This is a genomic window from Neomoorella sulfitireducens, assembly GCF_024733845.1.
Classification (GTDB): Bacteria; Bacillota; DSM-521; order Neomoorellales; family Neomoorellaceae; genus Neomoorella; species Neomoorella sulfitireducens.
Map to the genome: position 1 here is coordinate 1 of NZ_JANRHG010000009.1, position 57,671 is coordinate 57,671.

The 57,671-nt window shown below is 49.3% G+C and carries 57 protein-coding genes and 3 pseudogenes (1 of these 60 running past the window's edge); 10 read left to right on the forward strand and 50 right to left on the reverse strand.

Annotated features, from left to right (window positions below):
- Positions 1-308: 308 nt before the first annotated feature.
- Together mazF and NWF31_RS09890 are read right to left on the reverse strand one after the other, a co-directional pair.
- The gene (mazF, locus tag NWF31_RS09885) at positions 309-656 is read right to left on the reverse strand and encodes an endoribonuclease MazF (RefSeq protein WP_258360336.1); all 348 of its coding nucleotides are present in this window, start codon (positions 654-656) and stop codon (positions 309-311) included.
- Positions 650-883 (reverse strand): AbrB/MazE/SpoVT family DNA-binding domain-containing protein, encoded by a 234-nt coding sequence (locus tag NWF31_RS09890; protein WP_258360337.1) that lies wholly within the window; start codon positions 881-883, stop codon positions 650-652. Before NWF31_RS09890 ends, mazF begins: the two co-directional genes overlap by 7 nt.
- An 827-nt stretch (positions 884-1,710) precedes the next feature.
- Between NWF31_RS09890 and tnpA the strand changes: the two genes are divergently transcribed.
- Positions 1,711-2,037 (forward strand): IS66 family insertion sequence element accessory protein TnpA, encoded by a 327-nt coding sequence (gene tnpA, locus NWF31_RS09895; RefSeq protein ID WP_258360338.1) that lies wholly within the window; start codon positions 1,711-1,713, stop codon positions 2,035-2,037.
- Between the two features lie 19 nt (positions 2,038-2,056).
- Here tnpA and NWF31_RS14810 read toward each other — a convergent pair whose 3' ends face one another.
- The 6 genes and pseudogenes from NWF31_RS14810 to NWF31_RS09915 form a co-directional block, all read right to left on the reverse strand.
- Positions 2,057-3,709, reverse strand: a complete 1,653-nt coding sequence (locus NWF31_RS14810) for a nucleoside kinase (RefSeq protein WP_258360339.1) — start codon at positions 3,707-3,709, stop codon at positions 2,057-2,059.
- A gap of 53 nt (positions 3,710-3,762) precedes the next feature.
- Positions 3,763-4,110, reverse strand: coding sequence for an MFS transporter (locus NWF31_RS15005; protein WP_422880275.1), 348 nt, complete (start codon positions 4,108-4,110; stop codon positions 3,763-3,765).
- A 157-nt stretch (positions 4,111-4,267) separates the two neighbouring features.
- A pseudogene (locus tag NWF31_RS15010) lies at positions 4,268-4,396 on the reverse strand (TIGR01777 family oxidoreductase); the annotation flags it as partial.
- Between the two features lie 101 nt (positions 4,397-4,497).
- Positions 4,498-4,788 (reverse strand): carbon-nitrogen hydrolase family protein, encoded by a 291-nt coding sequence (locus NWF31_RS09905; protein WP_258360340.1) that lies wholly within the window; start codon positions 4,786-4,788, stop codon positions 4,498-4,500.
- Positions 4,769-5,158 (reverse strand): carbon-nitrogen hydrolase family protein, encoded by a 390-nt coding sequence (locus NWF31_RS09910; protein WP_258360433.1) that lies wholly within the window; start codon positions 5,156-5,158, stop codon positions 4,769-4,771. Before NWF31_RS09910 ends, NWF31_RS09905 begins: the two co-directional genes overlap by 20 nt.
- A gap of 111 nt (positions 5,159-5,269) precedes the next feature.
- Positions 5,270-5,965, reverse strand: coding sequence for a hypothetical protein (locus NWF31_RS09915; protein WP_258360341.1), 696 nt, complete (start codon positions 5,963-5,965; stop codon positions 5,270-5,272).
- 215 nt (positions 5,966-6,180) lie between these two features.
- On the opposite strand from NWF31_RS09915, the gene NWF31_RS09920 reads away from it, so the two are divergent.
- Positions 6,181-6,867, forward strand: coding sequence for a manganese catalase family protein (locus NWF31_RS09920; protein WP_258360342.1), 687 nt, complete (start codon positions 6,181-6,183; stop codon positions 6,865-6,867).
- Between the two features lie 113 nt (positions 6,868-6,980).
- Here NWF31_RS09920 and NWF31_RS09925 read toward each other — a convergent pair whose 3' ends face one another.
- On the reverse strand, positions 6,981-8,993 hold the full coding sequence (locus NWF31_RS09925; protein WP_258360343.1) for an oxidoreductase: 2,013 nt from the start codon (positions 8,991-8,993) through the stop codon (positions 6,981-6,983).
- Between the two features lie 430 nt (positions 8,994-9,423).
- Here NWF31_RS09925 and NWF31_RS09930 point away from each other — a divergent pair, with 430 nt between their 5' ends.
- Positions 9,424-10,590, forward strand: a complete 1,167-nt coding sequence (locus NWF31_RS09930; RefSeq protein WP_258360344.1) for a glycosyl hydrolase family 18 protein — start codon at positions 9,424-9,426, stop codon at positions 10,588-10,590.
- A 38-nt stretch (positions 10,591-10,628) separates the two neighbouring features.
- Here NWF31_RS09930 and NWF31_RS09935 read toward each other — a convergent pair whose 3' ends face one another.
- The 7 genes from NWF31_RS09935 to NWF31_RS09965 form a co-directional block, all read right to left on the reverse strand.
- Positions 10,629-11,657 (reverse strand): methyl-accepting chemotaxis protein, encoded by a 1,029-nt coding sequence (locus NWF31_RS09935; protein WP_258360345.1) that lies wholly within the window; start codon positions 11,655-11,657, stop codon positions 10,629-10,631.
- 39 nt (positions 11,658-11,696) lie between these two features.
- On the reverse strand, positions 11,697-12,320 hold the full coding sequence (locus tag NWF31_RS09940) for a cobalamin B12-binding domain-containing protein (protein WP_258360346.1): 624 nt from the start codon (positions 12,318-12,320) through the stop codon (positions 11,697-11,699).
- A 50-nt stretch (positions 12,321-12,370) separates the two neighbouring features.
- Positions 12,371-12,544: a hypothetical protein gene (locus NWF31_RS09945; RefSeq protein WP_258360347.1), complete on the reverse strand. Its 174-nt coding sequence runs from the start codon at positions 12,542-12,544 to the stop codon at positions 12,371-12,373.
- Positions 12,545-12,575: 31 nt separating this feature from the next.
- Positions 12,576-13,748, reverse strand: coding sequence for a uroporphyrinogen decarboxylase family protein (locus tag NWF31_RS09950; protein WP_258360348.1), 1,173 nt, complete (start codon positions 13,746-13,748; stop codon positions 12,576-12,578).
- A 127-nt stretch (positions 13,749-13,875) separates the two neighbouring features.
- Positions 13,876-14,676, reverse strand: coding sequence for a methyltetrahydrofolate cobalamin methyltransferase (locus NWF31_RS09955; RefSeq protein WP_258360349.1), 801 nt, complete (start codon positions 14,674-14,676; stop codon positions 13,876-13,878).
- A 221-nt stretch (positions 14,677-14,897) separates the two neighbouring features.
- Positions 14,898-15,161 (reverse strand): TIGR04076 family protein, encoded by a 264-nt coding sequence (locus NWF31_RS09960; RefSeq protein WP_258360350.1) that lies wholly within the window; start codon positions 15,159-15,161, stop codon positions 14,898-14,900.
- An 81-nt stretch (positions 15,162-15,242) separates the two neighbouring features.
- A complete protein-coding gene (locus NWF31_RS09965) occupies positions 15,243-16,682 on the reverse strand; it encodes a sigma-54 interaction domain-containing protein (RefSeq protein WP_258360351.1) in 1,440 nt (479 codons plus the stop codon).
- Between the two features lie 412 nt (positions 16,683-17,094).
- Between NWF31_RS09965 and NWF31_RS09970 the strand changes: the two genes are divergently transcribed.
- A complete protein-coding gene (locus tag NWF31_RS09970; RefSeq protein ID WP_258360352.1) occupies positions 17,095-18,213 on the forward strand; it encodes an NADH:flavin oxidoreductase in 1,119 nt (372 codons plus the stop codon).
- Between the two features lie 45 nt (positions 18,214-18,258).
- On the opposite strand, the gene NWF31_RS09975 is transcribed toward NWF31_RS09970, so the two are convergent.
- From NWF31_RS09975 to NWF31_RS10030, 12 genes are all read right to left on the reverse strand, one after another.
- Positions 18,259-19,038 (reverse strand): ABC transporter ATP-binding protein, encoded by a 780-nt coding sequence (locus tag NWF31_RS09975; protein WP_258360353.1) that lies wholly within the window; start codon positions 19,036-19,038, stop codon positions 18,259-18,261.
- Complete coding sequence (locus tag NWF31_RS09980; RefSeq protein ID WP_258360354.1) at positions 19,011-19,913, reverse strand: ABC transporter permease; 903 nt, start codon at positions 19,911-19,913, stop codon at positions 19,011-19,013. Before NWF31_RS09980 ends, NWF31_RS09975 begins: the two co-directional genes overlap by 28 nt.
- Before the next feature lie 8 nt (positions 19,914-19,921).
- The gene (locus NWF31_RS09985; RefSeq protein ID WP_258360355.1) at positions 19,922-20,899 is read right to left on the reverse strand and encodes an aliphatic sulfonate ABC transporter substrate-binding protein; all 978 of its coding nucleotides are present in this window, start codon (positions 20,897-20,899) and stop codon (positions 19,922-19,924) included.
- A 2-nt stretch (positions 20,900-20,901) separates the two neighbouring features.
- A complete protein-coding gene (locus tag NWF31_RS09990) occupies positions 20,902-21,975 on the reverse strand; it encodes a biotin synthase BioB (protein ID WP_258360356.1) in 1,074 nt (357 codons plus the stop codon).
- A gap of 120 nt (positions 21,976-22,095) precedes the next feature.
- A complete protein-coding gene (locus tag NWF31_RS09995) occupies positions 22,096-22,887 on the reverse strand; it encodes an MBL fold metallo-hydrolase (RefSeq protein ID WP_258360357.1) in 792 nt (263 codons plus the stop codon).
- 124 nt (positions 22,888-23,011) lie between these two features.
- On the reverse strand, positions 23,012-23,974 hold the full coding sequence (locus NWF31_RS10000) for a DUF169 domain-containing protein (protein WP_258360358.1): 963 nt from the start codon (positions 23,972-23,974) through the stop codon (positions 23,012-23,014).
- 26 nt (positions 23,975-24,000) lie between these two features.
- Positions 24,001-25,131, reverse strand: coding sequence for a (Fe-S)-binding protein (locus NWF31_RS10005; RefSeq protein WP_340674373.1), 1,131 nt, complete (start codon positions 25,129-25,131; stop codon positions 24,001-24,003).
- A 71-nt stretch (positions 25,132-25,202) separates the two neighbouring features.
- The gene (locus NWF31_RS10010) at positions 25,203-26,045 is read right to left on the reverse strand and encodes a TIGR04282 family arsenosugar biosynthesis glycosyltransferase (RefSeq protein ID WP_258360360.1); all 843 of its coding nucleotides are present in this window, start codon (positions 26,043-26,045) and stop codon (positions 25,203-25,205) included.
- Complete coding sequence (locus NWF31_RS10015) at positions 26,046-26,534, reverse strand: GNAT family N-acetyltransferase (protein WP_258360361.1); 489 nt, start codon at positions 26,532-26,534, stop codon at positions 26,046-26,048.
- Positions 26,524-27,483, reverse strand: a complete 960-nt coding sequence (gene nrfD / locus NWF31_RS10020; protein ID WP_258360362.1) for an NrfD/PsrC family molybdoenzyme membrane anchor subunit — start codon at positions 27,481-27,483, stop codon at positions 26,524-26,526. The genes NWF31_RS10015 and nrfD overlap by 11 nt, the downstream gene beginning before the upstream one ends.
- Before the next feature lie 12 nt (positions 27,484-27,495).
- Positions 27,496-28,038, reverse strand: coding sequence for a 4Fe-4S dicluster domain-containing protein (locus NWF31_RS10025; RefSeq protein ID WP_258360363.1), 543 nt, complete (start codon positions 28,036-28,038; stop codon positions 27,496-27,498).
- Positions 28,039-28,043: 5 nt separating this feature from the next.
- Positions 28,044-30,239 (reverse strand): molybdopterin-containing oxidoreductase family protein, encoded by a 2,196-nt coding sequence (locus tag NWF31_RS10030; RefSeq protein WP_258360364.1) that lies wholly within the window; start codon positions 30,237-30,239, stop codon positions 28,044-28,046.
- 525 nt (positions 30,240-30,764) lie between these two features.
- On the opposite strand from NWF31_RS10030, the gene NWF31_RS10035 reads away from it, so the two are divergent.
- Positions 30,765-32,843, forward strand: coding sequence for a sigma-54-dependent Fis family transcriptional regulator (locus NWF31_RS10035; protein ID WP_258360365.1), 2,079 nt, complete (start codon positions 30,765-30,767; stop codon positions 32,841-32,843).
- Positions 32,844-32,942: 99 nt separating this feature from the next.
- On the opposite strand, the gene NWF31_RS10040 is transcribed toward NWF31_RS10035, so the two are convergent.
- On the reverse strand, positions 32,943-33,362 hold the full coding sequence (locus NWF31_RS10040) for a DDE-type integrase/transposase/recombinase (protein ID WP_258360366.1): 420 nt from the start codon (positions 33,360-33,362) through the stop codon (positions 32,943-32,945).
- A gap of 99 nt (positions 33,363-33,461) precedes the next feature.
- On the opposite strand from NWF31_RS10040, the gene NWF31_RS10045 reads away from it, so the two are divergent.
- The 3 genes from NWF31_RS10045 to NWF31_RS10050 all read left to right on the forward strand — a co-directional run bounded on the left by NWF31_RS10045 (position 33,462) and on the right by NWF31_RS10050 (position 35,494).
- The gene (locus tag NWF31_RS10045) at positions 33,462-34,922 is read left to right on the forward strand and encodes a transposase (RefSeq protein ID WP_258360367.1); all 1,461 of its coding nucleotides are present in this window, start codon (positions 33,462-33,464) and stop codon (positions 34,920-34,922) included.
- A gap of 111 nt (positions 34,923-35,033) precedes the next feature.
- On the forward strand, positions 35,034-35,354 hold the full coding sequence (locus tag NWF31_RS15015; RefSeq protein WP_422880273.1) for a transposase: 321 nt from the start codon (positions 35,034-35,036) through the stop codon (positions 35,352-35,354).
- Positions 35,297-35,494, forward strand: a complete 198-nt coding sequence (locus tag NWF31_RS10050; protein ID WP_258360368.1) for a hypothetical protein — start codon at positions 35,297-35,299, stop codon at positions 35,492-35,494. The genes NWF31_RS15015 and NWF31_RS10050 overlap by 58 nt, the downstream gene beginning before the upstream one ends.
- Positions 35,495-35,743: 249 nt before the next feature.
- Here the strand turns inward: NWF31_RS10050 and tnpC are convergent.
- Positions 35,744-36,693 (reverse strand): annotated as a pseudogene (gene tnpC, locus NWF31_RS10055) (IS66 family transposase); the annotation flags it as partial.
- Between the two features lie 274 nt (positions 36,694-36,967).
- On the reverse strand, positions 36,968-37,723 hold the full coding sequence (locus tag NWF31_RS10060; protein WP_258360369.1) for a hypothetical protein: 756 nt from the start codon (positions 37,721-37,723) through the stop codon (positions 36,968-36,970).
- Between the two features lie 852 nt (positions 37,724-38,575).
- Between NWF31_RS10060 and NWF31_RS10065 the strand changes: the two genes are divergently transcribed.
- The gene (locus NWF31_RS10065) at positions 38,576-38,836 is read left to right on the forward strand and encodes a hypothetical protein (RefSeq protein WP_258360370.1); all 261 of its coding nucleotides are present in this window, start codon (positions 38,576-38,578) and stop codon (positions 38,834-38,836) included.
- Positions 38,837-39,208: 372 nt separating this feature from the next.
- Here the strand turns inward: NWF31_RS10065 and NWF31_RS10070 are convergent, their stop codons facing one another.
- From NWF31_RS10070 to NWF31_RS10095, 7 genes and pseudogenes are all read right to left on the reverse strand, one after another.
- Entirely contained in the window at positions 39,209-39,835 is a 627-nt protein-coding gene (locus NWF31_RS10070; RefSeq protein WP_258360371.1) for a nuclear transport factor 2 family protein, read from the reverse strand.
- Between the two features lie 55 nt (positions 39,836-39,890).
- On the reverse strand, positions 39,891-40,451 hold the full coding sequence (locus NWF31_RS10075; RefSeq protein WP_258360372.1) for a hypothetical protein: 561 nt from the start codon (positions 40,449-40,451) through the stop codon (positions 39,891-39,893).
- A 239-nt stretch (positions 40,452-40,690) separates the two neighbouring features.
- Positions 40,691-41,989 (reverse strand): MFS transporter, encoded by a 1,299-nt coding sequence (locus NWF31_RS10080; RefSeq protein ID WP_258360373.1) that lies wholly within the window; start codon positions 41,987-41,989, stop codon positions 40,691-40,693.
- A gap of 380 nt (positions 41,990-42,369) precedes the next feature.
- Positions 42,370-44,232 (reverse strand): CocE/NonD family hydrolase, encoded by a 1,863-nt coding sequence (locus NWF31_RS10085; protein ID WP_258360374.1) that lies wholly within the window; start codon positions 44,230-44,232, stop codon positions 42,370-42,372.
- A gap of 205 nt (positions 44,233-44,437) precedes the next feature.
- Positions 44,438-44,566, reverse strand: coding sequence for a hypothetical protein (locus NWF31_RS10090; protein ID WP_258360375.1), 129 nt, complete (start codon positions 44,564-44,566; stop codon positions 44,438-44,440).
- Complete coding sequence (locus NWF31_RS15020; protein ID WP_422880274.1) at positions 44,509-44,697, reverse strand: transposase; 189 nt, start codon at positions 44,695-44,697, stop codon at positions 44,509-44,511. The genes NWF31_RS10090 and NWF31_RS15020 overlap by 58 nt, the downstream gene beginning before the upstream one ends.
- A gap of 49 nt (positions 44,698-44,746) precedes the next feature.
- A pseudogene (locus NWF31_RS10095) lies at positions 44,747-44,938 on the reverse strand (DDE-type integrase/transposase/recombinase); the annotation flags it as partial.
- 292 nt (positions 44,939-45,230) lie between these two features.
- Between NWF31_RS10095 and NWF31_RS10100 the strand changes: the two are divergent.
- Positions 45,231-46,808, forward strand: coding sequence for a PucR family transcriptional regulator (locus NWF31_RS10100; RefSeq protein ID WP_258360376.1), 1,578 nt, complete (start codon positions 45,231-45,233; stop codon positions 46,806-46,808).
- Positions 46,809-47,520: 712 nt separating this feature from the next.
- Here the strand turns inward: NWF31_RS10100 and NWF31_RS10105 are convergent.
- The 12 genes from NWF31_RS10105 to NWF31_RS10160 form a co-directional block, all read right to left on the reverse strand.
- Positions 47,521-48,639, reverse strand: coding sequence for a sodium ion-translocating decarboxylase subunit beta (locus NWF31_RS10105; RefSeq protein WP_258360377.1), 1,119 nt, complete (start codon positions 48,637-48,639; stop codon positions 47,521-47,523).
- A gap of 25 nt (positions 48,640-48,664) precedes the next feature.
- The gene (locus NWF31_RS10110; RefSeq protein WP_258360378.1) at positions 48,665-49,063 is read right to left on the reverse strand and encodes a biotin/lipoyl-containing protein; all 399 of its coding nucleotides are present in this window, start codon (positions 49,061-49,063) and stop codon (positions 48,665-48,667) included.
- Positions 49,064-49,068: 5 nt separating this feature from the next.
- Entirely contained in the window at positions 49,069-49,455 is a 387-nt protein-coding gene (locus tag NWF31_RS10115; RefSeq protein WP_258360379.1) for an OadG family protein, read from the reverse strand.
- A 146-nt stretch (positions 49,456-49,601) separates the two neighbouring features.
- Positions 49,602-51,152, reverse strand: coding sequence for an acyl-CoA carboxylase subunit beta (locus tag NWF31_RS10120; protein ID WP_258360380.1), 1,551 nt, complete (start codon positions 51,150-51,152; stop codon positions 49,602-49,604).
- Positions 51,153-51,164: 12 nt separating this feature from the next.
- The gene (gene mce / locus NWF31_RS10125; RefSeq protein WP_258360381.1) at positions 51,165-51,575 is read right to left on the reverse strand and encodes a methylmalonyl-CoA epimerase; all 411 of its coding nucleotides are present in this window, start codon (positions 51,573-51,575) and stop codon (positions 51,165-51,167) included.
- Positions 51,576-51,699: 124 nt separating this feature from the next.
- Complete coding sequence (gene meaB, locus NWF31_RS10130; RefSeq protein ID WP_258360382.1) at positions 51,700-52,644, reverse strand: methylmalonyl Co-A mutase-associated GTPase MeaB; 945 nt, start codon at positions 52,642-52,644, stop codon at positions 51,700-51,702.
- Between the two features lie 81 nt (positions 52,645-52,725).
- Complete coding sequence (locus tag NWF31_RS10135; RefSeq protein WP_258360383.1) at positions 52,726-53,130, reverse strand: cobalamin B12-binding domain-containing protein; 405 nt, start codon at positions 53,128-53,130, stop codon at positions 52,726-52,728.
- A 31-nt stretch (positions 53,131-53,161) separates the two neighbouring features.
- Complete coding sequence (locus NWF31_RS10140; RefSeq protein ID WP_258360384.1) at positions 53,162-54,841, reverse strand: acyl-CoA mutase large subunit family protein; 1,680 nt, start codon at positions 54,839-54,841, stop codon at positions 53,162-53,164.
- 225 nt (positions 54,842-55,066) lie between these two features.
- Positions 55,067-55,420 carry a DUF3870 domain-containing protein gene (locus NWF31_RS10145; protein ID WP_258360385.1) on the reverse strand — a complete coding sequence of 118 codons (354 nt, stop codon included), beginning with the start codon at positions 55,418-55,420 and terminating at the stop codon, positions 55,067-55,069.
- A gap of 123 nt (positions 55,421-55,543) precedes the next feature.
- Complete coding sequence (locus NWF31_RS10150; protein ID WP_258360386.1) at positions 55,544-56,101, reverse strand: Fe-S-containing hydro-lyase; 558 nt, start codon at positions 56,099-56,101, stop codon at positions 55,544-55,546.
- A gap of 10 nt (positions 56,102-56,111) precedes the next feature.
- Positions 56,112-56,957, reverse strand: coding sequence for a fumarate hydratase (locus NWF31_RS10155; RefSeq protein ID WP_258360387.1), 846 nt, complete (start codon positions 56,955-56,957; stop codon positions 56,112-56,114).
- Between the two features lie 158 nt (positions 56,958-57,115).
- Positions 57,116-57,671: the 3' portion of a succinate dehydrogenase/fumarate reductase iron-sulfur subunit gene (locus NWF31_RS10160; RefSeq protein ID WP_258360388.1), read on the reverse strand. 236 nt of this gene lie beyond the right edge of the window; the window shows 556 of its 792 coding nt (coding positions 237-792); its start codon lies beyond the right edge, outside the window; it ends in the stop codon at positions 57,116-57,118.

Here is a 57,671-nt window from a genome sequence, read left to right on the forward strand (position 1 = left end):
CGGGCCGGAAGAGCCCCCCGCCATGTACATTTATACATGTACATGGCAAGTCTAGAGTATCTCCCCCCACCTTCAAAAAGGCTTCTCGGCAAAATAGCGCCTATGCCCGGATATCACCTTAAGGCGGGTATTTCCTAAGTCCTTCAATCGCTCCTGCCAGACGTTCCCTTGTATTGCGGTCCACTTTAGCCAGTGACTCTCAGGCCAGAGACGATAAAACAACTTCATTATCCGAGTTCGTTTTTAACCCGGCAAGTACTACCTCTTGCCTGTACCCCTCTAAATCGCTGCTCGCATTCTATTGTAACTCAGGAAAACAACACCTGAACTTTCGCCTGGACTTCTGCTACCACCCCTGCCGGGACCTTGCAGGCAAATTGCGCCTCCCTTGCCCGCCAGTCAAGGCTTTTGACCTGGTCTGCCAGGATCACTCCGGTAATCTTTAAACCAGCCGGTATCTCTACTTCAAAGGGATAACCCTTCGCCTTTGTAGTAATGGGGCAAAAAAGGGCCAGCCCCACTTTGCCGTTATAAAGTTGCGGTGAAATTACCAGCGCCGGCCGCCTGCCAGCTTGCTCATGTCCTGCCCGGGGATCAAACTGGAGCCAGACGATATCACCACGTTCGGGAATATAGGTTTCCAGCGTGTTTACCATATTTCCCGCCCAAACTGAGACCCGGTATCTATTTCACCATGAGTATTATCCGGTGTAACCTGGGCCAGCAATTGTTCCAGGCTATAATATTTACGGCGGATAATTATCGCGTCCTCATCTACCTGCATATCAACCGGTGTGCCTTCCGTAAGGCCGACTTTTTGGGCCAGCGACAAAGGGATGCGAATCCCCAAACTATTGCCCCACTTTTGCACACGAGGTTGCATAACGATTTTCACTCCTTCTGGGTTTATACATAGTATATACTTTTATTACCATGAATACAAGTAAAAAAGAGAGAGTAACGTAATGCATTAAAAGCTCATCCTGGCATTGAATCATCCGACCTCTACCCGTACGCTCTACCTCTCCAGGCCTACCAGGACGACGGAATTGACTATGGCCAGCATGCTGAACCCCCGATAGGATGGCAAATGTGCTGGTTATCTACCCGACATTTGCTATTCGCCTGGAGACACGGGAGTTCCTGCTAAGGTGGTGAAAAAAGAAGAGGCCCCGTTTGGGGTCTTTCGTTATCCCTTTTTCCGGCGCGGATTTTTTAACATTTCTAGCTAAGTTAGATTAACCCCTGTAAAGCCAGTCCTATAGATATTAATACCTGCTCTTGACAAATAACTTGAGTTGAGAGCCAAATTTCTCTCGCATTTCTTTGTTCATAGATAAGCGTCAAATACAACCCACATTGGCATCATACCCAGGTTTAGGGGATAATCCTTCTCAGAAAACTATACGCTGAGGAGGATTTTTTCTACCCGGAAAATAATTTCTCTCCAGGCTGGCATTGTTTTTGCTCGCTCCCTGGTCCTCGCGGATCAGCCTACGGCTCAACCTCGGGCTCGGGCGGGGTTACCGGCCTATTCGGCATCCTTGCCTTTAGAATCCGGCCGAAGGCCTCGCTGTCCTCGGCCCCGCCCTCGCTCCTCGGCTTCGCCAAGGCTGCTCAACCACTCGGACCAAGTCGCTCGCTCCAAACAAATGCCAGCCCGTTATTTTCATCCTTCTGATGGTGCCGCGTGAGCGGCATGGGTGTCTTATGACCAAAGCCGAACGGCAAGCACTATGGGAAACCCGGATAGCCGAATACAAGAAGAGCGGGCAAAGCGTCAGAGAATGGTGCGCTACCCATGAAGACGTTAACCCCAAACAATTATGGTACTGGCTGCGGAAGTATAAGAACCAGGATGTGGTTTCCCCGGGAAACTCAAACCGGTGGTTGCCGGTAAAAATAACCGAGCAGGTATCTATAGAACAGGGCCATGCTTTACTGGTCAATGTAGGACCGGTCAGCATCGAAGTAAAGCCCGGCTTTGATCCCGCCCTGCTTTCTCAGGTGGTTAAGGCGCTGGTGGCTTTATGCTAAACGAAATAGAAGAAATACGCTACTCAAAGCAGCTCCCACCGATAAACTCCCTTATAATAGAGTTTTTGGGAATCACGTTCTCATCGGCTTCCAGGAAATAGCTTAAAAATGTCAATAACCTTTTGGCCTCCGGATAGGCCGGGCTGCCGGGGTTTATCTCCTGCAAGAGGGGGACGGCATATTTTTTTAGGACACACATCTCGTATACAAGCTCGGAGTTGAACATGACGTCAGCTTCTTCCTGGAAGGGGAAGATATTTTTTTCTTCTCCTGCTCTAACCTGCGGCCAGGTGAGAATTGTAGTTTCTGCATCACGGCCCCGGTACAGGTAATCCCTTACAATCCTTCTTATCAACCTGCCGTCAGTGGTGGGTATTCTATTGTGGTTATCAATATTTAACTGGGTCAGGGCGCTGATATAGATTTTATATTTGTTTTCACGGGGCACGGAAGAAGTTAAAATTTCATTTAGCCCGTGTATGCCTTCAATCACAAGTACGGAATCCTTCTCCATTTTGTATTTCCTGCCATTCCATTCCCTCAATCCAGTGCAGAAATTAAACTGCGGCATTTCTACTTCTTCTCCATTTAAAAAGGACGTAAGGTGCCGGTTAAATAGCTCTAGGTCCAGTGCTCTTATGGACTCAAAATCGTAATTCCCGTTTTCGTCTCTTGGAGTACGTTCCCTGTCAACAAAATAATCATCCAGGGATAGCGGGTACGGTTTTAAACCCAGTACCCGTAGCTGGATGGACAGCCTTTTAGCGAAGGTCGTTTTGCCCGATGAGGAAGGGCCGGCTATAAGCACTATTTTTATTTTGTCTTTGCTTGCGTATATTTTATCAGCGATATTGGCAATCTTTTTTTCATGCAAGCCTTCATTTACCAGGATTATATCTTTTATTTCTCCCGACGCGACCTTATCATTTAGCCCGCCGACATCACCAACATCCAGTATGGCAGCCCATTCTTCAGCCTCTTTAAAAATCCTGGCGAGCTTGGGGAGATCATTAAAGGGGGGGATGTTAAAAGGGTCTCCAGCGTGGGGATACATCAATATAAAACCGGGGTCATAATAAAGCAGATCAAATACTTTTAAGTAACCCATGGACGGTACCATAGGCCCGTAAAAGTAATCGTATAAGTTGCCGCATCTATAGAGATTGATGCAGGGAAGCTTGATATGTTTCAATAACCTGAGCTTATCAGTCATGTCAAGCCCTGTAAATATCCTTATAGCCTCTTCCCTTTCTACCCTTATCCTTTCTATTTTTTCATCGGCCGCAACTATTTGCTGCATTCTCTCTTTAATCACGGCAATATCCCGGACATTTATATTTCTGGTGTAATGTATCTCCCCGTATATGCCCTTCCCTAAAGAATGCTCGATTGTAACTTTTGCCCCGGGAAAAATATCTCCTACGGCTTTAATCAATAAAAAACTAAGACCCCTGAGATAAGCGCTGGCGCCACGTGGCTCCTTCAAGGTTATGGGGGTCAGGTTTACATCATAGTGCAACGTTTTTGTTAGTTCTGCTTCCTCACCATCCACCAGTGCTATAAGGGGCTCGCCCGGTTCTTTACCCGAAGCCAGTACCTCTAATATTGTTGTTCCCTCATTACATTCTCTTTGTTCACCATTGGGAAGCCTGACCTTTATTTTTTTGGACACTTAGGTTTACTCCTCACCGTTTTAACTATATTATTATGATATTGATTTGACACTTAAGGGAATATCCCTTCTTGGTCGGAGTGTTGCGGTAATGTTACAACCGCACTTAACGCCATTGTGATTATCATTACTATCCCCGCAACGTGGAACCAAAGCGGAACACCGTAACGCTCGGCTACCGGTCCTGCGACCAATAGCCCGGCCGGCATGGTGATCGACATCAGGCTGCCCATGAACGAGAAGGCACGACCCTGTACCTCTCTGGGTATGTTTTCCTGCAAGTAAGCAACATAGGGAATATTATACAGGTTGACGCTTGCCCCCATTACCAGGCACAATGCCGCAAATATCCAGAAACCCGTCATGCCTGGCGGGAGTATTCCACAAAAAAACGATATCACACCTAATAAAATTAGCCCTATATGAACAACGCCAAGCTTGTCTTTGATGTTCCCGAGGCTGCTTATGGCAAGGGCCCCCCAAGCATCATGCCAATTGAGTACACAATCTCGATAAAACTGGCATGCCAGGCAGTGGCTTTGAAGTAATTGCCCGGTTGGCTTCTTGTTCCCAGGCCTGGCAGACTTCAGCCAAGAAGTCTTGCCCCGGCGGTGAGGCCTCGGTAAGTTCTTCGTCACCGCAGGGGCCGTAATAACCGACCGCCGACCCGCTTATGAATACGCCGGGAGCGTCCTAAAAGGCTCGTACCGCCGGTGATTAATATTTTCAAATCCGGCACAACCTTTCCTGTATATAGAATAGCAGGATGCGCTTTTCGCTTAAATAGTTCACTGAGCCCTGCGTGCGGTTATTAGATCCATTGCGAGGAAGCCCACTGCAGCCATGAGTGCCAGCCAGCCAATTGTATCGCCCAGGTATACGGCCACCGGGGGCTTCCCCTTGCTAAGCGGTATGTCAGCTATAAAAATGGCGCGTTTTAATTGGGAGGTTGTGGTAAGGGCCAGGATGCGACCGTAAGGATCAATAATAGCGGAATCAAAACCTATATCAGCCTTTATCGTTGCTACACGGTTCTCTACGGCCCTGAAGACAAGGTGACTATAGTGTTTTGCCGGCAATAGCCGGCCAGTCAAAAGAAGGAACGGCAATTAGTTGTGCCCCGTGACGGGCCACCTTTCGTGCCGTATCGGTAAAGTCCAGGTCATAGCAGATAATCATCCCCAGCCTGCCGACACTTGTATCGTACGCTGAACAGGGCCCGTGGGTTACGCTCGTCTCACCGGACCAGGAAACGGGGTGAACCTTGCCAAAAGGCCCCTGGAATTGCCCTTCCGGGGTAAGGATAATAGCCTCATTCCGGTAACCGTTTTCGGTTTCTACCGCGTAGCCAATAACTAAATGCGCTCCTGTTTCCGCGGCCAACGCCCGTAACCCGTCAGTATATTCCAGCCGGGGTTCAAAGGGGAGGGCACCTTCATTCCAGACGATGAGTTCGGCCCCCTAGCTGGCGGCCCGGCGTGCTGCTCATCTGAAAAGCCTCCTTCACGGCCGTTCATTCTGTTATCCGGACGCCCTGCCCCTCCCAGGCCAATGAGGTCGCTAATCCAGATAAAAGGAATGGATGAGCCTTATCATTTCCACCCTGTCATTGTCTTTAATTGGACCATTTACCAGACTGCCATCGCTTTTATTGAAATCGAAGATTAAATAAACCCCATCTTCAACTTCAAACCAGCCTTCCAGGGTACCTGAACCATGCCTGCTTTGCGGTTCTTTATATTTTGTCCGGTAAATTGCCAGAACATCTTTAGCGCTGTCTCCCACTTTTACCCCCAGGTCAGTTGCATAGGCAGGGCTGTAAGCCATTATGTCCAGGACTTCCAGGGAATCCCTGCCTATTAAAACTTCTATTCCCGCGTCGTACTTCATTATATACAGCTTTTCCCCGTAGTAGGCCATCTCGTCAATAAGGGTTTCCTGGTATTTATCCCCCAGGATCCTTTGCACGTCTTCCCGGGAATCACCTAAATGGATACCTGCTATACTGGCCCTGGTAGCGGGTTTGTCTTCCTGCCCTGGTGCCGGGCTTTGTACCGGGGTATCCGGACCCCCGGCCGCAACCTCACCCGGGGTGTCTCCTGGTAACTGGTCCTGGCTTGAAGAATCTACCTGCCCGGGCTTCGTGTCCGGCTGCAGCAGGTTGCCTGTACTTTCTCCTTTCCCCGCGCGACCGCAACCGATTAACATCAGGGATAATATGGCAACAAGCAATATTAACGGTATTTTTAATCGCACCGGTATCATCCTCCCTCGAAAATACTATTTTCATCCTTCGTTGGTACCGTCATTGGCAGCATGCAGGACTCCTTAAAAGTATTTGACGTTCCAGGCCATAAAAAAGTTCCCGTGTAATAAAAAGACGGGAAAGAAAGATTAAGCAGGTAATAAAGAGGTATGTCTACATATTTTCAAACCCGGCCAGGGATAATATAACAGGAAGGAGGAATAAGATGTTCAAACATGATAAGAAGCTGCTGGAAATAGTACGTGTGGAACGCCCGAACCCTAATTATGCTGCCCTCCTGCAGGAGCAAATCGGAGGCCCCCACGGCGAGCTGAAAGCAGGGCTGCAGTACCTGGCCCAGAGTTTTCGCATCAACGACCCGGCCATCAAGGATATTTTCCTGGACATCGCCGCCGAAGAGTTCAGTCACCTGGAAATGGTATCTACAGCAGTAAATCTTTTGAACGGGCATGAGCCCCAGGCCATGAACGCCACCATAGGCAATGTCCAGGCTCACGTAATGACCGGGCTCAATCCTTTTTACAGCAACGCTTCCGGGCAGGTTTGGACCGCGTCTTACATTGAAGCCACCGGTGACCTGCCCGCGGACCTGCTTTCCAACATCGCCGCCGAACAACGGGCTAAAGTTGTTTATGAATACCTGCACCGGCAAATCGCCGACCGTCATGTGCGCCAGATGATCGATTTCCTTTTGAACAGGGAAGAAGCCCACAACACCATGTTCCGGGAGTGTTTCCAGAAGGTCCAGGGTACCGGCTCTACCCGGGACTGGGGCGTGGACAGGGACGCCAGGCTCGTATTCAACCTGTCAAAACCGGGCGATTTTGTGGGTTCCTCCCTGTACAACCCGCAACCGCCGTCCTTTGACCAGCCGCAGATACCGCACCAGTAGTACAGGAATACATTATTTAAAATTTAAAATCAGGAACAGGGAAGCATCACAGCCTCCCTGTTATAATTTATTCCTGGTAGACCTGCTTATCTCTTTACGCTAACATGCTATTGTTATAAATCCATGGCCGCAAAAAAGCCATCCGTGGTGGCATTAAGGATCTTGCCGACTTTACGGCAATCGCCAATGGGACGGAATTCCGTCACCAGGGCTCCCAGGGCATAGGCTTCGGCTGTGAGTGCCTTCATCCCGGCGGCTATAACCACTGTATCGGCCTCCAGCTCTTTTTTATCTCCTCCCGTATTGCAAATCACAGCTTTCGGGGTAATCTCTATACAGCGGGTACTTAACAAAACGATAGTACTTTCCTCCAGCCGTTCAATTAAGGCTTCTCTATGGGTCAGAGTTGCATCAACGGCAAGTTGCCCGGCCTGCTCTACCAGGGTCACCTGCCTGCCAAGCCTTACCAGATGCACGGCCGTTTCACAGCCCAGCAGGCCGCCCCCTATTATCACAACCCTGTTACCGATCTCATTTTCCCGGCCGTAGACATCTTTGCCCGTAATAACATGGGGTCTATTAATTCCTGGGATAGGCGGCAGGACTGGCTCTGCGCCCAGGGCGGCAAAAAAGGCATCAGGGGCAATTTCCTTCACCAGTTCAGGGGTAACCGGGGTATTCAAACGTACTTCTATACCCGGGTGGTCCAGCACCCATTGCACCAGCCTGTCTTTATATACTTTAATATCGGCTTTAAAATCTACATAATCGGCAAAGTCCAGGGCGCCTCCCAGCCTGCCAGATTGTTCGCAAAGAATGACGGTATGCCCGCGCCTGGCGGCGGTAAGGGCCGCCATCATACCGGCAGGCCCGCCACCGGCAATGAGCAACCTCTTTTTAACCCCGGCAGGAACATTGCAATCATACCCGCGCGCTTCATGTCCCACAGTAGGATTGACGGCGCAGCGCATGAGCCTTTCCGGCTCGTTGAAGAGGCCGTGCTGGCAGGTATAGCAGCGAATGCAATGAAGAATCTCATTATCTTTACCATGAAGTGCTTTGTTGGCCAGTTCGTGGTCGGCAATAAGTGCCCGGCCCATGTTGACAAAATCGGCCCTGCCGCCGGCTATAATCTTTTCCAGTTCCGCAGGGTCGGCCAGGGCGCCGACGGTAGAAACCGGCACCCGCACGTGTTTGCGCACCTCTTCGGCCAGATAAACATTGCACCCGCGCTCGAAGAAGACGTGAGGCGACATGCGTCCTGTAGCACGCGGGTGATAAATACCCCCGCACGACACGCTGATCATGTTAACCCTGTCTTCAATCAAACTGCAGATCCTGGCAACATCTTCCACCACCAGGCCGCCCTCAAGGACTTCGGTGCCGGAAATTCTCACATCCAGGGGAAAATCGCGTCCTACCCTGGCGCGGATACGGTCGAGTACCATCAAAGGAAAACGGACCCGGTTCTCAAGAGAGCCGCCGTATTTATCAGTCCTGTGATTGAAAAGAGGCGATAGGAACTGGTGAAGTAACCAGCCATGTCCCATATGTACCTGGGCCATATCAAAGCCGCATTCTTTAACCGTCTGCACGGCCGCGGCAAAATCATCGGCAACCTTATCCATCATGGCCTCGTCCATCTCAATTATCTCTTCACCATCAATATTGTTGAAGGCCAGGCGAAAAGATAATTTACTCGGACCCATTGGTGGTTTCCCACCGTTAAAAGCCGGGGCAGCAAATACACCGCCATGGTTAATCTCTATAGAAACGGCAGCACCGTGACGGTGCACTGCTTCGGCGATACGGACGAGGCCGCGGCGCATTGCCGGGTCACCCAGCATGATACAGTTCTCATGGGTTCTACCCGTGGTGGACCCCACATTGGTTTCACCTACAGTTATCAAACCCGCCCCGCCCCTGGCAACAGCCTCCAGAAAGGCAATTTGTTCTTCGGGAAAACCACCGCCGGGTGCCTGGAAGGTAAAGGACATGGGCGCCAGGCCTATCCGGTTTCTGAGGATAATACTGCCGACCTGCAAAGGACTGAAAAGATTGGGAAATTTTTTTGTCGCCGGGTGGCCGGGAGTTAAACTGACGTGTTTAGTTACATTGTCATGCAAAGGACGATCGCCCTCCTTAAAATTAATGCCCGGTCAAATAGTGGATTTTCTTGTTTTTTTCGATTTATTCTTTCTTAATTTCATTATAGCAATCGCAATATTTAAGGCTAATGCATTTATTAATGCAGGCTTATACAAAAATAACATTATTTGCTATAGCCTTTAAAGCCCTTTTTCGCTCCCACCCACCGGCTGTAGTTACCCCGCCTTTTGTAGTTCCCGATCCCGGCGGTAACTTCCCGCAGGAGCGACTAATATTATATGCCAGTGATTTTTGCTGAAGCTGTGCCTGGCTCCTGCCGCGCGGCGAGCCGCAGCTTTTTGTGTACCTGACCCCCTCAATTCCCTGGATTTTATTCCCGCGACAGGATTTTTGTCGTCATGCGTCGAATGTAATTTAGAATTAATAGCGTTCCTTGAGGGGAAATCGATGAAAAAATATATAAACTTAATTTTTTTAAGCGTCCTCTTTTTTTTCACGACCTCGTTACCTTCGGCACCCGCCAGGACGGTTCAGCCTTATCAGCCCGTTACCCTCCCGGTCGTGCCGGTTGAACAGGCAATCCCGGCATCCCCTACATATGACAGCGTGAGCCCCTCTTCCCCGGTAGAAGCACCCGCACCGCCGGCCAATCCTGCTACCCGCCGCTATCACGTCCTGGGCTACTATGCCGTTGACTACCAGGGAGACACGGCCTCATCCCGGTCCTTGAGCACCTACGCTATGTATATCGATAGTATCGCCAATTTCTCCTTGCTCACCGATGCAAAGGGCAACCTGACCGAATCTTACGCCCGGGAAGGAGCGGAACTCGCCCGGGCGAAGGGTACTACCGCCCTGGCCTTAATCCACAATTACAAGGAAGGCAGTTTTAATGCTTCCGTTGCCCACGGCCTCCTTACCAGCGAGGCAAACCGGAAGCGGCTAATCGAGAATACGATCAAAGTATTGCAAAAACATGGCTATCATGGGGTTAACGTCGACCTGGAGAATATCCCGCCCGGCGATCGCCCCTACTACAGCTCCCTCATCCGGGAATTTAAAGAGGCTTTGCAACCCCTGGGTTACCTAACCACAGTCTCTATACCGGCAAAAACCCGGGATGATCCGGATAACGCCTGGTCAGGAGCCTTTGACTATAAGGCCATCGGGAAATATGCCGACTGGGTGCAAATTATGACCTATGACGAGCACCATGCCGGGGGACCGCCGGGACCCATCGCTTCCCTCCCATGGGTGGAAAAAGTAATAAGATACAGTGTTACTACCATACCCCCGGAAAAAATTTTGTTGGGGATAGCTGCCTATGGTTACGACTGGAGCAGCGCCACAACCAGGATGGTTCCTGCAGGTTCTATTGCTAAACTGGTTGCTGCTTATAACGCCACGCCACAGTGGAACAGTACCCTGGGCGTCCCCTACCTTTTTTATTACAAAAATGGAGATCGGCATGAGGTCTGGTATGAGGATACGGCATCCTTAAGCATGAAGCTGGAAATGGTCCGGCGGTATGGTTTAATGGGGATCGGTATCTGGCGGCTCGGATACGAGGATAAAACCTTCTGGCAGGCGGTAGAGGAAAAATTAACCCGGTAGCCACGGCACCGGTCAGCCACAACTAATGATCGCGGTATTTATACTTTCATGGCTATATCTCTAATACTTTCAGCTAAGGTTGTAAGGGATACCATTGCCTTTGTAATTTCCTCAGTTGCCTTAGCCTGTTCTACGCTGATATCCTCAGCCTCCGCTATCCTGCTACTAATGCTTATTATTTCAGCACGAATGAATTCCAGGCTTTCTTTAATCTCTTTTACGGAAGCAGAACTGTTATTGGATAGTTTCCTAATCTCTTCTGAAACTACAGCGAAGCCGCGCCCATGCACTCCTGCCCGGGCAGCTTCAATTGAGGCATTCAAGCCCAAGATATTAGTAGTGTTGGCGATATCTTTAATTAATGTAAGTATTTGATCGGATTTATCTAAATTTCTTGCTGCGGTTTCCACTGCCTCATGTATTAATTTCATTTTATCATGAAGTCTTTCTGCGTTGGCTAAAAGTTCCTGGCTGGAGGCAATAATCTCTTCCGATGAGGCCGCAATGGTCTGGGCCGCATCCTGTAATGCTTCCTGGTTCTCCAAACTGTAGGCCAAACCTAAAGCGCCAATAACAGTCCCGTCGTCGTCAAAGATTGGCGTGTTTATACTTTTAAAAGGAAACCCGCAGACCTCTTTCGAGATTACGCTGGAATACACCTCTTTGTCATGTACGGCCTCCCACAAACCATCACCCTTTTGAATTTTGTGACCAACAGAATCATCGAATCTCATTTTGTTTCCCGGGCAATAATAAACTACTTCTTCGGTATCAGATACCGCTATCATTGAGTCGAAAGGAAAAACCGCTTTTATAATAGGTATAACCCTGGCCAATGCGGGCAAAATATCTTTTATCGTCATTGGTATTCTCCTCTTCCCGTTAAAATCAACTATTCCATACTCCCTATAAAAAAGCACCGGCCTGGTAATTTTATGTAAAGGATAAGGATCCCTTCTAACCCTATTGTTATAATAGAGCAAACTTTTATAAAGAGGGAAATTCCATATCGATCTGGCCTTTATGCATAATCCGAATAAGTCTTTATAAAAGAAAAAGGGCAGCATATGCTACCCTTTACCTCTTTATATCGTAGCGTTTAATTTTTAGCCTCCAAACACCTCGGCGGCCGCTTTAAGGCCATCGCTGGCCGTAATGGCAAAATAATCCGCGCCCACATGTTTTTTGACCGTTTCATTAATATAGTTGCCGCCGATTACTACCTTGCTGTTCAGGCCTTCGGCACGCAGGGCTTCAATGGTATCTTTTAATGCCCCCTGGCAGCTGGTTAAAAGCACGCTCATGCCTACCAGGGACGCACCCGTATTTTTCACTGCTTCCACAAACTTCTCTTTGGGCACGTCTACGCCCAGGTCAACTACGTTGTATCCCGCACCTTTGAGAAGCATTACGACGATATTTTTGCCCAGGTCGTGGATGTCTCCCTTGACCGTACCAATTACAATGGTGCCTTTGTGTTCCGCACCTTCGCCGCTCAGGTGCGGTTCCAGGATATCCATGGCACCTTTCATGATTTCTCCCGCCATAACCAGCTCGCTCAAGAAATAGTCGCCGGTTTCAAAGCGGTTCCCTACTTCTACCATGCCGTCCTGCAGGGCTTTGACGATTTCTAAAGGAGCAGTTCCGCCTCCTAACAGTCCTTTGACAAGTTCGATTACCTGTTCTTCTTCTAGTTCCGCCATAGCTTTCGCCAGGGCTTCTTTAGTCATGACTACTCAACTCCTCTCGATATGTTTAAACGCACTCCAGCAAAGGCCGTTTAGCGCTGTACCCAGAACCATATAAAGGCATAGGCAAGGCCGTCAAGCTTTTCCCATTCCTGCTTGACAATCTCCTCGTTGCCGGCTAATTGCCCGAATTCCTCTTTTTTAACCTGCCATGGCACACAGGTACCCGCCGGGGCAACAAAATCTTTTATTTTATTTTCCGCCATTCTATCCACCTCCTCTTATACCTGTCCGGGCTTAATAAACGCCGTACTCCCTGGCTGCCTCAAGCATGGCAACAATATTTTCCCTTTTAGCGTCGCTCATGGCCACGCCGCCGGCGGTAAGGACAAATCCCCCGTCGCTACCCAGTTCATCTATGGCCTGCTTGACACAATCCTTTACTTCTTGCGGGGTGCCGTAGGTTAGCATGGTAGTCGGTACGCCGCCGTAAAGACAGAATCTCCCACCCAGGAACTCTTTGGCCTTTTTAGCGTCAGTTAAATCAATACAAAAGACAATGCTTTTATCCGGCAGTTCAGCGATCTTGTCCAAATAAGGCGTCCAGTCACCTTCAGCATAGAATAACGTCCTCTTCCCCGTCGCCCAGAGATTCTCGATAACCGCCTTCCAGGTAGGCCAGTAGAATTTCTCCCAGTGATCACGCCGCAAGAAGGGATAGGCCCCCTTATGGAGAGGAGCGAAACAGGGCAAAGAAGTATCTCCCGCCGACGTAATCATACCATAGGCAACATTATGAGGAACAATGGCTTCACACGCGGCCAGGACTTTATCCGGTCGCCGGCGCAGATCCAGGAGTATCCCTTTCGTACCCCGCAAGGCGTCCCCCAGGGTGTCAAAGGGTGCCTTGGTCATACCTGAAATCGCAGGTACTATTCCGCATTCCTGGGCCAGTTTTTGCCCCGCTGCCGCGTTGTTGGCATTATGCATGGCAAAGGCAGCCGCACCCTTTACCAGGGCTACAGAAGCCCGGTAAGAACCCGGTTCGGCAAATTCTTCATTTATACGGGGTAAATATTTCTCCGTCAGCCATTTAGTAGGATTGGCGATAAAGTCGTCATAGTCGTCAGCCGTCATATACTCTTCTTCGTTATACTGGAACCCTTCGTTCGCTTCAAAATAAAATCCCGGGAAGCGGTACTGTTTGCAGCCTAAGGCTTCGTGCATGGGAGGCCACCAGAGATTAAGGGCGCCGAACATGGCATCGAAATCCAGATCCCCGACTACCCCGGCAATAATTTCTGTAGCCTTGTTAACATAATAATATGCTTCCTGAAGGGTAGTATCCGTATATTTGACCACCCACTCACCCAGGGGTAAAACTACCGGTACTTTGTCCGGCTTGCCGCAATCCAAAGCGGTGGTATAACGCTTAAAGCGTTCTTGATACAGCTTTTCCTTTTCATTCATGACCTGATGCCCTCCTTTGTCTTTACCAGGAATACCTTTTTTTCACGCAACAACCTTTTCCCTCTGCAAAGGTTTCTTCCCCACCTTCCCCGCTGATTCACCTCCTATTTTCCGGAATACACTGGCTTTAATCTTCCAACATGTCCTTCCTGTATGCTTTTAAAAAGTTTTTCCCGAAAGGATCTTTACCCATTAACAGTTCAACCGCCGTCACCGCCGTCATAATCTTTTTGTCCAGGGGATCCAGTATGGCTGCATCCATACCGTGCGCCATGCAGATTGCCAGGAAATAGCGGTTAATAATTTTTCTTTTAGGCATATTGAAAGAAATGTTGCTCAGACCAGAAACTGTTTTGACCTTAAACTGACGTTTAATTTCGCTCAGGCATTCAAAAAAGATTAGCGCGTTTCCATGACTTACCGCCAGCGGCAGCACCAGGGGATCGATGTAAAGGTTGTCCAAATTATATCCCTCTTTGGCCAGGAGGTCCACCATGCGACCGGCAATACTAATACGGTCCTCTACCGTCTTCGGAATACCGTTATCATCAACAGTCAGGCCAATTACAGGGCACTGGTACTCCAGCACTAGGGGCAGCACCTGGTCCAGGCGATTTTTTTCCATGGAAATAGAGTTAATCAAGATCTTGTTCTTATTCCCTTTGGCGACTTCCAATGCTTTTCTAATCACGGAGCCGTCGGTACTATCAATACATAACGGTGTATCAGTTACTTCTTGTACCGTACGCACGAGCCATTCCATGTAAGCCGTTTCATCACCGCAGTGGGCGGTATTGACATCCAGATAATGGACCCCTGCCGCGGCCTGTCTCACTGCCAAATCCTGAACTGCTGCTGCATCTTTAGCTTCCATAATTTGTCGCACGCCGGGGATGGCGCTATTGAGTTTCTCACCAATTATAAGCATTTGCCCGCCCTCCAAAAATATGTCTGAAAATATAAATTTAAATTTACTTGTGCTTTAAATACATGTATATACTTATATTCTACTTGTGATTAAAAATTCCTTCTATAACAAATAAAAAGCTGTGCTAATTATTCCTCCGGCTCCTCAATCCGATTTAAACTGTTAGTTTTTAAATATTTATTCCCCTCCCTGCACTGCACAGAAGCGTCGCTAAATTAATATCATTCATCCTCCCGGTAAAGCTTAAAAACGACGTTATTGTCCGGATCGGGACAACACCAGAAAGTAGGTTCATTTGCTTTTGCCCATGAGAACTGGCCGCCATTTAGCAGTACCGCCACCGGCGCCATAAGGGCTCCCAGGGCCCAGGGGCACATCGCCGGGGTTTTACCGGCTGTAAATATAAAACGCTCACCCGGCAGGTGGCCGGCAGAACACAGGCCCCCGCCCCTTATCGCAATTATCTCCGCTGTCACCCTCACCATTTATAAATACCCCCCCTTTTTGATTTTTTGCTAACCTCGCGACGCAACGTCCATCCGCACCTGTAAGGGATGGCTTGCCGTTTAACCGTTTCCTTGACCGCCGCCGGTCCCGGAGTACTTTTTTTCATAGGCCTTCAACTTGCGATAAAGTACCGTCCGGTATATTCCCAGCCTGGCGGCAGCTTTACCTTTTTTGCCGGCGCATTCTTCCAGGATGTACTTTATATACAACTCCTCTACCTGTTGCAAAACCTCTTTCAAGGTTCCTTTTAACCCCAGAGTTTTAAAAACCTTATAAACCGGAAACTGGCTGTCGTCCATCTTTAACGCGGTTTGCACATGAGGGGCTTCACCTATGGAGGAATTAATTACCATCCTTTCGATTGTATTTTTTAATTCCCGGACATTACCCGGCCAATCATATGTCAAAAGCGATTGGAGATCATGATGGGTCAATTCAAAACTGGTCCCGTATTTTTTATTGAATTCATCTAAAAAATTGAAGGACAGGGCCATTATATCCTCCGGCCTTTCCCGCAAGGCAGGCAATTTAATGGGAAACACGCTCAGTCGATAATAAAGATCGCTCCGGAAAGAGCCCTTGCGAACCATCTCTTCCAGGTCTTTGTTCGTTGCGGCGATAACCCGGACATCAACTTGCACAGCTTTATTACTGCCTACACGCCTCACTTCCCGCGTTTCAAGCACCCTTAACAGTTTTCCCTGGAGGTAGACGGGGAGCTCTCCTATTTCGTCCAGGAAAAGAGTACCTTTGTGGGCGCACTCAAACAGGCCTGCTTTCCCTTCCGGTTTAGCACCGGTAAAAGCGCCTTTTTCATATCCGAACAACTCCGACTCGACCAGGTTTTCAGGCAGAGCTGCGCAGTTAACGGTTATAAAAGCCTCCTTTGCTCGCTTGCTATAATTGTGTATATACCTGGCAATGACTTCCTTTCCTGTTCCTGTTTCCCCTGTTATTAATACAGTAGTGTCCGTTTGCGCTACCCTGCAGGCCTTTAACAACACCTGGCGCATAGCCTTGCTCTCGGCAATCACCGCATCTGCCATCCAGTAATACACGGTATTTTTGCCGGCATACTGGGAGTTCACCGGCAGATTACTTCTGTTGTCAGTATATTTACCGTCCAGGCCCAGAAACTTGCCGGTAGTGAGCACCAGTTTTACTTCATTTTTATCATCCAGTATAGGGGTGCTGTTGGTAAAGTAAGTTAAATTAAGTTTAGTACGAATCAGGCCGCCCACAGGGCACTTTTTCTGGGCTGCCTCCAGGGCATAGGACCTATTGTAATACCCCTTACTAACTAAATCACGGAGATTGGACCCGATGAGCTGGTCCAGGGAAATGCCTAAAGTTAAAGCAGTCGTGGAGTTTGAAAGAATAACGTTCCCCTTGGGATCGGTAACAAATATAGGATCGGCAAGGCTTTCAAAAACATCCCGCATGCTTTCCCTTGTCAGTTCGAGGCCATCGGCTTCCTTTTTACCAGGGACATTCAACATGCAGTTCACCTTCTCTTAAAAAAACATGATTTACACTTCTCACGTACCTTCCGGGAAAAATTTCATCTTTCTTTCAAATCCTGCAATTATATTTATCCTAATTACCACGCGTACTTTTCCGTAATATTATTTCTTATTTTGTTCTTTAAAGTACTTTATCGACCATACTGCTTTTATCCAATTCTAAAATTAATGTATAGAAATATAGCTTTGCTAACAAGGAAATCTGTTGTCAATACAACTATTCTCTACTAAATTGAAATTTCCTGCTTTTTATGTGGTTACCGTTTTACAGGCGCAATTGAACGCAGGCAGGAAAAAGATACTATTTGCCGAAAAATAACAAACTAAAAGCATGAACAGCCGTCACGCTGCCCCCGAAGGAACGTAAATTAGGGAGGAGGTCAATTAGATGTACAGTTTCCACTTATTTTCTTCACTGAAAATCAAAGACCTTTCCTTGCCCAACCGTATAGTCATGCCTCCCATGGCCCTCGGCATCGCCACTTCCCGGGGCGAAGTTAGCAAGGAAATCCTTGACCATTACACCCTCAGGGCTATGGCCTATCGTGACGGCCGCCCCGGTGGCCCTTTGACAAAGAATGACGAGCAGTCCGCCCGTGCCGGTGTAGGCCTCATCATTGTGGAACATGCCTATATTAGCCGAGAGGGCCAGGCCCACCCGCAACAGCTGGGGATTTATGACGACGGCCTTTTACCCGGCCTTACCCGGCTGGCCGCCGGGATTCATGCCGGGGGAGCCGTTGCCGGTATTCAAATTAATCACGCCGGGGCAAGAATCCTGGAGAATGCCGTGGCTCCTTCGTCCATACCCCTACCCTTTCTACCCCGTCGCTCCCTGGTTACGGCACAACCCCAGCCGGGCGGGACCGCAACACCCGGAGCGCCGTCTGCTTCCGCCGGCGAACTCCCCCGCGAGCTAACAGTTGCGGAGATCAAAATGCTAACGGAAAAATTTGCCCTGGCTGCCATAAGGGCCAAGAAGGCCGGCTTTGATCTGGTAGAAATCCACAGCGCCCACGGCTATCTTTTGAACCAGTTTCTTTCACCCCTCACCAACCGCCGCCGGGATGCTTATGGCGGTTCCCTGGAAAACCGCCTGCGCTTCCCCCTGGAGATCGTCCGCGCCGTGCGGGAAGCCGTCGGTCCCGCCTATCCCGTTTTTTACCGCCTGGGTGCCGACGATCGCATGGAAGGCGGCTTAACTCTTGAAGAAAGTCGCCGGGCCGTCCCCATGCTGGAGGCAGCCGGCGTAGACGCCATTGACCTTTCCGGGGGGCTGGGGGGCTATATGCAACAGGGACCGGAAGGGTTCTTCCTCTATATGGCCGATGCCATCAAACCGGTAGCACGGGTGCCGGTTATGGTGACGGGCGGCATTAAAACGCCCCAGTTTGCCGATATGGTTATCAGGCAGGGGCGGGCCGATCTGGTAGGTATCGGCCGGGCCCTGCTGGCCGACCCCGCCTGGGCGCATAAGGCATGGGTAACCCTGGCCGGAATAAAGTAAAACTGCCAAAAAACACCTATAAGAAGCTAGCATCAAGCCCGCACTCTACTCTTGCATCAGTTCATTGTACAACTGCTGGCGCACCTGTAAAAACTGTGGTTCTATACGTTTTCGCTCCCTGGGTATATTCACTTCCACTATTCTTTTAATGGTTGCCGGACGGCCGGAGAGTACTATGATCTTATCTCCCAGGTACACGGCTTCTTCAATATCATGGGTAACCATAAGGATGGTGGTTTTTTCTTTTGTCCATATCCGGAGTATCTCCTGCTGCATCCGTAACCTCGTCAGGGCGTCCAATGCGCCGAAAGGTTCATCCATAAGCAAAAGCCGGGGTTTGTTGATTAAGGCCCGGGCTATGGCCACACGCTGGGCCATCCCACCGGAAAGCTGGGACGGGTAGGCATCTTCAAAACCGCTTAATCCAACCAGCTCCACATAACTGTGAATAAACTCCCGTCTGTCGCCATTATTGCTTTTGTGCAAAACTAACTCCAGGTTCTCGTTTACGGTCAGCCATGGTAATAGACGGTGCTCTTGAAATACTATACCCCGCTCCAGGCCAGGGCCCCTGATCGGTTCTCCCTCCAGGGTAACCATTCCTTGATAATCAGGCTCCAGGCCGGCAATTATTCTAAGGAGGGTTGTCTTACCACACCCGCTGGGCCCTAAAATACATACAAACTCCCGGGGGAAAACGCTAAAAGAAAGGTCCTGCAGCGCAATTAACTCTTGCCCGTTGTTCACGTACTTCTTGAACACGTTGCTAAGACACAGGAGGGGAGCTCCCCTGGAGCCTATATCCCGTTGTAAAAGCGCCGCCACCTGATAATCTTCCTTTCAAACCATTGCAATAGATAATCCATAGATTTACCTACCGCACCTATAGCCAACATGCCTGCCAAAACCCTGTCCGTTCGGGCCAGAGCTCTAGAATCCATAAGCATATAGCCGATACCGCTCATCCCGCCTGACAATTCGGCGGCGACTACGCACATCCAGGCGTAGCCCAAACCGATACGCAGTCCGGCCACTACAAAAGGCATGGAACCTGGAACTATTACTTTCAGAATGAATTTTGGCCAGGGAACTTTAAAAACACGCGCTACCTCGACTACATTTTCGTTTGTCTGCTTTATACCCTGCAATACGTTAAGAAAGATAGGAAAAAATGCCCCCAGCGTAATAATGAAAACTTTTGAGCCTTCTTCTATGCCGAACCAGAGAATAGCCAGGGGCAGCCACGCAATTGGCGGAATCGGCCGCAGCAATTGTATGACACCCTCGGCCATCTGGTTCAACAACGGCGACAGGCCCAAAGCCATACCCAGCCCGATTCCCAGAAAAGCAGCAAGAGCAAAGCCTTCCATAACACGAACCAGGCTCGTTTCTAAATGATGTACCAGCTCACCGCTGCTCAACGTCTCAATCAAGGCCAAAAAAACATTTTCAGGAGAAGGCAGTAAGATTTGTTTGACCCGACCGCTCGTTGTTATCCAATGCCACAACAATAAGAATGAGATAGGTAAAAGCCCTTTTTTGCCAATGGTGTCTAGCATCGCCGGGAGCCGGTTTTCGCTATGCTCCCCCCTTAAAACGGTTGCCATGAGGTTTCTCCCTTCAACAAACCCCGTTTTTTTTATTCTACCTTCGGAGAATATCGATGCTTTTTTTCCAATTGTCGGTATGCCTTGCAACAAGCCGGAGCTTATTTCCGCAGGAAAACCTCCATATCTACAGGGTTTTTGATCAAACCCGTTTCCCGCAAGAACTTTTCTGTATCCTTCAGTTCAGCAACCAGGCTGTCAGTTATGGCTCCATCGTAATTGAACTTGCGGAGAATTTTCTTCAGCTGTTCGGGAGGTATTTTTAAATCTTCGTTCAGAAGCCGTATGGCCTCATCGGGGTTATCCCGGATAAATTGCGACCCCCTGGCAAATGCTGTTTTCAGCGCTTCCACTGCCTTCTGGTTCTCGGTGATAAACTTTGTTGCAGCTACGACGACCGCCGTTCCCTGGTAAACGCCCGTCCCGTTGGCAATAATGCTTATCTCCCCCGCATCCTCCATCCGGGTTAGCAGGGGGTCCCACATCACACCGGCATCTACATCACCACGGACAAGGGCTACAGCCAAATCGTCCATTGAAAGGTTGACAAACCGGATATCATCCATAGTCATCCCATTCTTATCTAGGAGCAGGGATAATAGTTTTGTGCCATAAGCTCCGCGCGTTGTACCAACTTTCTTGCCTTTCAGATCGGCGATACTACTTATGCCGGCATCCATGCGGACAACTACGGCTAAAGCTTCAGGCGCAGTGGAAGCAATTGATACGATTTGATAATCCGTACCGGCCGAGCGCCCGATAAATGCCGGAAAATCCCCCATTACGCCTACATCTAAGTGTCCAGCTGCAAAAGCCTCGCTTACTACCGGACCCAGGTTAAATGGCTGCCAGTCTAACTTGTAACCTGCTCTGGCCAGCTCTTCTTCGATATAGCCGTTTTTCTTCGCTATCCATATATGGGCATAATGCGGTAACGGAACGATGCCCAGTCGCACCGGCTTTAGTGAAGTTTCTCCCGCTGGTTTAGATGATTGGGTTGCACACCCGGCACCCATAAAAGCAAGCAAAGTCAGAGCCAGTAATAGCGACAAGGTATTTTTCATCCGTTTCATATGCATAATCACACTACCTCCTTTTGTAGCGTCCTGATCCCGGCCCGCCAGATCAAGGAAGGCCCGTCCAGCACTGCCCACCCGGTATCCAGATACATTTTTCTCACTTCGGCTACCGAACGCCCGCGCGTTCTTTCGCAATCCTCATGCGTATCCCGCGGGCTGGAACCGGTTTCTGCCCACATGATGTTGGCACCCGCCCGGGAGCCAACTGCACTCGGTTCATGCCAGCACATGCCAATCATTTCTTGCTGGGTGGATAAACGAATGACGGCTAAAATATACGCCTGCCGCTCTTCGTCGATCATCCCCCGCTTTCCTACTTCGGTGTCGGGTACGGCGATCCGGCGCATGCAGCCGCTATACACAGCGCCGCATTCCCTGGCGATGATAGTTGCTTCCACCAGTTCTGCTGTCGTATGCTCAGGCCCCACCGGTTCCACACACGTGCCGAGGACCAGGCCGGCTTCACGGGCCGCGCGCATGGTAGCCAGCCTTTTTTCTACAGGGATAGAGGATTCAACGCCTTCTCGCAAACGAACGGCATGATATACACCGTTCAGGCCAGCATCCCGGAGGGCATATGCCTCTTTAAGGGTAAAATCGTCAATGTTGCCTATCAATACTGTATCAGGGCACAGGTTGCGGCGAACTTCTTGAATTATCTCCAACAGCCGTCCAAAAGGAAAAGTCCCGGTAGAGACGAGATAGATGGCGTTGGCCCCATCTCGTTCCATTTTTAGACATCGTTTTACTATCTCCCCTATAGGCATAACACTGCCCTTAACAAACACCTTATTGACGGCAGCAAAGGAACACCATTTACAATTCCGGGTGCAAGGGCCCACATTGATGCCGACGTGAGCATGTACTTCGGCCGTATTGTTACTGACCTTCGAGCTGATTTCTCGCGCGGCATGCTGGATATAAGCAGCCTCGGCCGTAAATGGAGCAGTATCAAAAAGGGTTGCTATTTCTTCCCGGTTGAGCATCTCTCCCGTTTTCGCCTTATCAACAAGGTATACAATATCTTTTTGTATCAAAATAAATTCAACTCCCTCCTGTTGGGCCATCCCCGGCATTTACTCGCAGCCTCCCCTGCATCCGTGGTCTTTACCGTCCCTGGCGCCTCTACCAGGGCCATGGAATTCTTATAGAAGGCTGCTGAAGAACTGCAAATGGCTACCGAACAGCTATTTTTATTACAATTCTATATTCATTCCGTCATAACCTGCCAGGACGCCATTAAACCTCGCCAGCTCCCCTTTTAACTGTTCCACCGTCAACGGGATGCTGTAGTGCATGGAAAGATGCGTAAGGATAGTTTCCCCTGCACCCACGCTTTTCCCCAATTCTATTGCCCCGGCCAATGTCATGTGGGTATCTGGATACCAGTTTTCTCCATAAAAGGTAGCATCGCATACTAGATAATCGACCCCTTTAACTTTGGCCAGCGTTGCATCTGGCAGCCCGGAAGTGTCGGGAAAATAAGCCAGCTTCTTGCCTGCCTCTATCAAAAAACCCGCTGTTGTAATACCATGGTTAGCCCGCAAAGGTGTCAGGCTCACCCCTTCTAAACCATACGTATGTTCATATCTCCACTCCCTCAGGTCTACAATTTCGACCAGGCGATGAAAAACAGCGGCGAACTCCTCCAAGTACCCGGGCGGCAAATAGATGGGTAAGCGCCGGTCCTTCTCCTTTAATCGTAGATAATACTCCAGTTCCCCCAGCCCGGCATAATGGTCGTGGTGCCAGTGGGTCAGGAAAACACTGTCAATATCCACCACACCCTCGCGGCACAATTGTACCCTTAGATCGGGCGAAGCGTCTATCAAAACCCGTTTGTCATCTATGGTGAGCAAAGCCGTGCTCCGTGTCCGTGCTGCCGCCGGGTTGGTCCTGGCCTCCCGGCACGCGGGGCATTCGCAAAAGAAAGCCGGAACACCCGGTCCGGCACTCGTACCCAGCAGCTTCATCTCCACTTTTGCCATACCCCATAAACCTCCGGAAACTCAATATTTGATTAAATAATTTTTTCTATAAGGTTGAGCAAAACTCCTGTTCTCCTTAAAAGTTCAGGTAAACTATTTTCATAAAGACCGCCGGCCGGGACCACTACTGCCCCTGCTGTAAAACCTGGATAACACCTGCAGGGCACTGGCCCACGCAGGTGTAACAGGCAGTACACTGCTCCGGGTTCTTGACAACAGGTACCTGGCGGCCATCATGTTCTTCCATAACAAGCACGCCGTAAGGGCAAAAGTCGGCACACAGACCCTCACCTAAACATTTGGCGGCATCTATGCTGATCTGGACCGCCGGGACATCCCCTCTTTTTTTCTCCGGTGCACCTACTTTATCAAGAACGGGCGGCATATAGATTTTATGCCGCGCTTCAGGTATGCTCTTCTGTGCCAGTTTTTGCAATGAACGGGCCACCATCTCCAGCTGTGCGGCCGGTAGAGAGAGATAAAGCTCGAAGTCGTCAATATCGCTTGAAGCACGGCCGCCGTAACAACCAAAGGAGATATTCATTTTCCCGGTCTGCATGGGCTGGACAGTAAGGTCCGCACAGGTTGAATTATAACCCGAGGTGTTAAAGCTGTGCCTCTCACCGCTGTTATACGATTGGGCCATACATAGCCACATGGCCTGCTCCGGCCACAGGGTAAAGATTACCACGTCGGCTTCAAAGCTGGCTTTACTTAGCGGCGCTACCAGGGTGGCCTCGTAGCTGCCGGCCGGGAAATAAGGCCGGGCGGCGATCATCTTCCGGGCGCATTCCAGGGTAGGCAACTTTTTAAACAGGAGGTATAATTCCCCCGATTGCAGTTTCGGCGGCATAGGTATAAGTCCCATTATGGCCGCACCGTCGGGGCAGGCGTGCCGGCGCGTCGGCATATACAGGCTATAACCCCGCCGGGCAGCAATAATTGACTGGCAGTGCCGCAACCTTGCCGTAGGCTCTGCCACCCCTGCGGGTACAGCCTCACCGGGACGCAGTAACCGCACTGCTACCGGCTCCCAGCGCAGGGCTAATATGTCTTTATAAATGCTTGCCAGTTGCTGGTTATCCACAGTTTTCTCTCCCTTGACTGCGACAGTTATTCCGCCATTACCCGCTGCCAGTTTTCTTCGCCTTCGGGCCCGCTAAAAAGGGCCCTTGCCCTTTCCTTGATTCCGTTGTAATCCTCGTCCAGACCAAGCAATAAATCAAGTGCATGGCGCACCTTAATGCCGCTGGAAATACGGGCGAAATTGAGGACGCAGCTCAAGCAGTAGCCTGCAAGGATCCCGGCCCCGGTTTTTCCCGCTTCTTCAAGGCGGCGCACGATTAGGGCTTCCGCCAGGTCCGGGCGGAAGTGACTTACCTGCCCGCCGCTACCGCAGCAGAAGGTGGTCGTACCGTGGTGTTCCATTTCAACCCGCTGATATCCCAGCCGTTCCAGGACTCCCCTGACCTGCCGCGCAAAGATGCCTTCATGCCGGTCAGGACAGGAGTCATGGATGGTTACTGATGACGTACCGGGCTTGCCCTCACCCCAGCTTTCATATATGGTCCTGACCTCTACGCCGGCAGGCGCCAGGTCGGCGCGAAGCTGGTAAAAACAATTGGGGCAAGCAGTTATTAATACTTTCACCCCAAGACCTATTAGTTTACTTTTAATGTAGCCGGTATAACTTTCGCCACGCTCTCTTAAACCCATCTGGTAAAGGGGTTTACCACAGCAATCTGTCAAGAGGGAGATGTAAGGCCATAATTCCTGGAGGTGGTTAAAAGCAGCCCTTGTTATCGCCGGCGCATAAGTAAACATAGTGCATCCCGGGAAAAAGGCTACCGCACCTTTTTTGTCTAATGGCAAATCGTTATAGTCTATATGGTACTTTTCCCGATAGAGTTTGCAAACATTGAGTTCCCGGTCCGGGTAAATATAGCGATAATCGTAAATAGGAAATTCCCCGTTTGCTACTGCTTCTACACGTTTAGCGGCAAACATGCCCGCCAGTGACAGGTCTTCCGGGCATACGGCGGTACACAGTTCGCAGAGGTTACAGGAAAATGCTTCCTCGATTGCCGGTCCCCGCGTGGCAATATCCAGGGGAACCTCGCCAATCTCCTGCAGCAACAGGCACGAATCCACACATAAGCCGCAGGCGGAGCACTTTTCCATTATGTTTTTGCGATTACCAAATACTCCCCCGGAATTTCCCCCGACAATATTCAATCTCCCCATCCTTTCTTACACGCTGTTACTGTCACGGGGTCCGTCCTGCAGTTAAAACCGCAAAAACTTAATGCTGACCTTTACCGCTCCGGCGGCAGGGCGGCTGCTTCGAGACCCAGCTCCCGCAGAACTGCCAGGGTACGCCGGGGCACCATCACGCCAGAATCAGTCGCAGCGGCAAGTTCCAGGGAACGCAGTACGGGAATGATGCTGGCTAAATCGATGGGGATATCTACGTCGGGAACCATCTCCAGGGCGGTAAAAGGTATCTTTTTTGCCACCGCTTTATTAACCAGCATATCCAGGGCCGTTATACCGTCGCTGTTGTAAAATACGCCGTAAAAATCAAAGGGTGTAGTCCAGGTGTAGCCTACCAGGGAAAATCCCCCCTCCTGGCAGGGCGCCTCGACAAGGGCCGCCCCCATGTCCGGTGTTGAATTGCTACCGGCCTGCCGCACCGCTTCCCGCCCGGCCTCACTTTGACTGAACCTGGCTAAAGCGGTAAAAGCCTTTTTCAGGGTAGCCGGCTGCAGTGTGGGTAGATCCCCGCCGATGATAACAACACTATCGGCCTTTCTTTTTCCTCCTTGGGGTTTGATAACATAATCGGCGGCAAATTGCATACAATCATCGAAGGAACCTCCCCTGTCGGCAAAGATACCATTTATCCTTTCCGGATAGGCCAGGCCTTTAAGGAGGGATTGGAGGTAAGCGCCGTCGCCGGCGGCATCATGACAGATCCAGAGTTCGGCACCCTCGTCCTCGCAGGCCGACAAGGCAACTTCGATAACATCAAGGAGACAGGCCTCATAGAGTATCTTCGCTTCTTCGGTTGTTAGAACCCCGCCTCTTTCCTTTGTCAGGCGGGTTTTGATATCACCGCTTCTGGGTACTTTGGTAAAAACTACTACCGCTTGGCGCAACTAACTAACCTCCTGTATATAAATCATGGGTACCGGCCGGCAGGCCTCCCGTTCCGGACAGTCGCGGCACTGTTCCCTGTAAATTGTCGCCAGGTCAGAGAAATGGCAGTTCCGGAAGCCGTACCTGCGGTAAAATCCCGCGGCCTCACCCCTGGCAATTGTCGTTACACGGTAAGAGACGCAGCCACCGGCCGGCGAACTGTCGCAATAGGCCCAAGGTTTTTTGATTAACTCCAAAAGCAACATTCCTCCTAATCCCCGGCCCCTGGCTTCTCTCTTTACCGCCAGCAATTCCATGTGAAAAGCATTTTCCTCCAGCCAGGTTATTTTACCTCCCGCAAAGATTTTCCCGCTCACCTTGATCACGGCGTGTTGTTCCGGTTCCCCGGCCAGGTCCATCCCCCAGTCCAGCAATAATGCCCGTAACTCCGGGCCGTCTTCGGGCCGGGCCAGGGTCACTTCCGCCCGTGCCCGCAAATTATTTACCATTGAGCCAGGCCGCCCTTTCCTGCCATGTCTGCTCCAGTCGTGCGGCCAGGACGGCTATTTCCTCTTCCTGGTACCACTCGTTATCTTCACCCGGAAGACTTACCCGGACGCCGGCCTGGAGAAAGGCAGCTCGCAGGCAGGCTTCTCCTGCCAAAACAAACAATGATTTTATGGCCAAGATACCGGCACCGCTGCCCCCGAAATAAAGGAAGCAAGGGATGATGTGCCCGCAGACAACAATCCCCCACCAGAAAATATTTTTCAGGCTGCCGCTAAGAAGCGTTGCCACCGAACGGCGGGCCTCCTCAGGGGCGGCGCGCCGCATCCCCATAATATAAGCCGCGATTAAGATTACCTTGGTGACGATCAGGGCCAGAAGGATTTTATCCAGGAGGGCAATAGCCGGAGCTATTGATGCCCCGGTCACGGCCGCCACCAGGATTACCCCCGCCAAACCGGAAGTAAGGGCCGCTGTCAACCACAGGGGTACCAGGGCGCTACCGTTCCAGAAGGAGCGGCCCCGCGCCTCGCCCAGCTCTAAGCCCGGGTACATAACCAGGGCCACGGCGAAAATAATGCCCAGGAACCCGATAACCCGCCGCCCGGCATTTGCCCCGGCCCAGGGAAAGATATCAAACCAAAAGCTGGTATAAATTGCCGCCAGCACTATGAAGCAGGCTAAAAATAAGGCCCCTTTGGTCATAATTGACTGCATACGGCTGAATACTAAAAGAAAGCGCTTTTTGTTGCCCAGCTCGGCAAGTAATAACAGGCCGCCCAGGCCGGCAACTGCCAGGCCCAAAAAACTACCTGTGCCACTTGCCTTACCGTCAAGGGGCGAGGAAATGATATCCAGGAAAGCGATGACGGCAAAGACCATGGCCCCCAGGGCGGCGCAAAAGAAGTAACCGGCAGCCAGCCTGCCCCAAATTGCCTGTTTATCCTCCATAACAGCTACCTCCTAGGGAAAAATATAATATACCGAAGGTTTCGTGCCCAGGTGGGGGTACAGCGGCCGGGCATTGGCCTGTTTAAGCAGTGCCGCCACTTCGCTGCCGGGATCGTCTAAATCCCCGACATGACGGGCTTTAAGCTGGCAGGTTTCGACACAGCGCGGCATTTCCCCCTGCTCCAGCCGTTCATAGCACAGGTGACACTTTTGCACGATGCCCTTATCCGCCTCGAACTGGCGCACGCCGTAGGGACAGACCAGCATGCAAAACTTGCAGCCGATACAGCGTTCCCCATCTACAATGATAATCCCGTCCGGACGTTTCTGGCTGGCACCGGTAGGACAGCCGTCGACACAGGGAGCATCCTCACAATGCATGCAGGGCCGCGGGAAAAAATGCGAAACCAGCAGGGGAAAATCGCCTTCCGGCCCGACAGTTAATACTTTATTCCACGTTTCACCCAACGGCAAATTATTCTCGATCTGGCAGGCAACGGTGCAGGCATGGCAACCAACGCACCTGCGCAAGTCAATAACCATTCCCCAGTGCATAGCTTTCACCCTTCCACTTTAGCAATCCGGCATAAAACCGACCTGGTACACCAGCTGCCGCAGGCTGGATCGCAGGTATCGGGGTCGTCATCCAGGCAGGCATTAATATTAGATTCCCAGACGCCAAAAAGCTCTCCTGCTCCTTTTTCCGGATACCACCATCCCCGTTCCGCCTGGACTACCCCCGGTGGTATGGCGGTAGTGATTTTAGCCCTTTGCTTGACTTTTCCTTTCGGGGTTTCAATCCACACCCAGTCGCCTTCTTTAATGCCAAGTTTTTGGGCCAGCTCAGGGTTAATGGCCACCCTGGGTTGCGGATGGAGAAGGCGCAGGCGCGTTATCTGGCGGTGTTCGGAATGGTAAAAAGGCATAAAGCCCCCGCCCGCAATGAGTATCAGGGGATAATCCCGGGCCAGCTCCGGCGTGGCTTCCGGGCTGAAAGGAGGCTCGACGTAATGGGGTAGCGGGTCATAGCCCAGCGTTTCCAGTATTGAACTTTTCAGCTCCACCTTACCGGAGGGCGTGGCAAAGCCTTTTTCCACGTATTTGTAGTACTCCCTTGGGGCAAAATCAAAACGTACTCCCTGGACAAAATCTTCATAGGTTTCCAGTCCGTACCCCAGCGCTTCCAGGCGGTACTGAAATACCTCTTCGTTGGTCAGCCACGGCCAGTATTCCTCCTGCCCCATCTTGATACCCAGGGCGCGCCAGAAGTCGTAGTCGGTCTTCCTCTCATATAAAGGCTGCACGGCCCTTTCCGAAGCGATGAGCCAGTCGGAAACGCCATAGGTTGTCGTCAAGACCGGCCTTTCCAGCCAGGAGGCAGCCGGCAAGACATAGTCGGCCATCAAGGCCGTGGGGGTAAGCCAGTAGTCCATAACCACCAGCAGGTCAAGTTTGCTGAGGGCTTCATATACCAGCCTGGAGTTGGCATAGGAGGTGAGGGGGTTATCGGCAAGGACGATCAGGGCTTTGACCGGATAGGGTTTGCCTGTCAAGATGGCCCGCCACAGTACAGGGGGGCTGGCCTCGCACATCCACTCGGCCGGCAGCCCTTTTCCCCAGACGCGTTCTAACTGTTCATTTAAAAGCTTATATCCCGGCCAGGTGCTAAGTTTAAACCTGTCCGCGCCCAGTTGCTTTGCCCGCTGCTCCTCGGGCAGCAATTCGTTGAGCTCCATCTCAACGTCAGTAATAAATGTGGGATGGGGCCCGGGCATGACATCGCCGCCGGGAACGTCGAGGTTACCGCAGATAGCCCTCAACACCGCCCTTGCCTGGGCAACGGCACTGGTAGCCCGGCCGAGCTGGTCGGTGGCTACCCCCCACTGGATACAAGCCGGCCTCGAGGTGGCATAAGTCCTGGCCGCCATGGCTATCTTTTCGGCGGGCACCCAGGTCTTTTCTGCCGCCCATTCCGGTGTATACTCCTGCACCCGTTCCCGCAGTTCCTCAAAGCCGACCGTCCAGTTCTCGACGAAATCAGCATCATATAGTTCTTCATTGATAATGACGTTAAGCCAGGCCAGGGCCAGGGCGCAGTCGCTTCCCGGGCGGATGGGTAACCAAATGTCGGCCCGGGCCGCCGTCTCGCTGTAACGCGGGTCAATGACTATGATCTTGGTACCGTTATTTTCCCGGGCTTCTAAAAGCCCCCTCATTTCCGGCAAATACGAGGCGCCGGGGTTATGGCCCCACACAACCACACAGCGGCTGCCCATAATCTCCGGATCAAAGGCGCTCCAGCCGTAAATGGCCGTTTCTATTAAAAAATTGGGTATCCAGCAGACGGGTGAGGTGTGGACCACATTGGGGCTCCCCAAGAGATTGAAAAAGCGACGCCGGGCCCAGTCATCAGTCCGGTTGGTACCCCCGGCAGTGGCGATGCTTTCGGCACCATATTCCTCTTTGTACTTTTTTAGCCGGGTGGCAATGTCCTCCAGGGCTTCCTCCCAGCTGACACGTTTAAATTTACCCTCTCCCCGTTCCCCGACACGTTTAAGAGGATAGTTTACCCTGTTGATGTGGTTGAGGTGATCCATCGCCGCAGCACCCCGGGGACACTGGGCTCCCTGGTTAAAGGGATGCTCCGGATCGCCCGTCACTTTTTTAACGACACCGTCTTCAACGTGCACCAGCATGCCACAGTTCATATGGCAGAAATAGCATGCCGCCTTTTTGACTTCAATGGTACCAGCCATTTTTTTACCTCCGCTCGCAACTACTTGCCCTTCAAGTTAAATACGTTATACGTTAATACAACCCTCATGCAGTGCGGGACCTGCTGTTTGTGCCAGGCGTAATCCCTCCCAACAATATATAAAAGGATCTTGATAATCTGATTTGTATGTGCGATGATTAATCTTAAAGGGTTAATTGCTTTATAAAGTATATTAACCTTCTCGCCCTCCCAGGCAATGGCAAAAGCTTATGCCCGTCAATATTTAACATTCACTTCCAGAGACGCTTGCTGGACCAGGCCCCCCGGACACCATAACGGTACTTCCTCATCGATTAATAAATAATTTGCAAAAATCATGCCAGCAAAAAGTAAAAAATAAGGTCTTCATTAAAACGCCGGATATTGCTTGATACAATATTAACTAAAGTAAGTTCAAGCCACTTGCGAGATAAAAGTTAAGCTTGATATTTTCCCTTTTTGATACAAGACATTCTCAAAAAAGAGAAAAATCTTCAGGATGTTACCTTTTTTTAGGAGGGTCGGTATGGAAGTTATCAGGCCTGATATAGCCTGTGCCGATAGCCGGGGCGATTTTATGGCAAAATCTTTCGAGTATGACCTATTCCAGAGGCGCTGGCAAGAAATTCACGAGTGTAAACAGCGCTTTCTCAAGTACAATGAAGACCCACGGACTTTCACCTGTTTGAGCCCCGAGGTTGCCGATTCCTGGCTAAGATCATACAAAAATAATATCGATCCCTTTGCCGCAAAGATCGGTGATAATATACCTGAAGATAAACTGGATGCTTTACTTGAAGAAAACAGCATGTTGATTGCAACCACTAAAATGCTCATAAATGCCTTTAAGCACCTGCTTAAAATTTCCGGCTACATGTTATGTCTCCATAATGCCAACGGCACCATTCTCTACCATGATGGAGACGCCAATGAAATTTCCTTTTTTAAATCAATAAATGCAGTAGTTGGGGCTGTCTGGAACGAATCAACCTCGGGCACCATCGCCCACGGCCTCAGTATGATATTAAGATGCCCGGTCCAGTTAATCGGCCCTGAACATTACTGCGTTGCCCTTGAGGGTTCTATCTGTTCAGCTGCTCCCATTATGGATGAAAAAGGCACCCTCATTGGCACCCTGACCCTGGTACAGGCCCTGGGAGAACGACCCTGGGAAAAAAACCTGAAAAATTTACAATCACATACCCTGGGCTGGGTAGCCTCCCTGGCCGTAGCTATCGAAAACAGCCTTAAACTCGAAGAAAAAAACCGCAGGTTACTAGTGATGAATAATACCCTGGAAACAATTCTCGCCTGCATCGACGCCGGGATTATAGCCGTCGATTGCGATAACAAGATAATTAAGGCTAACCAGGAGGCGGCCCTCATACTTTCTCCCGGTGGTGGTAAAGTTGAAGGCAGGGACATCAGGGACTTTGTGGACGACAGAGTAATGCAGGCATTAACGAGCCGCAAGCCTGTTAGCTACCTGGAAGCAACTATTCGCGACAGGAAAAAGGAACGCCAATGTATATTCAGCCTCCAGTTTATACCGGGCCAGAAAGAAAAGCATATCGAAGGAGCCATCATCCGTCTCAACACGGCTGAAAAAATCAACACCCTTGTTAATGTACGAACTGGTGCAATGGCGAAGTACCATTTTGACGATATTATTGGCACCAGTGCCAGCTTGAACCGGGCCAAGGATCTAGCCCGCAAGTTCGCCGGGGCCGGTGAAAATATCTTATTAACAGGTGAAAGCGGCACGGGCAAGGAACTGTTTGCCCAGGCCATCCACAATCAATACCGGCCCGAAGGTCCTTTCGTTGCTTTGAACTGTTCTGCGATTCCCAGAAACCTGATCGAAAGCGAGCTCTTCGGCTATGAGGGCGGGACTTTTACGGGTGCTGAACGCAATGGAAGACCGGGCAAGATTGAACTGGCCCACAGGGGGACACTTTTCCTCGACGAAATAGGCGATATGCCCATTGAAACCCAGGGCACGTTGCTCAGGGTTTTAGAGGAAAAACGCGTAATGCGGCTGGGAGGCAGGAAGTATATTCCTGTTGACTTTCGCGTCATAGCTGCAACTAACAAAAATCTCTACCAGATGGTGCAAGAAAACCAGTTTCGCCTCGACCTGTACTTCCGGCTGGCGGTTCTCAAACTAGAAATACCTCCCCTGCGGCAGCGACGTGAAGATATTTTACTGTTATGCCAGTATTTTATCGAATACTACTGTAAAAAGACAGGACATGTATTACCAACTATAAGCCCGGCTGCAAAAAAAATAATTTTGGAGCATGAATGGCCCGGTAACGTCAGGCAGCTGGAGAATGCTATGATTTATGCCGTCAACATGTCCCAGGACGGGCTTATTGACGTCCAGCACCTGCCTAACGAGGTAGTAATGGGAACGGCACAGAAAAGTGCAGGCATTCGCAGCATAGAGGGGATAACCTCAATGGAGGAAGCCGAAAGGATAGTTATCCAGAATGCCATGGCTTATACCGGCAACAACATCCCTAAAGCCGCCAGGCTCCTTGGCCTCGGTAAATCGACCCTGTATAGAAAGCTGAAGCAGTACAACCTTAATAGCACGCTTTAATATACATTGGGTCACTAGCGTTGCATAAAGAAAAAATAAACTTGTCAAGGGCCAAGACGCCCAAAGATCTGGACTTCCCCCGGAAAATAGGACACCAACTTAAGCCACTTTTCTCGGGTTATCATAGTTTTTCTCGAATTCTTCCGGTGTCTCATACCCGAGGGCTGAATGTAACCTGAATCGGTTGCGATGTACTCGAAGATTTCCAGCTCGGCTTCTGCCCGGGTTTTTAAAGTGCCGCTGGTATACGAGTTCCATCTTCAATGTTTTAAAGAAGCTTTCCATTGGGGAGTTGACCCAGCAATCTCCCTTGCGGCTCATGGAGCAGGTAAAGCCATATTGCTGTAAAAGTTGCTGATAATCAAAGCTCGCATACTGGCTGCTGCGGTCGGAGTGGACAAGCAATCCCTGGCCTGGCCGACGGTTGGTGACGGAATTATTTAAGGCCTCAATCACCAGTTCCCGGCCGAGATTATCCCGCATTGAATAACCGGTAATCCTTCTGGAATAGAGGTCCATAAGCGTTGTGAAAAACCCAATCTAAATAGCAGGTATTAGACAACCAACATCGAAACCTTATTAGTAATCACATCTATTTTACAGGAGAGAATTTCGATATTGGGACGTACGGAAAACCTGCGTCGGCAAATAACTATCCAGGTTGTCGATATAGAAAGCCTGATCCCGGCGGATTACTACCTCCGCCGTATTGATGCCGCAATTGATTTTTCATTCATCCGTGACAGGGTAGCCCATTTGTACTCCCATACCGGGCGGCCATCGATAGACCCGGAAGTAGCTTTTCGCCTCATTACCCTGTCATACCTGCTGGGTATTTCCGAAAACCGCCTGTTCACGGAATTACCCCTGCATGCCGGCTATCTGTGGTTCTGCGGTCTGGACTTTAACAGTCCTCTACCTGATCGAACCACCTTGGTCAGAGCCAGAAAGCTCTGGCGTAACCACGGTTTATTTGAGGTGATCATGCGCGAGATTGTGCGACAATACGTGGAAGCCGGTTTGGTGAAAGGCGACATATTGGCCGCCGACGGCACTATTATTAAGGCAAGAGCAGCGATAAAAAGCCTGGAAGCGTTCACCCCCCAACCGATAGATAAATACCTTGAAGAACTCAAAAAACAAGATGAGAAAGAGCTGGAAGCTATCACAAAATCAGAGGACGAAAGCGAACCTCCAGGTGGCGGTGACCCCCCGGTAAGGGGTGATGGGCAAAGTGATAACAAGCCAGAGGACCAAACTTTACAAGACGTTAAACCTTCCAGGGAATTTTCCGGGAGGAAAGCAGGCGACCCGGATCTTCATGGGGAGAAGTTCAGCAACGCCACCCATCGTTCCGCCACCGACCCCGAGGCCCGGCTCTTCCGCAAAGGTCCCGGCAAGGAAGCGAAACTGGGCTATTTAGCCCACAACCTGCTTGATGTTCGCTCGTGTGTTGTCATCGACGCCATGGCAACACAGCCCAATGGAGCATTGGAACGGGCAGCCGCTCTGGAGATGCTCAAAAAAGCTACTCTCCTTTTACCACCTTTATCCCCTGAAAAAGGAAAACGCTCCTTCTTGGGTGACGGTAATTACACTGCAGGAGATTTCCTGGCGGAAGTGATTGCGTTAGGCTATCAGCCCCTGGTACCCATGGGAAACGTCCGGCTGGAGCCGTTACCGACCTGGAAACGCCGTACCTATAACCTATCAAATTATATAAAGCGCAAAGAACGTATACGGATAGCCAGGGCTAAGAACCTGGCCCGAACGCTAAAACAAAGCAGGGAATACCGCCGTACCTATCGTTATCGTGTCCGTATCGAACGCGCCTTTGCCGAGGCCAAAGAACATCATGGCCTGGATCGGGCCAGGAGCTATGGCCTGGCTGCGGTAGATGAACAGGTGAAGATGACTGCAGTTGTACAGAATATGAAACATCTGGCTAACTGGATTTGGCGTCGGAAAAAACGTGCGGCGAAGGTAATGGAAATAACCCGAACTGCGGTAACCGCCCTGCAAGAAAGAATGGTCCCTCTGCAACAATTTCTATTTTATTGTGTTTTTGCCTGCTGGTAACTGTGGTTTGAAGGGTTTCTCACAGCACTTTCATGCGCCGGCCTTATAAGGGAAAAGCCTCTCTGGCTAAAGAAACCTATCGTTTAATTGGGGTCCTGGACCGGGACACCAATGAGTATCACCTGTACCTTACCAGCCTTTCTCCAGAGCAAATTAAGCGCGGAAGATGTAGCAATTTTATATGGAGCTAGGTGGAGTGTAGAACTGATATTCAAAGAACTGAAACGTATTTACCAGTTAGACGTAATCAATAGCGGCAAGAATGAGGTTGTGGAATCTCTGGTACTAGTAGCAATGCTGACGTTGGTAGTAAGTCACCGGGTACTGAACTTCATGCGGCGTATAGCCCGGAAAAAGGGAACCGCTGGACCACCATGCGATGGGCTGAAGTCTTTTACGCCTCATCCGGTCGCTTGCTGGAGCGTGTACTGAAGGTCGCCGGTATCGAAGACGAACCCCTGGAACTCCTATACTTCTATCTGGTGGAAGGGGTAGATCCCAATGTTAAACGCAAACGCCTTTTAGATCCCTGGGTGCAGACAGGCAATTTCCAGGAGAATAACTTGCATTAATTTACATTTTTGGTTAACCGATCACCAATGCTATATTATAGTGTACTACATAATCATCAAGTTTTAATTCTTAATTCGGGTGCCTATGCAATTTTTGATTTTTTGACTTCCACGAAACCGGAAACCCTTGATTTATAAGGCTTCGTCATCTTAAAAGCAGTCTTTTTTGCCTAGCAACTGTCGAACTCGGGCTTTACGTAAGCATAAAATAACCCCCACCTGTTATCTAGGGTAGGGGCTAAAACAAGCTTAATTATTCATCCGGCAGATAGGGAGCAGAGTTTTCGACCACGGCAGGAGTTGATCCAGGGCATCTTTATCCTGGATATCCAGGTTGGGGAGTTGTTCAAAAAGTAAATGAGGTACTGGAAGGGATTTAACCCGTTTTCTTTTGCCGTTTCTATAATGCTGTAGGTAATGGCGCTGGCTTTGGCACCCCGCAGGGTGTTGGCAAACAACCAGTTCTTGCGGCCGATGACGAAGGGCTTGATGGAGCGCTCGCTGCGGTTGTTGTCGAGTTCCAGACGCCCGTCTTGCAAGAAGGCTACGAGTTTATCCCACTGGCTAAGGCAATAGTAAATTGCCTGTCCAAAGGAACTTTTGGGCAGTACCCGGGCTTTTTGGTTTTTAAGCCACGCCAAAAAGGCGTCCAGCACGGGCTGGCTGCGCACCTGGCGGATTTGATAGCGTTCTTCCGGTGTTTTATCTTTCAACTCGCACTCTATGGCAAAGAGCCGGTTGCAGTACTCCAGCCCCTCCCGGGCGGCTACGGGTTTGTTGCGTTTATCTTCCGGCAGGGCCTTTAATGCTTCGTCAAACTTTCGACGGGCATGGGCCCAGCAGCCGACCAGGGTGACATTTGGTAGTTCATTGTAGCCGGCGTAGCCGTCGACGTGTAAATAGCCTTTAAAACCTGCCAGGAAGCGGCGGGGGTGTTTGCCGGCCCGGGTGGTCTGGTAGTCGTAAAGGATGATGGGAGGTCCGTCCCGCCCGGTACGGTAAAGCCAGAGATATGATTTGGTAGCAGCTTCCCGCCCGGGTTCCTGCAGCACCTGTAAGGTGGTCTCGTCGGCATGGAGGATATCTCTTTTAAGAAGGTATTCAAGGTATTCATGGAGGCGGTCATAAATATGGGTTAGCCAGGTGTTGGCTCCATAGAGCATCCAGTTGGCCATTGTCTGCCGGGAAAGGTCTATACCCAAACCACCCTTTTCAATGAACGAAACTCTGGCCTATCTACAAGAGACTAATACTGCATTATTGACAGCATACCGGGGGCTCCGCTATGCTGTCAATAATATTTTGTACAACATGCCATTTCCGACACGGCTTACGAGAATTAGCTCAATGTCATACTCTTAGACTTTCCCCCACTCGATATTTTCTCTGGTGTGATCACAGGGTCTAAAGCCCGATAAGGCGCACGAGGGAATCTCATGCCCCGTTTCATCTTAATAACTCTTGGTTGAACCCTTACTGGCCAACGCCTAATAATTCTACTTCTTCATCTGTAAGGGTAGCAATAAAATCTTTCAACCGTGCTATGCCTTTCTCAGTTGCGAAACACTGCCCATCTTTAATTTCCATGTAACCGACTAGCTCAATTTCTTCTGCTAAGGGACGCAGCATCTCTGGTACTAAAGGCGGATATATATCCATAATTTGTTTTTCCGTAAACTTGCTGGGAATTTTATCTAGGTTGATGCCAGGATTCTTAATAACTCTATCCAGGATACACATCTGCCTGCGGAAATAGGGAACATCGAAACCTTTATCTGAAAGATCAATTACTTCAAGTTTAAACAAACCCGCTGTTCTGAGATCGGGGCACAATACTGTAACATCCTTTGCTACTACTCTTTCTTTGGTCGGTGGCCAAACAAATGCATCTGGCGGCAATAAATTCCGCATGTGTGTTGGTGGCTCAATAATGGTCTTTAACACATTCCTAAAGCCCAAGCCATCATATTTCTTCAAGCTTAGATCTTTCACACTTGGAGGAGCATACCAAAATGGATACCAGTAACCGGGATCTACATAACGAGGACCAGCCACATGCATCGCCATCGCTTTTTGCACCAGAGGCGGAAAGAGATCGGGGCATACTCGACCAATACACTTCTCACCATCAAAAATGATTTCATCCCCAAGCTCATAACAAAAATGGCACGGGTACTTGTCTGGTTCTCCAAGAAATGCAACTAGTGTAGCTTTTACCTTGTACGACACTCATAATCCTCCTTGCATTATAAATTTTGAACTAAATAATGTAATAGGTATTATTACCCTCACTGCTTATAGAATAGCGGCACCTCCTCCCGTAAAATAACAGTAGGTTCTCGGAAACTGCCAAACGTTGGTACTAAAGTCCTTGAGAAAGGGCTTTTATTTTTTTCTCCCCATCCCCCAGGGGGTATAGAGAGAAATAGGTGCCGAAAATAGGCGACTGAGCTAGTACATGTGCGATCGAAGTTGTAATGCTTATTTTTTTATTTACCACTGTTATATTTGGCCCTTGACTTTTTCAAAACGCCACCAAAATGGAGGTGGAAATATTTTCTATACCCTGTTTGAGGTGGTGTTTTGTTTATGCTCCTTACTTGTCGCTGTCACTCTGAGTTCCAGCAGTTCCTACGGAAAAGATTACCTTCTTTGGCTCTTTTGGAGCCGATAAGATTGTTGTCTTTCTCCTCCCAGTTGGCCAAGGTCTGGCTTCTTAATCTGGACCCGGCCATCCCTTTATTGCTGCCCCGTTATTCTGCTTCTGGCCGCCCGGCTGTGTTCGACCCGATCGACTTGCTGCGTTCTTTGGTGTTAATGACCAGTTTGAAGGTCCCTGGTATTTCGCAGTGGGTCGCTATGCTTAAGCACGATAAGGTCCTCGCTATCCTTTCGGGTTTTGAACCGCATAAGACGCCTGGTGTCGGTACTTTTTATGATTTCTTCCACCGCTGTTGGCTGGAGGATAGAACGAAAATCCGCAACCGCCGCCGTAAGCTGCGTCCTCCTTTGGTTAGGCCCAAGGATAGAATGAAGTCCGGTCAGAAGCTTACCCCAAAACACCCAGGTGTCGTTGGGAGAATGGTGAAGCGGGCCCTTCAGGGCCGGTCTTTTAGCCTCAGGCCGGAGAGATTGATCCAACTCATCTTTGCCCGGTCTTGTGTGAACCGTTCCATAGCCCTGGGCCTTATCCCTGACCCTCTCGCTTTAATGGTCGCCGGTGATGGTTCGCCTTTGCGCACGGGCTCCAGTCCCGCTGGCGTGAAGGTCTGCCATTGTCGCGAACAGGGAACTTTCCTCTGCTCCTGCCCCCGCCGTTACTCCGACCCCGACGCCTCCTGAGGGTGGGATAGCTACCGGAATTCTTTTTTCTATAAGGGTAGCTTTGCTATTCTCTTTTTGTCTCTCTTTTTCCCTTTATTTCCCATTTATGGCTTATATTTATTGTTGTTGCACAATCGCTAATCTACCCGCATAAGTTCCTTTGTATTTTTTGCCTTCCCTTCCCCTTTTTGTTTTGTTACCCAGTTTTACCCGGGGTTTTCTGGTGGTTTACGAGAGCTTACATAACAATATCATGCCCTTTAAAATTTCTATGCAATATCCGTTCCAACAAAATCCTGCTCGTCAGGCCAAAAATTTTGACAGACATCATTGTGGTTTTTGTCCATCTTCAAATCAATTCACCACTATATTTAAGCTAAGTGAACCCTGCTAATCGAACTTCTTCAAGTCCTTTAGTTTAGGCAGTGTTGCCCAAAGCTCCTCACCGCGTTTTGAAAGATCATATGGATTCCAAAACTGGGAAGGTCCGTCTGCCATTTTTCCGGAGACTTTGGATAACTGTGTTCCGACTGCCTGCTTGGTCCATCCTTTATCATATGGTGTGCGGAACAAGGGGACAAATGCATGATGCAGTATCTTCCAGCCGTCATCCTCGCGGATGTAGTCGTCTATGAATGTTCCCCAAATCCAAAGGGCTTCCTTGTTTTGGGGATCAGTGGCACAGCCAGGCGAAAAGGCCACAGAGTGTGCAAATTTGCGGTCTTCGGAGATTTCAATGACCGGATTTGAGCAAAGATGCATGGTAAAAGCACCGGGAGTTTGCTTGACAAAATCCATAAACTTCATGAAAAAACGCTCATGAACGTGCTCTTTCCCTATATAGACCCCGCTGTCAGACGCCTGAATTGAGACATCGTCTCTTGTCTGTGAAAAACACTCCTCGAATATATGTTCAAAATCCATTGTAACAAGCATATAAACATACTTGTTCAGTAGCTGCTGAATAGCTATCATATCTTCGATATATGCCAGACGACGATCCAAATCCTTTTCCATTTTTAGACCTCCTCTATTGATTTATTTAGAGATATATCAATTATTAATGCTTCTGCTATAACTTAAGGGCTTCAATTACGTCGGGGGTTGTCTCTGCTTTAAATCTTGCAACACGCGCGGCGCCATCCTCGGTTATGGTGATGACCCCATCCTTGACAATAGCAAAATTAAGCAGTTCTAGCTCATCGATAAGAGGAAGTATCATCTCGCGCACCAAAGGCGGATAAATCTCCATGCGTTCAAAGTCATCATAAAGGTTGCCTATTTTTTCGACTTCATAGGAACCGCCGGCCTTTATTATGCGGTCCATCATGGTCATCTGACGCCGGAAGTAAGGCAAATCCTGACCGCAATCCGCCAGGTCATAGACTGAAAACTTAAACAAACCGCTGGTTCGCACATCGGGGCAGAACATTGTCACATCTTTGGCCACGATCCTCTCAGGGCATGGAGGCCAGTTAAAGGAATTGGGGTCCTGAAGGCTGCGCAGATGATACTTCGGTTCTTTGATGGTCTTGAGAACAGGATCAAACCCATTTCCGTCATAAACCTTCTTCTTTGGGTTCACCACACTTGGTGGTGCATACCAAAAAGCGTAATAGTAAGCTGGATCCACATATCTTGGGCCAGCAACGTGCAGATTGGCAAGCTTTTATGCCAGTTCAGGAAGCATGTCCGGACAGATTCGTCCACGTATAACCTCGCCGTCGAAGGTGATTTCATCACCTATACTATACATGAAATGGCAGGGTTAGCGTTCGATATCTCCCACCCAGGCAACAAGGGTGGCTTTGGATTTGAAAAGCATAATTTATTCCCCTTGTAATGAAAGTTTTGTGCCGGATAGTTGATGTATTAGGCCTCGATGGCGGAGTTATTTACTATTAAATCGAGGTCGGCGGGATCCTGTTTTGGATTAAGATCCATTAAGGCAAACATGATGGCCGCAACAATAGCGAATACACCATAAGCTATATACCCTCCGGTATAAGAACCGGTTAGCGCGAGAGAAGCTGCAAGGACTACATAGCACAGAGAACGGAAAACGCCGGTAATGGTGTAAATTATCGGGAAGGCGATAATGGAGCCCTCACGTCCAAATATCTGTACAGTCATTGACGGTGGATAATTGTTGGATCCGCCTAATGAGAATCCAAGCATGAAAATAAATATTATCAGGCAAGCGCGGTTTGGAATCAAGAAGAAAATAAGCCCGATTGCCACAAAGATGCCATAGAATACTGCGGACTTTTTCGCACCAAATTTCTGATCGAGATAGCCGCAGGTATAACTTCCTACGATACCAAACAGAGATGCGATTGTCATCCACATAAGAGCTTCGGGTTTGGGTATTCCGCGCTGCAATAGAGTAGGTATGAGCTGAGATACAAAGCCAATGGTAATCATTCCATAGAGGCCGTTTGCAATTCCCATAATCCAGGTTTCTTTCTGCTTCAGGACAAGCTTGTTTGTCCAGCCGGTGTTCAGCTTTGTTCCTGTTTTTCTGACTTCCTCAGGATTGTTGTCAGGGTAAGCACCCATCTGCTCGGGGTAGTCTTTAACAAACAGCTTGGTAACTATGGCAAGTACAAAAAACACGCAGCCGAATGCAATGAGGGCGCCCTTTATACCGCCTAATGCATCGGCCAATTTGGTCAGAATAAGTACAATTGTGGCACTGGAAACGTTCAAGCCCATTGTAGCCCATCCAATAGCAATTCCCTTCTTTTTGGGGAACCAGTTTGTGATTATCATATTACCGCCTATCAACTGGATGGTGTTCATGAGACAAACCATCACAATTAAGGCAATTGCATAACCGGTAAGAGTTGTTACGCTGCCCCACCAGATAACCGAAAGTCCTGCAAGAACAAGAACAACTATTTCCGTATTGACCAGGCCCTTCTTCGCTACCATTTTGCCGAAAAACAGGCATACTACCAATGCAATCAATCCGGCAGGGGTGGATAGTGACAGAAGTGTTGCAGGATCCCATCCATACTTTGCGGACTGCATGGGGATGACGGTATTCAATGCGCTGTTGGTAGCTCCCCCATATAAATAGAAAGAAATGAAAGAGTAGATAATGATCCACCATCCCTTGGCCCCAAAGTTGCTTCTGGCGTCATAACTTATTTTGTTAGAATTATTCATTATACTTTTCTCCTTTACTATAGAGTTAGATTAGTCAGCTCCAAGCCAATAGACTTGATCCTTGACAACCACATAGGTATCCCGGGGCAACTCAGATAAATATTCTATCATGAGCTAAAACGCAGCCGGGGAAAGCATTCATGCATAGCTACCGGAGCCGTTGCCAGAAGACTTATTCACCTGATTTAATTTACTCTCTTTAGAAAGATAACCGGTCGTATGACCCCGGATTATCGTTGGTCCCCACCATGCAGTAAAAAATGACCCGGATCCCCATGTGATTGTCAAAGATCTTTTTGCTTTAGTCTATTGACTTTTCATAACACGTCTTATCAAAATTTACCTGTGAGAGAAAATTAACGGCTTAGAGTGTAAATACTTTAACCGGTTATTTTCGGTATAATCGGCACAAGCAGGTGCGATTCTCCAAAATAAATCGTGTGAGTCACCGTCCGCATAAATGGGAGCATATATACACCATTTCTGGCCATTGTACTTAACATGTCATCCTGGTTTCTTATGACCAATTCCATGGAATGACCCTTCAAGAAGACATTCGACGTTGGTAGCAAGGCGATATCATATCTGGTTTTCTCTCCAGGAACAACCGGAACCGGTTCCTGACGGAGATGGACCGGCCTGTATGGAGTTGACTTCTTCTCATCTAGGGCTCTGAATTTCGCTTTCAGGTAGCCGGAACTTATAAGGCGGCGTTTGCCCTGCGGGTCGACGTCGATCACGTCAACCATCCAGTTCGTGTCGTCGATGTCAATTGCGGCATCAAGGTGGAGAGCCAGGTTGCCGGTTACTTCTGTATCCTCAGAGAACGGTTCGGTGATGTATCTCAAGCAATAAACCTTTGGATCCAGATATGGCGCCGGCTGCGTAAACGACTCCGGCTCGCAGTTACCTTCTACGGGCTTAGTACTGAGTCCACCCTGGGGATGCAGGTAGAATTTTGTCCACTTCGTCCTGGCTATGGGCCATTCACTCTCAAACTTCCATTTGTTGATTCCCATGACAAACAGCTTGATTGGCGGCTCATCCATAATGCCGTTGTCTATCCCCTTGACCCAGTAATCGAACCAGCGGATAGCCTCGTCATGGTACCATGTGTATGGACGGGCCGGGAACATGGGTGGATAGAGGATGAGTTTCTTTTTATTATTTGGCAGGCTGGCTTTCATGTATGCTTCGAACGTCCCCCATTCATAGAGACGATTGTTCCAGGCTGCCCCAATATACATTGGAACCTTGATGTTTTGAAGACCTGCGTCCAACGGCACAGGGTGCTTGAGATAAAGCAACTGATCGACGACCATTGGAGCGCTCGCCGGGTATTTAACCTCCGCATAGAACTTCATATTGTATTTTATGTCCGGATCATCGAGGAGTTCCTGGAGTCTACGCTCCAATTCCTCCTTTGAGAACATGCTGAATGCGTTTGGCTGAGCCAGTGACTGCGGTTTGTAAGACGTAGGCGGCAGATGATCATAGGCGTGCTTGCCGATATGGATGTTATACAAAAGAGGATCCCAGATGCCGTGGAAATCCTCGCCGGCAAACGGTTCCGGGGCCTCGTCGGGCCGGATGGCAACAAGGTGGGGGTGCGGTTCCTGCGCTGCTTGCAACTGTGCCCTGGAGTATGAGGATGGGCCCATCATGACGACATTGCCGTCACACCACGGCTGTTTGGCGATCCAATCCACGGTGTCGTAGATGTCTTTCCGGTCATGGAGGGTCGCATCGCCAAGGTTAACGCCTTCAGAATTACCAATGCCTCTCGGTTCGGCTATGATGTGGACATATCCTCTGGGAACAGTATATTTATAGTTGCAGCCCTCCATGCTTCCATCCCAGAAGGGACTGTCTAAATACAACTGTGGTTTGTCATCCATCCACTCTACGATATCTTGACAATCCTTGCCCCACTCTCCCCAGCAAAGGATAGCCGGAAACTTTTCGCCTTCCGCGTCGGGATAGTAGATGTCAATGGCCACGCGCACTCCGTCGCGCATGGGAACCATTACGTTTTTTTTGACCTTCACCTTGTATTTTGGCGCCGACGCTTCTGCTTTGACAATTTGCGGGTAGCCATCAAAATAGACACCCTTCACATTCGTACCGTATGGAACAGGCTGCGGCGAGGGTATATAGCCAGATACAACCACACTCATTGAGTCGGCTGAGTATATACTCACCCGCGATTGTTTACTGCTTGAATCGTGATTATTAAATCCCATTTTATCATCCTCCTATTATTAAATAGTTGCAGCGTGTGGTGCTTCCCTTTGTCAAGACATTTTTGAAAAATTAATCTATATCCCCCCTTCTATTTATTTTAAACTCCTTATTTTCATTAATAATTAAAGCTATTGAATAGTGATTTCACTCCACCATACACGTCTTTCGACGGCGCTGGTTGAGTTCAGCGGATTTGTTTTTCAACTAATTGACCTCTATGGTCAACTGGCCGATTTGCCTGATCAGTTCCTCCTTCTCGGCTTCATACTGCTTTCTCATCTTTTCCAGTTCGCGCGGGTGAAGATGGAAGGTAGGTTCTCTATGGCCTTCCACCGATGTAGCTGGGTGGGGTGGACTTCGTATTGGGCAGCGATCTCGGCTACTGTCTTCTCCCCACTGAGCATTTCCAACACGATGTTTGCTTTTTGTTCGGCTGTAAATTTTTTTCTTTTCCATGACACCATTATAGTTTAATTTTTTTGTTTTTGTGTCTTAACCTTTGGTTCCATTATAGTCGGTTGCCCGGCCTTTGCCGTCCATACTGATTTGTATCCCGTTTCTTTTCAAAAGCTCAATGTATTCGCTACAGGTAAAGTGGCTGCCCTGGTCGCTGTTAATGATTTCTGGCTTCCTCACTGCCAGCGCTTTCTTAAGCGCTGGCATTACAAATGACCGCTCCAGTGTTTGGGATAATTCCCAGCTCACTGGCAACAATGGTTTAACAAGATTGGTAAAGTCGTTAGAGATTAATCCGGAGTACAGTCCGGTAAATAACATTTCCCCTTATGTGATGCAAAAGTGGACTTTTTCAGGGGGAACTAACTAAACTTTTTTATATGATACCATAGTTATTGCATGTAACTTTAAATTTTGCTATAGTTAGTTTAACATGAATAATAATAAATTACATCCGATGGCAGTATGAATATACCATAGAATGCAAGGCTAAAAATTATACATTTGTCTAGTTATATGCATTTCTACAGGAGGATTATAAATGGTTATATTATATCAGATATTAGACTACGTCTCCTCCAAGTTGAACTCGACTATAACCGGCAATGCAAAAAGATGCCAGCCTATATACCGTGTAAAGTGCTGGAACGGTGAGGATACCGACGACAATGGCACACTGTATTTGGCTTACAGTGAACAGATGCCATTGGTACATCAGAAAAATTCGCCATTTCTTTTTGTCGGCTGCCTTTCCAACAAGCATACAGATGGCACATTCTGCCTTTGTGCGGACATCCAACTTGATGAGTTGAAATTAATGATAGAGGATTTTATGAATTTAAATACAGATCTTGCAGAATACCAACGACAATTATTCTCACTTTTATATTTTGGCGGAGAAATCAAGACTTTCTTGCTGCTTGCCGGCGAAAAGCTTTCAAATCCAATCTTAGTATTGGATGCCAGCTACAGGGTTATCAGTACCACCCCTAATATAGATTTCGCCTCAAACTCTATTTTAACCGAGGATTATGAACAGCTACATCCGGAAGTGTTGAAGTTTATGCACCAGTGTCATTTGCTGGAGACAATTTACTCCTCCACAAAGGCCTTTATTTTTCCTGTGCCGGATAGTACTGCCCGCTGGATTTTATGCCCGATAAAGATCTATGCGACATCAGTAGGGTTTGTTTGGGTACTGGAACAGCATAGAAGATTCGAAGAAGGTGATTTGGAAGTAGTAGAAATCCTGGCTCAGGCAATATCCATTGAGATGCAGAAAGACCAATTTTTCAAAGGCAAGACTGGATTGAAATATGAATCTTTTATAGCAGATCTTTTGGAAAACCGCATAAATAGCCGGGAGGTTTTGGATAAACGTTTAGCGCAGCTTAACAGAAATTTTCATAAATATTTTCGCATTATGGTTCTTTATCTGGATGACACACAAATAAACAATATCACTCAAATCATGCAAATCCTCAGGGACATGCTTTCAAACAGCATGATTATATATCACAAAGATGCCATTGTCCTGCTCTTCGAAGAAAAAGACGCCTATGTCGACCCTCAATTGCAAGCCCGTACACGCGAGTTTCTAAAGCCAAGCCGTTTCTACGGAGGTGTAAGCAACTGCTTCACAGATTTGCTGTCAACTCATATTTATTATAAGCAAGCTATGGCTTTAGCAAATTATGCAAAGCTTGCCAGAACAGAAGAAAACATACTTCTTTTTGATGATGTTGTAATACCGTTCCTGTTCGCAGATAAAAGTGCGTCAGAATTGGAAAGCTTTGTTTGTCCGCCGATCAAGCTGCTTTCCCAGTATGATAAAAAGCATAATACGGAATACCTGCTCACATTAAAGACATATTTTGATAACAACCGTTCGGTAAAAGAGTCTATAGAAGCATTGCATATACATCGCAGCACATTCTTTTACCGGTTAGGCAAAATTGAAGAAATAATCAACCATTCCCTTAGCGACGGAAAGCTGCTGTTCTCAATGGAATACTCTTTTTATATATTAGATTGCATTAATCAAAAAAACAGATTTAATGATTCCGGTGCAAAAACCCCTCAAAAACCTCACAATAAAAAGATAAAACAGCAGGAATAATTACTATCACGGCGAATCATAAAGATATAGCGAGAGATACAAAGAAACAGCAACCACATTAAGTTTCAAAGGGATAGGCTGTGTTTAGAGAGAATAAATCACATTTACAAACCGAGTATCCAGCAGCTTAAAAAATGGTTTCAGATTAAAGCCAGGAAGGCCAGGGAAATATCTGCTAAACTTAAAATTCCTTCAGAAGGGGTTAGTGTCCCTATTTGATGGAAATTCCAGGAAAACGGGATTAAATCACCTTCTGAAGTGCGTTGCTAATGTAACTTTATTACCTATAAATTACCATTTTCTGTTGTCAAAGAGCTTTTCCTGCGTGATTGGAGTTGCTTATCTTGATGTTTTTGCACCGGAATCGTTTAATGTTTAAGAAAAAAGACATACAACCGTCGCATTCACCAATCACTGGAATATAAGACGCCTGCTGAAGTATATTATTATGCAAATGACAACGCAAAATGTATAACCATATTATAGCAAATATGGTAAGTCCAAAGGATGTAAAACCTCAGCCAATTACCTTATATCACCATATAAACTTAATTATTCCACGCTTTAAAATTTCTTATTTCGTGTCTTGACATCGGGGTCCACCTTAGCTGGTTACGGCTACAGTTTACTCGTTTTAGGATATTGTTCTGGTTATTTTCTTCCCTCAGAAATTCTGCGCTTCAAGATTTTCAATCTTCTTCCAGGGTCATTTCTATTTTAACAAAGCCAGCATTACACCGGCAGCGGTCGCTGTACCTATGACACCGGCAACATTGGGCCCCATGGCGTGCATTAGCAAAAAGTTGGCTGGGTTTTCCTTCTGACCCATCCTCTGGACCACTCTTGCTGCCATTGGTACCGCCGAAACACCGGCCGCCCCGATCATAGGGTTTATTTTACCGCCGCTAAGTGCACACATCACCTTGCCCAGGAGTACCCCGCTGACGGCCCCAAAGAAAAAGGCTACCGCACCCAGGATAATAATCTCAATAGTCTTTACGGTCAGGAAGCTAGCCGCATCCATCGTAGCACCCACGGAAAGGGCCAGTAAAATGGTAACAATATTTATTAATTCGTTGGCCGCCGTCTTGGAAAGCCGCTCCACCACCCCGCACTCGCGCATTAAATTCCCCAGCATCAGCATGCCCATGAGGGGGGCAATGGGGGGGAGAATCAGGGATATTATTACCGTACAGATTATTGGGAAGAGGACCTTTTCCAGTTTAGAAACCGGACGGAGTTGCTCCATAACAATCTGCCGCTCTTTTTTAGTAGTAAGGAGACGGATGGCAGGGGGTAAAATAATCGGTACCAGGGACATGTAGGTATAGGCTGCAACCGCAATAGCTCCCAGAAGGTGGGGAGCCATCTTCATAGTCAGGTAAATGGCCGTAGGGCCATCGGCACCACCAATAATACCGATGGAAGCTGCTTCTTTGATGCTAAAACCCAGTAGCTCGGCACCATAGAGGGCTACGAAGACACCGACCTGGGCTGCAGCTCCCAGTAGTATGGTTATTGGATTGGCCAGCAGGGGGCCGAAATCCGTCATCGCACCGACTCCAAGGAAGATCAAGGGTGGAAAGATTTCTTTTTCCACGCCCCAGAAAAAGTAACGCAGCAAACCGCCTTCGGCCATGATGCCCGTTGCCGGCAGGTTGGCCAGGATGGCCCCGAAACCGATAGGTAATAAAAGCAATGGTTCAAACCCTTTTTTAATAGCCAGGTACAGGAGTACACAGCCTACAATAATCATAATAATATTACCGGCGGTCAGTTGGACAATACCGGTTGTGTTCAGGAGTTCATACAGGTATTCTGTAATACCCATCGTCAACCCTCTCTTCTTAACGTCGTTATTCCAGAGCCACCAGCGGTTCACCCGTATTTACCGACTGACCGGCGGCTATATAAATTCTCTTTACCACTCCGTCCCTTGGGGCGACAATTTCATTTTCCATTTTCATGGCTTCCAGGAGCAGTAATAGCTGCCCGGCACTGACCCTTTCGCCCTCTTTAACTTTCACGCTTAAAATGCTGCCCGGCATGGGCGCATTGACATTCCCCGGGGCGCCATTACCAGATGGTACAGGGTGTGGGGGGACAACTGCCGGCTTTGGTGAACCGTCCATGGACGGGGCAACCGCCTGTACCAGGTTCGGCTCCGCTTTAACCTGTCCGGCAAGGTTTTCTTTTATTTCTTCTACTTCTACTTCAAAAACCTGACTTTCTACTTTTACTCGAAAGCGCTTCAATTTGATTACCTCCTGTGACGTTGTATTTCGCCAGATGAAATATTCTCCATACGGGCAGCCTGCACCCAGAGGCTCAGGGAAGTCATCTTCCTTATACTGACAATACGGTATGGGGCTCCTTCCAAATATGCTGCTACGGCAGCACAGGCTGCTGCTACTTTGAGAGGGGTATCTCCTGCCATTGCAGGCTTGACATCTCTTGCACCCCCAGGCACCTTTATGCCAGGGTTTACACTCCCAAGGGCCTCAGTTTTTTTTTCTGCTTTAGTACCATCCCTTTTATAGTTCAAGACTTTAATTACCTGGATAACCCCCGCCAGTAAAAACAGGACCGCAAAGACGATGGTCATGTCTATTATAGTTAACATCAAAGCACCGATCTGGTTTTCCAAGATTTATTTCACCCCCATCGATAAAAAATAGTAATCCTCTTTTCCCCCGATTTCTCCAAACATCTTCTTTCAGGGTTCAATTTTTTCCTTCAGGTGGTTATAAGCTTTTCCTGACATAAATCTATCATGTAATTAATTCCGGCCTCTTATAAGGGAATATTTCCGTGTTTTTTAGCCGGCCGGTTTTCGCGTTTGGTGCTCAAGAGCTCCAGGGCTTGTACCAGCTGGGGACGAGTCTGGCGCGGGTCGATGACGGCGTCGATATAGCCGCGTTGGGCGGCGACGTAGGGGTTGGCAAAAAGGCGCCGGTATTCGGCGATCTTTTCTGCCCGCGTTGCTCTTGGATCGGCGGCCGTCTCGATTTCTTTGCGGAAGATAATATTGGCTGCCCCGTCCGGTCCCATGACAGCGATCTCCGCTCCCGGCCAGGCGAATACCTGGTCGGCTCCTAGATCACGGCTGCACATGGCGAGATACGCCCCGCCGTAAGCTTTGCGCACAATCACTGTTAGTTTCGGTACCGTGGCTTCTGAGTAGGCGTGCAGCATCTTGGCCCCGTGGCGGATAATGCCGCCGTATTCCTGGTTGGTACCGGGTAAAAAACCGGGTACGTCGACAAAGTTAACAATAGGAATGTTGAAGGCGTCGCAAAACCGGATAAAACGCGCCGCTTTGTCGGAGCAGTTGATATCCAGGCACCCGGCCATGACAGCCGGCTGGTTGGCAATAATACCTACTACCCGGCCATTCAGGCGGGCCAGAGCGGTAATAATATTAGGCGCGTACAGGGCTTGCACTTCGAAGACCGTACCCCGGTCCATGACCAGGTTGATGACGTCAAGCATGTTGAAAGCTTTGTTAGAGTTGTCCGGTATGATATAGAGCAGCCCCTCTTCCGCACGCCCCGGGTCGTCACCGCTGTCTATGACCGGCGGGTCGTCCATATTGTTGCCGGGTAAATAGCTTAACAGTATGCGTATGAGCTGCAGGCAGTGTTCTTCGTTGTCGGCGGCAAAGTGGGCGACACCGCTCGTTTGGTTGTGGGCCAGAGCCCCGCCCAGTTGCTGGCCGCTCACTTCTTCCCCTGTCACCGCTTTAATAACCTGGGGGCCGGTGATGAACATCTCACTGGTGTCTTTTACCATGAAGATGAAGTCCATCAGCGCCGGGGAATAAACCGCCCCGCCGGCACATGGCCCCATGATGACGGCAATCTGGGGGATAACCCCGGAAGCCATGGTGTTGCGGTAGAATATCTGCCCGTACCCGCTTAAGGCGTCAACCCCTTCCTGGATGCGTGCCCCGCCGGAGTCGTTGATGCCGATGATGGGCATCCCTACTTTTAAGGCCAGATCCTGGATTTTACAGATCTTTTTGGCGTGCATCTCGCCCAAGGACCCGCCCAGCACTGTAAAGTCCTGGGCAAAGACGGCAACCGGCCGGCCATCGATAGTGCCGTAGCCAGTAACGACCCCCTCACCGGGAGCTTCCGTTTTATCCATGCCAAAGTTAACGCAGCGGTGGGTAACAAAAGCGTCGATCTCATTAAAGCTCCCTGGATCCAGCAAGGCTTCAATCCTTTCCCGCGCCGTCTTCTTGCCCTGCTCATGCTGTTTGGCAATCCGTTTGTCGCCGCCACCGGCGCGAATCTTCTCCAGTCCTTCCTCAAGACGCTGCAATTGTTCTTCTATGGCCATCTTTACCTTCCCTCACTTTGTCTGGCGTTCGGCTAGCTCCAGCAATACCCCATCCGTGTCTTTGGGATGGACAAAAGCGATCTTGGCCCCCCCGGCACCATAGCGGGGCTTTTCGTCGATCAGGCGAATACCTTTCTCTTTCAGCTCTGCCAGGGCAGCTTCGATGTTATCTACCTGCAGGGCTATATGCTGGATACCCTGGCCGCGGCTGGCGATAAATTTGGCTATGGGGCCTTCGGGATCAGTGGACTCCAATAGCTCCAGCTCGCTATCCCCTACCGGCAGGAAGGCTACCTTTACCTTTTGCTCTGCTACCTCTTCCGTTCCCTGACATTTGATCCCCAGTATTTCTTCATAGAAAAGCAGGGTTTCTGCCAGGTTGTTGACGGCAATACCAATGTGATCTACCCGCTGTACTTTCATTAGCTTCTACCTCCTCCAGAAATATGTTTTTCACAAATGTATACTATTTTTCATTTGTTCGCCGGTGGAAAGCTAGCCTTTTTTGGATAGCATTAGATCTAAAGGCTGATTACAACCTGCTCCATTACTCCTGTTTCGAGCATAGCATGCTTTGCAGCATTTTCTCGGCCGCCGTCCAGGGATCCAGCTCACGGGCGTAGACCCTGGATAATACTGCTCCTGTCTGGATACCATTATTTAAACGGTCCAGGATCATCCGCTCAACCCGGCGCATGACCTCTTCTTTCATCCGTGCCTGCCGCAAACCGGCCAGTAAACCCGCCTGCTCCAGGAACCGGCGATGGGCCAGAATGGCCTTAAGAACCTCCTCCACCCCCGTGCCCTGCCAGGCAATAGTCTTGATGACCGGTGGCTGCCAGCCCGCATCTCTGCTGCCCAATTCCAGGGTAGCCTGGAGAAAGCGCACTACCTGGTCGGCATCACCCCGGTCGGCCTTGTTGACGACAAAGATATTACCGATTTCCATAATGCCCGCCTTGGCCGCCTGTATATCATCTCCCAGCCCGGGGACTGTCACCATAATGACGGTATCAGCTACAGTAGCTACATCTACCTGGGACTGGCCGGTGCCTACCGTTTCGGCAATTAAGTAGTCGCAGCCAAAGGCATCCAGCACCGTGAGGGCATCCCGGGCCGCCCAGGAGAGGCCTCCCAGGTCGCCACGGGTACCCATGCTGCGGATAAAAACTCCCGGGTCCAGGGCCAGGTCGCCCATGCGCACCCGGTCGCCCAGCAGGGCACCACCGGTGAAGGGGCTAGTGGGATCCACAGCCACCACTCCAACCCGGTAGTTCTGCTGCCGCATCAGTTTGACCAGTGAATTGGTGAGGGTGCTCTTGCCGCTACCCGCCGGCCCGGTCATGCCTACGATATAAGCCCGGCCGCCTTTTGGGTATAACTTTCTTAAAATCTCTCTTCCGGCAGGGGTATCATTTTCTACCATGGTAATAATCCTGGCTGCTGCCAGCTTGCTGCCCTGGTAGAACTCCCGGAGCAGTTGTTCCAGCACTGCTGATCCCATCCTTTTTTCTATTACTTTGTTTTACGGCACGGATGGTAAAAATCTAATCTTTAAACCTGACTGGTAAACCTAATCGGCCTGGCCCACATCCACATTGGCCTTTATAAAGTCGATAATTTCTTTAAGTGAGGTTCCCGGTCCAAAAACGGCGGTGATACCGGCCTCTTTTAAAGCCGGTATGTCTTCCTCCGGGATAATACCCCCACCGACAATAAGAACTTTATCCCCCATCTGTTTCTTCACCAGTTTAGCTACCCGCGGGAAAAGGTGCTCATGAGCACCGGAAAGGCTGCTCAAACCTACCACATCCACGTCCTCCTGGATGGCAGCAGCAACAACCTGTTCCGGCGTCTGGCGGATGCCGGTATATACGACTTCCATGCCGGCATCGCGGAAGGCGCGGGCAATAACTTTGGCTCCCCGGTCATGGCCGTCGAGACCAACTTTGGCTACCAGAACACGGATCTTGCGCATTATATAACCCTCCTTCTATTACCTCACTATACTAGACAATCTCTACGGGCCGGTATTCGCCAAAAACATCCCGCAGGACATCACATATCTCACCCAGGGTGGCATAAGTCTTGACGGCCTGGTAGATAACCGGCATAAGGTTATCTTCCGATACGGCTACCTGCCGTAGTTTGGCTAAGCTCTCCTGCACTGCCCTATTATCCCGCTGTGCCCGTAGCTCCTTTAAGCGCTGTATCTGGGCTTCGCCCACCGCAGGGTCAACACGTAAAATCTTCGGCTGGGATTTTTCTTGTATCTGGAATTTGTTAACGCCGACTACTATCCGTCTGCCCGATTCAATATCCTTCTGGTAGCGGTAGGAACTGTCCTGGATCTCCTTCTGGAGGTAACCCTGTTCTATAGCCTTGACCGAACCGCCCAGGTCATCGATCTTCTTGATATAGTCGGCGGCTTCTTTCTCCAAACGGTTGGTCATGGCCTCAATGTAGTAAGAACCCGCCAGTGGATCGATGGTTTCGGCCACTCCACTTTCGTAAGCTATGACCTGCTGGGTACGCAGGGCGATGCGTACTGCTTCTTCCGTGGGCAGGGCAAGGGCTTCGTCGAAGGAATTGGTGTGCAGGGACTGAGTACCGCCCAGGACAGCCGCCAGGGCCTGCAGTGCGACGCGGATGATGTTGTTCAGGGGCTGTTGCGCCGTTAAAGTGCAGCCGGCGGTTTGGGTATGGAAGCGCAGCATCATGGAACGAGGGTCCCTGGCGCCAAAGCGCTCTTTCATAATCTTCGCCCACAGGCGCCGTGCGGCCCGGAATTTAGCGATTTCCTCCAGGAAGTCGTTATGGCAGGCAAAGAAAAAGGCCAACCGCGGGGCAAAATTATCGACCTGCAAGCCAGCTTTGAGGCCAGCATCTACGTAGGCGATGCCGTCGGCCAGCGTAAAGGCGATTTCCTGCGCTGCCGTCGCCCCGGCTTCGCGCATGTGATAACCGCTAATACTGATGGTGTTCCATTCCGGCAGCTCTCTTGAACAGAAGGCAAATATATCCGTTACCAGCCGCATGGAAGGTCCAGGTGGGAAAATATAGGTGCCGCGCGCCGCATACTCTTTTAAAATGTCATTCTGGATAGTCCCCCGCAGGTCTTTCCAGGCTACGCCCTGTTTCTCGGCCACGGCCATGTACATGCAGAGGAGTACGGCCGCCGTGGCGTTGATGGTCATGGAGGTGCTGACTTTATCCAGCGGGATGCCGTCAAAAAGAACCTCCATATCGGCCAGGGAGGATATAGCTACTCCTACCTTGCCGACTTCACCTTCCGCCATTGGATGGTCGGAGTCATAGCCGATCTGTGTCGGCAGGTCGAAGGCCACGCTCAGACCTGTCTGGCCCTGGGACAACAGGTACTTGTACCGCTGGTTGGATTCTACGGCCGTACCAAAGCCGGCATACTGGCGCATAGTCCACAAACGGCCGCGATACATGGTGGGCTGGACGCCACGGGTGAAGGGGTATTCCCCGGGGAATCCAATATCTTCTAGGTAATCTAGATAGCGGATATCTGCCGGTGTGTATAAACGTTCCACCGGATATCCGGATACAGTCATAAAGTCGGGATGGCGTTCTGGTTGCTTACTGAGGGTTTTCTGTAGCTTTTCCCTTTCCCATTTTTCCTTGGCTACAGAGATAGCCTGCATGGCTTCTTCTTTTAACATGGGTAAAACCTCCTTCTTGCTTTTTCCGGCATTAGTTGCCGTATATTGTGTAAGATATACAGGCGTTTTTAACGTAGACGATAAAACTATGGCATTAAGACCTTAAATAAAAAGACCTGGCCCCCGGATATCAGGTGGTACGCCAGGTCTTACCAGCTTTCTAGGGTGCGGTTTTCACCCTCTGCAGGTAAAATGGCCACTTAATTAAATTGTTTTTATCGACATCTATCTATTTTTATTAGCTAGGCTTTGCTGGTAGGTCACATGCTTTTCATAAATAATCTTAAAAGCAGTAATTAGTGCTTTCCGCGCACTTCCAAAATAGTATCTTTCCACTCGCTCTATAAGCCCTTCAATACCTTCATTCAATGTGTAACCCATCACCAGTTCCCTAACAAAGCGTCGCGCTAAATCAGTCGCAAGAGTACAATCAAAATCGACGATTTCCCCGGTCTGTGTTGCTACCTCTACTCCAACAACTATATCGTCATAAAGTTTATGAGCAGTAATAGTGGTAGGCAATTTAGCATACGCGGTGAAAAAAATTTTTTCTCCAGGCTCTTTGCCCCCCGCTCCCAAACTACAATCCTCCTGCCTCTTTGTTTCATTCATCACGTTTACACTTTTTATACTAGCACTTTTGTAAACTAGCGTCAAGAGCTTCTCATCTCTATCATTTTTACCTTTAACCATATTTTTATGTTATTTGTGTGCATATCTGGCTATGGCTTCTTCATAGAGATCACCACCATATATGTCATTAATAACTGTTGCCGGGAAGTTTTCAACTTCCAGAGCCATTATTGCCTCGGGCCCCAGCTCCGGATAAGCAACCACTTCGGCCTTTTTAATGCACTTCGCAATTAGAGCGCCAGCACCGCCGACAGTAGCCAGGTATACGGCTTTATGCTCTACCATCGCTTTTCTTACCTCCGGCGAGCGGTAGCCTTTACCAATCATGCCCTTAAGTCCAGCTTCTTTGATCAAGCAGGGCGTGTAGGGATCCATGCGGCCGCTGGTAGTAGGCCCGGCAGAGCCAATGACCTGTCCCGGTTTTGCTGGCGCCGGACCGACGTAATAAATAACCTGGCCCTTAAGGTCCACAGGCAGTTCTGCACCTTGACCTAGCAAGGCGATTAACCGCTTATGTGCTGTGTCCCTGGCAGCGTATATAACCCCGCTGATTAATACCTGATCACCGACACGAAGTTCGCTAACGTCAAAATCAGTTAAAGGCGTATGGATGAGCTTGGTAGCCATTTTTTACCTCCTACAGGGTAATACTTTTGTGACGGGCAGCATGACATTGAATGTTCACGGCCACAGGGAAACTGGCAATATGACGGGCAAAAATCTCTACATGTACAGCAAGGGCGGTTACCCGGCCGCCAAACCCCTGTGGCCCTATCCCCAGCGAATTGATAGCCTCCAGGATCTCTTTTTCAAGCGCAGCTATTTCATTGCGGGGATGAGGCCAGCCCAAAGGCCTGAGAAGAGCTTCTTTGGCCATGAGGGTACATTTTTCAAAATTGCCGCCAATACCCACCCCTACAACAATCGGAGGGCAGGGATTGGGTCCGGCCTTTTTTACGGTGTCGACAACAAACTTTTTTACCCCTTCATAACCGGCAGCGGGGGTCAGCATAGCCACAGCGCTCATATTCTCGCTGCCGCCCCCTTTAGGAACAACAGTTATCGTCAGGCGATCGCCAGGTACGATCTTAGTATGGATTATCGCCGGCGTGTTATCGCCGCTGTTTTTGCCGTCCAGTGGAGGAAAAACCATGGATTTACGTAGGTAGCCGCTGGTGTATCCCCTGGCAACACCGGCATTAATGGCATCGTAAAGATAACCGCCTTCAATGCGAGCATCCTGCCCCAGTTCCAGGAAGATTACAGCTGCACCAGTATCCTGGCAGATCGGCACCTCCTCGTCAGCAGCGATAGTTGCATTTGCCAGGAGCTGTTTTATGACCTCCTTACCCTGGGGCGAAACCTCGATCGCCAGTACATTTTCAAGTGCCTTACGCACGTCATTTTCCAGATAATAATTGGCCTCCCGGCAAAGCTGCTCCACAGCTGCAGTTATCTGGCTGCAAGTAATGATTCTGGCCATAATATTCAATCCTTTCTCCTGGGTAAAAAGTATTCAGCGACAGTTTATCAGTCTTTTATTCTAGTAAGCAACGGTTTGTTACTAAAATTTTTTACCAGGGCAATAGTTTTGACTGACTTCGATTTTTAATAGAGATATAATACTTCTATCCAGGCAATCTACTTAACCGTCCTCTCCGGCGCTTTGGGTATGCCGGGCCTAGGTTCAACACCAACTAAAGGTAGTGCAAGCGGGGCTATATTTTTCTTTTTGCCCAAGATCGTCTCCTTCTTCATTAGTTGTATGGCCAGAGCAGGGTCAACGCCTTTTGGGCAGGCTTCAGCACAGGCACCGGCCATATGGCAACGCCAAAGGCCATAAGAAGAATCGATAATTTTCTCTCTATCTTTTAAACCATTATCCCTTGTATCGGAATTATAGCGGTAGGCTTGAGCCAGAGCCTGCGGCCCCAAAAAGTTGTCAGCGGTTGCCACTGTAGGACAGGCTGCCAGGCAAATACCGCACTTAAGGCAGTAAGCAAACTGCAAGTATTTTGTCTGTTCCTGGTTAGTCTGGATAAATTCCTTCTCCGGCTGACGTTCATCAGGATGGATGACATAAGGTTTGACGGCGCGGTGTTTTGCAAATAAAGGCGTTAGATCAACGATTAAGTCTTTCACCAGAGGGTAGTTGGGTAACGGTTTTATTTCTATTAAAGTTTTCCCCAGAACCAAA

Bases quoted from the DNA above. Each gene is read 5' to 3' on its own strand.
- mazF (WP_258360336.1), bottom strand. From the start codon at position 656: ATGGTAAACACGCTGGAAACCTATATTCCCGAACGTGGTGATATCGTC.
- NWF31_RS09890 (WP_258360337.1), bottom strand. From the start codon at position 883: ATGCAACCTCGTGTGCAAAAGTGGGGCAATAGTTTGGGGATTCGCATC.
- tnpA (WP_258360338.1), top strand. From the start codon at position 1,711: ATGACCAAAGCCGAACGGCAAGCACTATGGGAAACCCGGATAGCCGAA.
- NWF31_RS09920 (WP_258360342.1), top strand. From the start codon at position 6,181: ATGTTCAAACATGATAAGAAGCTGCTGGAAATAGTACGTGTGGAACGC.
- NWF31_RS09930 (WP_258360344.1), top strand. From the start codon at position 9,424: ATGAAAAAATATATAAACTTAATTTTTTTAAGCGTCCTCTTTTTTTTC.
- NWF31_RS09935 (WP_258360345.1), bottom strand. From the start codon at position 11,657: ATGCTGCCCTTTTTCTTTTATAAAGACTTATTCGGATTATGCATAAAG.
- NWF31_RS09940 (WP_258360346.1), bottom strand. From the start codon at position 12,320: ATGACTAAAGAAGCCCTGGCGAAAGCTATGGCGGAACTAGAAGAAGAA.
- NWF31_RS09945 (WP_258360347.1), bottom strand. From the start codon at position 12,544: ATGGCGGAAAATAAAATAAAAGATTTTGTTGCCCCGGCGGGTACCTGT.
- NWF31_RS09950 (WP_258360348.1), bottom strand. From the start codon at position 13,748: ATGAATGAAAAGGAAAAGCTGTATCAAGAACGCTTTAAGCGTTATACC.
- NWF31_RS09955 (WP_258360349.1), bottom strand. From the start codon at position 14,676: ATGCTTATAATTGGTGAGAAACTCAATAGCGCCATCCCCGGCGTGCGA.
- NWF31_RS09960 (WP_258360350.1), bottom strand. From the start codon at position 15,161: ATGGTGAGGGTGACAGCGGAGATAATTGCGATAAGGGGCGGGGGCCTG.
- NWF31_RS09965 (WP_258360351.1), bottom strand. From the start codon at position 16,682: ATGTTGAATGTCCCTGGTAAAAAGGAAGCCGATGGCCTCGAACTGACA.
- NWF31_RS09970 (WP_258360352.1), top strand. From the start codon at position 17,095: ATGTACAGTTTCCACTTATTTTCTTCACTGAAAATCAAAGACCTTTCC.
- NWF31_RS09985 (WP_258360355.1), bottom strand. From the start codon at position 20,899: ATGCATATGAAACGGATGAAAAATACCTTGTCGCTATTACTGGCTCTG.
- NWF31_RS09990 (WP_258360356.1), bottom strand. From the start codon at position 21,975: ATGCCGGGGATGGCCCAACAGGAGGGAGTTGAATTTATTTTGATACAA.
- NWF31_RS09995 (WP_258360357.1), bottom strand. From the start codon at position 22,887: ATGGCAAAAGTGGAGATGAAGCTGCTGGGTACGAGTGCCGGACCGGGT.
- NWF31_RS10005 (WP_340674373.1), bottom strand. From the start codon at position 25,131: ATGGGGAGATTGAATATTGTCGGGGGAAATTCCGGGGGAGTATTTGGT.
- NWF31_RS10015 (WP_258360361.1), bottom strand. From the start codon at position 26,534: ATGGTAAATAATTTGCGGGCACGGGCGGAAGTGACCCTGGCCCGGCCC.
- nrfD (WP_258360362.1), bottom strand. From the start codon at position 27,483: ATGGAGGATAAACAGGCAATTTGGGGCAGGCTGGCTGCCGGTTACTTC.
- NWF31_RS10025 (WP_258360363.1), bottom strand. From the start codon at position 28,038: ATGCACTGGGGAATGGTTATTGACTTGCGCAGGTGCGTTGGTTGCCAT.
- NWF31_RS10030 (WP_258360364.1), bottom strand. From the start codon at position 30,239: ATGGCTGGTACCATTGAAGTCAAAAAGGCGGCATGCTATTTCTGCCAT.
- NWF31_RS10035 (WP_258360365.1), top strand. From the start codon at position 30,765: ATGGAAGTTATCAGGCCTGATATAGCCTGTGCCGATAGCCGGGGCGAT.
- NWF31_RS10040 (WP_258360366.1), bottom strand. From the start codon at position 33,362: ATGGACCTCTATTCCAGAAGGATTACCGGTTATTCAATGCGGGATAAT.
- NWF31_RS15015 (WP_422880273.1), top strand. From the start codon at position 35,034: ATGAGTATCACCTGTACCTTACCAGCCTTTCTCCAGAGCAAATTAAGC.
- NWF31_RS10050 (WP_258360368.1), top strand. From the start codon at position 35,297: ATGCGATGGGCTGAAGTCTTTTACGCCTCATCCGGTCGCTTGCTGGAG.
- NWF31_RS10065 (WP_258360370.1), top strand. From the start codon at position 38,576: ATGGTGAAGCGGGCCCTTCAGGGCCGGTCTTTTAGCCTCAGGCCGGAG.
- NWF31_RS10070 (WP_258360371.1), bottom strand. From the start codon at position 39,835: ATGGAAAAGGATTTGGATCGTCGTCTGGCATATATCGAAGATATGATA.
- NWF31_RS10080 (WP_258360373.1), bottom strand. From the start codon at position 41,989: ATGAATAATTCTAACAAAATAAGTTATGACGCCAGAAGCAACTTTGGG.
- NWF31_RS10085 (WP_258360374.1), bottom strand. From the start codon at position 44,232: ATGGGATTTAATAATCACGATTCAAGCAGTAAACAATCGCGGGTGAGT.
- NWF31_RS15020 (WP_422880274.1), bottom strand. From the start codon at position 44,697: ATGGTGTCATGGAAAAGAAAAAAATTTACAGCCGAACAAAAAGCAAAC.
- NWF31_RS10100 (WP_258360376.1), top strand. From the start codon at position 45,231: ATGGTTATATTATATCAGATATTAGACTACGTCTCCTCCAAGTTGAAC.
- NWF31_RS10105 (WP_258360377.1), bottom strand. From the start codon at position 48,639: ATGGGTATTACAGAATACCTGTATGAACTCCTGAACACAACCGGTATT.
- NWF31_RS10120 (WP_258360380.1), bottom strand. From the start codon at position 51,152: ATGGCCATAGAAGAACAATTGCAGCGTCTTGAGGAAGGACTGGAGAAG.
- mce (WP_258360381.1), bottom strand. From the start codon at position 51,575: ATGAAAGTACAGCGGGTAGATCACATTGGTATTGCCGTCAACAACCTG.
- NWF31_RS10135 (WP_258360383.1), bottom strand. From the start codon at position 53,130: ATGCGCAAGATCCGTGTTCTGGTAGCCAAAGTTGGTCTCGACGGCCAT.
- NWF31_RS10140 (WP_258360384.1), bottom strand. From the start codon at position 54,841: ATGTTAAAAGAAGAAGCCATGCAGGCTATCTCTGTAGCCAAGGAAAAA.
- NWF31_RS10150 (WP_258360386.1), bottom strand. From the start codon at position 56,101: ATGGCTACCAAGCTCATCCATACGCCTTTAACTGATTTTGACGTTAGC.
- NWF31_RS10155 (WP_258360387.1), bottom strand. From the start codon at position 56,957: ATGGCCAGAATCATTACTTGCAGCCAGATAACTGCAGCTGTGGAGCAG.